Source organism: Sharpea porci (assembly GCF_009695655.1).
GTDB classification, from domain to species: domain Bacteria; phylum Bacillota_I; class Bacilli_A; order Erysipelotrichales; family Coprobacillaceae; genus Sharpea; species Sharpea porci.
The window spans coordinates 1-46,989 of sequence record NZ_VUNM01000020.1 but is presented as its reverse complement, the minus strand read 5'-3'; the positions used below and the strand labels follow the sequence as shown (position 1 = coordinate 46,989).

Annotated in this window: 45 protein-coding genes; 37 read left to right on the top strand and 8 right to left on the bottom strand. The window is 37.7% G+C overall.

What is annotated here, in order from left to right; translation table 11 throughout:
• Positions 1-160: 160 nt before the first annotated feature.
• Positions 161-1,699, bottom strand: a complete 1,539-nt coding sequence (gene cls, locus FYJ79_RS08700; RefSeq protein WP_229771432.1) for a cardiolipin synthase — start codon at positions 1,697-1,699, stop codon at positions 161-163.
• Positions 1,700-1,854: 155 nt separating this feature from the next.
• On the opposite strand from cls, the gene clpB reads away from it, so the two are divergent.
• The 9 genes from clpB (at position 1,855) to FYJ79_RS08655 (ending at position 11,477) form a co-directional block, all read left to right on the top strand.
• Positions 1,855-4,422 (top strand): ATP-dependent chaperone ClpB, encoded by a 2,568-nt coding sequence (gene clpB / locus FYJ79_RS08695; RefSeq protein ID WP_154516964.1) that lies wholly within the window; start codon positions 1,855-1,857, stop codon positions 4,420-4,422.
• Positions 4,423-4,523: 101 nt separating this feature from the next.
• Complete coding sequence (locus FYJ79_RS08690; protein WP_154516960.1) at positions 4,524-5,270, top strand: RsmE family RNA methyltransferase; 747 nt, start codon at positions 4,524-4,526, stop codon at positions 5,268-5,270.
• Positions 5,257-6,030, top strand: a complete 774-nt coding sequence (locus FYJ79_RS08685; protein ID WP_154516956.1) for a hypothetical protein — start codon at positions 5,257-5,259, stop codon at positions 6,028-6,030. Before FYJ79_RS08690 ends, FYJ79_RS08685 begins: the two co-directional genes overlap by 14 nt.
• A gap of 3 nt (positions 6,031-6,033) precedes the next feature.
• Positions 6,034-7,344, top strand: coding sequence for a tRNA (N(6)-L-threonylcarbamoyladenosine(37)-C(2))-methylthiotransferase MtaB (gene mtaB, locus FYJ79_RS08680; protein ID WP_154516953.1), 1,311 nt, complete (start codon positions 6,034-6,036; stop codon positions 7,342-7,344).
• Positions 7,328-8,800 carry a Mur ligase family protein gene (locus FYJ79_RS08675; protein WP_154516950.1) on the top strand — a complete coding sequence of 491 codons (1,473 nt, stop codon included), beginning with the start codon at positions 7,328-7,330 and terminating at the stop codon, positions 8,798-8,800. Before mtaB ends, FYJ79_RS08675 begins: the two co-directional genes overlap by 17 nt.
• A complete protein-coding gene (deoC, locus tag FYJ79_RS08670; RefSeq protein ID WP_154516947.1) occupies positions 8,790-9,431 on the top strand; it encodes a deoxyribose-phosphate aldolase in 642 nt (213 codons plus the stop codon). Before FYJ79_RS08675 ends, deoC begins: the two co-directional genes overlap by 11 nt.
• 91 nt (positions 9,432-9,522) lie before the next feature.
• Entirely contained in the window at positions 9,523-9,708 is a 186-nt protein-coding gene (gene rpsU, locus FYJ79_RS08665) for a 30S ribosomal protein S21 (protein ID WP_033161745.1), read from the top strand.
• Between the two features lie 65 nt (positions 9,709-9,773).
• A complete protein-coding gene (locus tag FYJ79_RS08660; RefSeq protein WP_154516944.1) occupies positions 9,774-10,748 on the top strand; it encodes a PhoH family protein in 975 nt (324 codons plus the stop codon).
• Between the two features lie 123 nt (positions 10,749-10,871).
• The gene (locus tag FYJ79_RS08655) at positions 10,872-11,477 is read left to right on the top strand and encodes an FxLYD domain-containing protein (RefSeq protein ID WP_154516941.1); all 606 of its coding nucleotides are present in this window, start codon (positions 10,872-10,874) and stop codon (positions 11,475-11,477) included.
• A gap of 32 nt (positions 11,478-11,509) precedes the next feature.
• Here FYJ79_RS08655 and FYJ79_RS08650 read toward each other — a convergent pair whose 3' ends face one another.
• Positions 11,510-11,920: a helix-turn-helix domain-containing protein gene (locus FYJ79_RS08650; RefSeq protein ID WP_154516938.1), complete on the bottom strand. Its 411-nt coding sequence runs from the start codon at positions 11,918-11,920 to the stop codon at positions 11,510-11,512.
• A 56-nt stretch (positions 11,921-11,976) separates the two neighbouring features.
• On the opposite strand from FYJ79_RS08650, the gene FYJ79_RS08645 reads away from it, so the two are divergent.
• Positions 11,977-12,987 (top strand): serine/threonine protein kinase, encoded by a 1,011-nt coding sequence (locus FYJ79_RS08645; protein WP_195837053.1) that lies wholly within the window; start codon positions 11,977-11,979, stop codon positions 12,985-12,987.
• On the opposite strand, the gene mutY is transcribed toward FYJ79_RS08645, so the two are convergent.
• A complete protein-coding gene (gene mutY, locus FYJ79_RS08640) occupies positions 12,984-14,015 on the bottom strand; it encodes an A/G-specific adenine glycosylase (RefSeq protein ID WP_154516932.1) in 1,032 nt (343 codons plus the stop codon). The genes FYJ79_RS08645 and mutY overlap by 4 nt on opposite strands.
• A 55-nt stretch (positions 14,016-14,070) precedes the next feature.
• On the opposite strand from mutY, the gene FYJ79_RS08635 reads away from it, so the two are divergent.
• The 5 genes from FYJ79_RS08635 (at position 14,071) to ppdK (ending at position 21,835) form a co-directional block, all read left to right on the top strand.
• Entirely contained in the window at positions 14,071-15,249 is a 1,179-nt protein-coding gene (locus FYJ79_RS08635) for a deoxyguanosinetriphosphate triphosphohydrolase family protein (protein ID WP_154516929.1), read from the top strand.
• Positions 15,250-15,324: 75 nt separating this feature from the next.
• Entirely contained in the window at positions 15,325-15,651 is a 327-nt protein-coding gene (locus FYJ79_RS08630) for a cyclic-di-AMP receptor (RefSeq protein WP_154516926.1), read from the top strand.
• 35 nt (positions 15,652-15,686) lie between these two features.
• Positions 15,687-17,264: a glutamate ligase domain-containing protein gene (locus FYJ79_RS08625; protein WP_154516923.1), complete on the top strand. Its 1,578-nt coding sequence runs from the start codon at positions 15,687-15,689 to the stop codon at positions 17,262-17,264.
• Between the two features lie 51 nt (positions 17,265-17,315).
• The gene (locus FYJ79_RS08620) at positions 17,316-18,881 is read left to right on the top strand and encodes a DEAD/DEAH box helicase (protein ID WP_154516920.1); all 1,566 of its coding nucleotides are present in this window, start codon (positions 17,316-17,318) and stop codon (positions 18,879-18,881) included.
• A 299-nt stretch (positions 18,882-19,180) separates the two neighbouring features.
• Entirely contained in the window at positions 19,181-21,835 is a 2,655-nt protein-coding gene (gene ppdK / locus FYJ79_RS08615; protein WP_154516917.1) for a pyruvate, phosphate dikinase, read from the top strand.
• Between the two features lie 226 nt (positions 21,836-22,061).
• Here ppdK and FYJ79_RS08610 read toward each other — a convergent pair whose 3' ends face one another.
• On the bottom strand, positions 22,062-23,216 hold the full coding sequence (locus tag FYJ79_RS08610) for an ISL3 family transposase (protein WP_154516914.1): 1,155 nt from the start codon (positions 23,214-23,216) through the stop codon (positions 22,062-22,064).
• 16 nt (positions 23,217-23,232) lie between these two features.
• Positions 23,233-23,433 (bottom strand): hypothetical protein, encoded by a 201-nt coding sequence (locus FYJ79_RS08605; protein WP_154516911.1) that lies wholly within the window; start codon positions 23,431-23,433, stop codon positions 23,233-23,235.
• Positions 23,434-23,710: 277 nt separating this feature from the next.
• Between FYJ79_RS08605 and FYJ79_RS08600 the strand changes: the two genes are divergently transcribed.
• The 6 genes from FYJ79_RS08600 (at position 23,711) to FYJ79_RS08575 (ending at position 28,696) form a co-directional block, all read left to right on the top strand.
• Complete coding sequence (locus FYJ79_RS08600) at positions 23,711-24,220, top strand: pyridoxamine 5'-phosphate oxidase family protein (RefSeq protein ID WP_154516908.1); 510 nt, start codon at positions 23,711-23,713, stop codon at positions 24,218-24,220.
• Positions 24,221-24,561: 341 nt separating this feature from the next.
• Positions 24,562-25,800 carry an RNA-guided endonuclease IscB gene (gene iscB, locus FYJ79_RS08595; protein WP_154516905.1) on the top strand — a complete coding sequence of 413 codons (1,239 nt, stop codon included), beginning with the start codon at positions 24,562-24,564 and terminating at the stop codon, positions 25,798-25,800.
• Positions 25,801-26,155: 355 nt separating this feature from the next.
• Positions 26,156-27,163, top strand: a complete 1,008-nt coding sequence (locus FYJ79_RS08590; protein ID WP_154516902.1) for a DNA-processing protein DprA — start codon at positions 26,156-26,158, stop codon at positions 27,161-27,163.
• 1 nt (position 27,164) lies between these two features.
• Positions 27,165-27,779: a rhomboid family intramembrane serine protease gene (locus FYJ79_RS08585; protein WP_154516899.1), complete on the top strand. Its 615-nt coding sequence runs from the start codon at positions 27,165-27,167 to the stop codon at positions 27,777-27,779.
• Positions 27,780-27,781: 2 nt separating this feature from the next.
• Positions 27,782-28,216 carry a hypothetical protein gene (locus FYJ79_RS08580; RefSeq protein WP_154516896.1) on the top strand — a complete coding sequence of 145 codons (435 nt, stop codon included), beginning with the start codon at positions 27,782-27,784 and terminating at the stop codon, positions 28,214-28,216.
• A gap of 60 nt (positions 28,217-28,276) precedes the next feature.
• Positions 28,277-28,696 (top strand): hypothetical protein, encoded by a 420-nt coding sequence (locus FYJ79_RS08575; protein ID WP_154516893.1) that lies wholly within the window; start codon positions 28,277-28,279, stop codon positions 28,694-28,696.
• On the opposite strand, the gene FYJ79_RS08570 is transcribed toward FYJ79_RS08575, so the two are convergent.
• Together FYJ79_RS08570 and def are read right to left on the bottom strand one after the other, a co-directional pair.
• Positions 28,693-28,968 carry a helix-turn-helix domain-containing protein gene (locus FYJ79_RS08570; RefSeq protein WP_154516890.1) on the bottom strand — a complete coding sequence of 92 codons (276 nt, stop codon included), beginning with the start codon at positions 28,966-28,968 and terminating at the stop codon, positions 28,693-28,695. The two genes, FYJ79_RS08575 and FYJ79_RS08570, sit on opposite strands and share 4 nt — an antisense overlap.
• 134 nt (positions 28,969-29,102) lie before the next feature.
• A complete protein-coding gene (gene def / locus FYJ79_RS08565) occupies positions 29,103-29,672 on the bottom strand; it encodes a peptide deformylase (RefSeq protein WP_154516887.1) in 570 nt (189 codons plus the stop codon).
• 129 nt (positions 29,673-29,801) lie between these two features.
• Here def and FYJ79_RS08560 point away from each other — a divergent pair, with 129 nt between their 5' ends.
• From FYJ79_RS08560 to FYJ79_RS08495, 14 genes are all read left to right on the top strand, one after another.
• Positions 29,802-30,059 carry a UPF0223 family protein gene (locus FYJ79_RS08560; protein ID WP_229771430.1) on the top strand — a complete coding sequence of 86 codons (258 nt, stop codon included), beginning with the start codon at positions 29,802-29,804 and terminating at the stop codon, positions 30,057-30,059.
• On the top strand, positions 30,056-31,282 hold the full coding sequence (locus tag FYJ79_RS08555) for an FtsW/RodA/SpoVE family cell cycle protein (RefSeq protein WP_154516884.1): 1,227 nt from the start codon (positions 30,056-30,058) through the stop codon (positions 31,280-31,282). Before FYJ79_RS08560 ends, FYJ79_RS08555 begins: the two co-directional genes overlap by 4 nt.
• Complete coding sequence (locus FYJ79_RS08550) at positions 31,272-31,652, top strand: YlbF family regulator (RefSeq protein ID WP_154516881.1); 381 nt, start codon at positions 31,272-31,274, stop codon at positions 31,650-31,652. Before FYJ79_RS08555 ends, FYJ79_RS08550 begins: the two co-directional genes overlap by 11 nt.
• Positions 31,627-32,187: a 16S rRNA (guanine(966)-N(2))-methyltransferase RsmD gene (gene rsmD, locus FYJ79_RS08545; protein WP_154516878.1), complete on the top strand. Its 561-nt coding sequence runs from the start codon at positions 31,627-31,629 to the stop codon at positions 32,185-32,187. The genes FYJ79_RS08550 and rsmD overlap by 26 nt, the downstream gene beginning before the upstream one ends.
• A complete protein-coding gene (gene coaD / locus FYJ79_RS08540) occupies positions 32,180-32,659 on the top strand; it encodes a pantetheine-phosphate adenylyltransferase (protein WP_229771428.1) in 480 nt (159 codons plus the stop codon). Before rsmD ends, coaD begins: the two co-directional genes overlap by 8 nt.
• Before the next feature lie 12 nt (positions 32,660-32,671).
• Complete coding sequence (locus tag FYJ79_RS08535) at positions 32,672-33,424, top strand: dihydroorotate dehydrogenase electron transfer subunit (protein WP_154516872.1); 753 nt, start codon at positions 32,672-32,674, stop codon at positions 33,422-33,424.
• Positions 33,417-34,334: a dihydroorotate dehydrogenase gene (locus FYJ79_RS08530; RefSeq protein WP_154516869.1), complete on the top strand. Its 918-nt coding sequence runs from the start codon at positions 33,417-33,419 to the stop codon at positions 34,332-34,334. The genes FYJ79_RS08535 and FYJ79_RS08530 overlap by 8 nt, the downstream gene beginning before the upstream one ends.
• 112 nt (positions 34,335-34,446) lie before the next feature.
• On the top strand, positions 34,447-36,594 hold the full coding sequence (locus FYJ79_RS08525) for an ATP-dependent helicase (RefSeq protein WP_326803641.1): 2,148 nt from the start codon (positions 34,447-34,449) through the stop codon (positions 36,592-36,594).
• A gap of 27 nt (positions 36,595-36,621) precedes the next feature.
• Positions 36,622-38,607 (top strand): NAD-dependent DNA ligase LigA, encoded by a 1,986-nt coding sequence (gene ligA / locus FYJ79_RS08520; protein ID WP_154516863.1) that lies wholly within the window; start codon positions 36,622-36,624, stop codon positions 38,605-38,607.
• Positions 38,604-39,707, top strand: a complete 1,104-nt coding sequence (locus FYJ79_RS08515; protein ID WP_229771426.1) for a CamS family sex pheromone protein — start codon at positions 38,604-38,606, stop codon at positions 39,705-39,707. The genes ligA and FYJ79_RS08515 overlap by 4 nt, the downstream gene beginning before the upstream one ends.
• A gap of 50 nt (positions 39,708-39,757) precedes the next feature.
• Positions 39,758-40,441: a hypothetical protein gene (locus tag FYJ79_RS08510; RefSeq protein ID WP_154516860.1), complete on the top strand. Its 684-nt coding sequence runs from the start codon at positions 39,758-39,760 to the stop codon at positions 40,439-40,441.
• Between the two features lie 36 nt (positions 40,442-40,477).
• Positions 40,478-41,830, top strand: a complete 1,353-nt coding sequence (gene rlmD, locus FYJ79_RS08505) for a 23S rRNA (uracil(1939)-C(5))-methyltransferase RlmD (RefSeq protein WP_154516857.1) — start codon at positions 40,478-40,480, stop codon at positions 41,828-41,830.
• Positions 41,831-42,096: 266 nt separating this feature from the next.
• Positions 42,097-43,149 (top strand): hypothetical protein, encoded by a 1,053-nt coding sequence (locus tag FYJ79_RS08500; RefSeq protein WP_154516853.1) that lies wholly within the window; start codon positions 42,097-42,099, stop codon positions 43,147-43,149.
• A 53-nt stretch (positions 43,150-43,202) separates the two neighbouring features.
• On the top strand, positions 43,203-44,486 hold the full coding sequence (locus FYJ79_RS08495; RefSeq protein ID WP_154516848.1) for a hypothetical protein: 1,284 nt from the start codon (positions 43,203-43,205) through the stop codon (positions 44,484-44,486).
• A 55-nt stretch (positions 44,487-44,541) separates the two neighbouring features.
• On the opposite strand, the gene FYJ79_RS08490 is transcribed toward FYJ79_RS08495, so the two are convergent.
• Positions 44,542-44,904, bottom strand: a complete 363-nt coding sequence (locus FYJ79_RS08490; protein WP_229771425.1) for a site-specific recombinase — start codon at positions 44,902-44,904, stop codon at positions 44,542-44,544.
• Between the two features lie 174 nt (positions 44,905-45,078).
• On the opposite strand from FYJ79_RS08490, the gene FYJ79_RS08485 reads away from it, so the two are divergent.
• Complete coding sequence (locus FYJ79_RS08485) at positions 45,079-46,422, top strand: FAD-dependent oxidoreductase (protein WP_154516840.1); 1,344 nt, start codon at positions 45,079-45,081, stop codon at positions 46,420-46,422.
• 335 nt (positions 46,423-46,757) lie between these two features.
• Positions 46,758-46,989 (top strand): transposase (locus tag FYJ79_RS08480; protein ID WP_154516837.1); only part of this gene is annotated, 232 nt, incomplete at its 3' end.

Here is a 46,989-nt window from a genome sequence, read left to right as displayed (position 1 = left end):
TGGTGTATATAGAGCCTTTATTATTTATAGTTTCCATAGCTCTATTATACCACAAAATAGCGGCATCATACACTATATGTGTGATACCGCTATTTTTATGCGTCTATTTTATTTCGGGACAGACCCTTTTTTTATATAGAAAAAGCCAGGATCATCCTGGCTAAAGAAGTGGGGCAAATAATCTCAAGACAATATCAATAATAGAACGCCCACGACGATGTAAATATTTATCTGTGACATTTTCACAAACAGTAAGTGTATTGTTGAAGTCCGTAATCATGTCTTTAATACATGAACATTTAAAAAGCACAGCACCATTTTCAAAGTGATGATAAAGAGAACGGTAATCAAAGTTAATCGTACCACATGTCGCAATCTCGTCATCAGAGATAATTTCCTTAGCGTGCATAAATCCAGGTGTATATTCATAGATTTCTACTCCGGCACGGACGAGATTTTGATAATAGCTGCGTGTAACACGATAGATGGTTTTCTTGTCAGGAATACCAGGGGTAATGATTTTGACATCAACACCTCTTTTCGCTGCAAGAGTGAGTTCTCTTGTCATATCACTTGTCGTAATTAAATAAGGCGTTGTGATATAGACATAATGCTTAGCGCGCTTGATGATATTTAAGTAAACATCTTCACCTGTTGTTTCCTGGTCAAGGGGTGTATCGCCGTAGGGCTGAATAAAGCCATCGGATTTATAATGTGGTGTCATATAGAGGAAGTTTGTGATATTGTCATGGTCATCCTTTATCGCATTCCACATTTCAAGAAAGAGAGCTGTCAATGACTGAACAGCACTACCTTCGATACGTATGCCAGTATCTTTCCAATGACCATAGGGATGAGTGAGGTTGAAATACTCGTTTGCGAGATTATAACCACCTGTAAAACCGACCTGTCCATCAACGACTGTTATTTTACGATGATCACGATTGTTCATAAAGAAGGAGAGAAAGGGCACAACTTTGTTGAAAACACGGGTGTGTATACCGAGCTCTTCCATTCGTTCGATAAAATCTGTGTTGATAAAGCCAATCGAACCAACATCATCATAGAAGATACGTACATCAACGCCTTCTTTGACCTTGGCTGCTAAGATTTCTTTAATAGGAGCAAAGCTTTGGGCATCCTCAATCGCATGATATTCCATAAAGATAAAACGTTTAGCCTTTTTTAAAGCTTCCTTTTGGGCTTCAATAGCATCGGAAGCATTGTTGTAGAAAGTGACATCGTTGTAACGATAGACAGGTGCATTGGCATATTTATAAAGATATGTCGCAATATTACTCATTGAAGGATCTTCCTTCTTGAGTGCATTGAGTGTCTCTTCGTTCTGTTTGAGATGGGGATCAATCTGTTGATCAATAGCTTCGATATGTTTACGAACTGTATATGTTGTTATACTTGCATCAAAGAGTATAAACATCAATACACCTAAGACTGGAAAGACTAAGATTAACATAATCCATGGCAGCTTGATATCGGGATTGCGTCTTCCAGCATAGAGAAATAAAGCAATAATAACAGCAATCACCTGCAAGCCTCCCGAAATATAAGGCGATATATCAACAACTTCTGTCATTAAATAAGCAAGCCAGACAAGTTGTAGTATAACTGAGACAACGACAAAGAATAATCTTTTTACACTATTCTTGACGTCACCAATTTCTTCATTAGTCATATTCATGTATTTATCACATCCTTTTCTATCATTATAGAGGAAATAGAAAAAAATAGATATCTTTTCTTCTTCTTTTTAGCAATCACCTATTGACAGTGCTAAAAATCGATGTATAATACAATTAGCACAAAGAAGAAGAGAGTGCTAAAGGGAGTGATATTATGAATGAAAAATTCACACAGACAATGCAGGAAGCTTTTGGCAGAGCAGCAAGTTCTGCTATGGCATTAGGACAGCAGGTCATTGATGTAGAACATTTGCTGTATGCCTTATTGGAAGATTCCAGCGGTATATTTTATCGCGTGCTCTCAAAGTTAGGAATTAGAGTTAACGATGTCAGAGATTATTTGAATGCATCGATCAATAAAAAACCCAATGTTGGTCAGGTAAGTGAAAATGACTTACGTATGAGCTATGATTTAAATCAGTTAATAGGCAATGCTAATACAGTCATGACACAATATAAGGATAGTTATATGTCAGTTGAACATTTAATTCTTGCCTTATTTAAGACCAATACAACATTTATTAATGATTTTATTAAGAAATTCAATCTCAATGAAAAACAAGTAAAGAAGATCATTGATGAAATGCGTGGTGGACATAATGTTGATAATCCAAATCCTGAAAACAACTATGAAGTCTTAGAAAAATATGGACGTAATTTAATTCAGGATGTGAGAGATGGCAAGCTTGATCCAGTCATCGGTCGTGATGAAGAAATCAGACGTGTGATTCAGATCTTGAGTCGTAAGACAAAAAATAACCCAATCTTGATTGGTGAACCAGGTGTTGGTAAGACAGCCATTGTTGAAGGATTGGCTTGGCGTATTTTCAAGAATGATGTGCCTGAAACATTGAAAGGCAAAACATTGTTTGAACTTGATTTAGGTTCACTTGTTGCTGGGGCTAAATATCGTGGTGAGTTCGAAGAGAGATTAAAAGCCGTATTATCAGAAATCAAGAAGTCTGAAGGTAACATTATCATGTTTATCGATGAAATTCATCAGCTAGTTGGCGCTGGTAAGACAGATGGGGCAATGGATGCTGCTAACTTGTTGAAACCTATGCTTGCTCGTGGTGAGTTACATTGTATTGGGGCAACAACACTTGACGAATATCGTGAATATATTGAAAAAGATCCAGCTCTTGAAAGACGTTTCCAAAAGATTCTTGTCGGTGAGCCAGATATTGATGACACGATTGCTATTCTTCGTGGTTTAAAGGAATCCTTTGAAAGCCATCATGGTGTTCAGATTACTGATAATGCCATTATTGCAGCAGCCCATATGAGTGATCGTTATATCACAGATCGTTTCTTACCTGATAAAGCCATCGATTTAATTGATGAAGCCTGTGCAAGTGTACGTATGGAAATTGATTCAATGCCAGAAGAACTTGATAGCTTAACACGTGATAAGAATAGACTGGAAATGGAACGTATTTCTATTGAAAAAGAAGATCAGAGTGAAGATACAAAAGAACGTCTTGCTTCTATCCAGGAAAAGATTGCTTCATTGAATGAAAAGATTTCTGGCTTAACAGATAAGTGGAAAGAAGAAAAATCTAGCCTGGATCATGTTAAGAAATTGAAAAATGAAAAACAGCGTCTTGAAACAGCAATGTCCCAATATGAGACAGAAGGCAATCTAGAAGAAGCTTCACGTATCAAATACCAAACTTTACCTGCTATTGAAAAGGAAATTGCAGCTCATCAGGAAGCTGAAAAAGAAGATGCATTATTGCAGGAGAAAGTAACTGTCGATACAATCTCTGAAGTCATTTCTCGTTGGACACATATTCCAGTAAGTAAATTGATGGAAAGTGAAAAAGAGAAATTATTACATCTAGAAGATATTCTTAAAAAACGTGTTATGGGGCAAGATGAAGCCATTAAGACGGTGACTGATGCGATTTTAAGAAGTCGTGCAGGCATTAATGATGAGAATCGACCAATTGGTTCCTTCCTCTTCCTAGGTCCTACGGGTGTTGGTAAGACGGAAGTCGCAAAAGCTTTAGCTGAACAGCTCTTTGATAGTGAACGTAATATTGTTCGTATTGATATGAGTGAATATATGGAGAAATTCAGTGTGTCACGTCTTGTCGGTGCACCTCCAGGATATGTTGGTTATGAAGAAGGCGGTCAGTTAACAGAAGCTGTACGTCGTGCTCCTTATAGCATTGTACTGCTCGATGAAATTGAGAAAGCTCATCCTGATGTCTTCAATATTCTCTTACAGTTATTGGATGATGGACGTTTAACGGATTCTAAAGGCAATGTTGTATCCTTCAAGAATACAATCATCATTATGACAAGTAATATTGGTTCACAATACTTGTTGAATGGTAATACACCAGAGAATAGAAAGCTTGTTGAAGAAGACTTAAAAGCGCACTTCAAACCTGAATTCTTAAACCGTATTGATGAAATTATTATGTTCAATAGTCTGAATGAATCTGTTGTTTACGATATTATTGATAAGTTCGTTGGTGAACTTGAAGAACGTTTAAGTGAAAAGAAGATTACATTAAGTGTTACAGATCGTGCTAAAGCAAAGATTGAAGCTGATGCTTATGATGTGACATTTGGTGCTCGTCCAATCAAACGTTATATCCAGAGTAATATTGAAACACTTCTTGCTAGAGAAATGATTGCTGGTCATGTTAAGGAAGGTGACCATGTTGTCATTGACTATGATCAGGGATTTGTTATTAGACCGGCTCATTAAGCGAAGAGAAATCTTCGCTTTTTTGCTTTTAGAGGAACACTGTGGTAGAATTGCTTTTCTTGAGTAAAGAGAAATGTTAGAATACAAGGCGGAGGAACTTTATGCAAAGATATTTTATTAAGAATACACAGATGCATGATGGCATTATTGAAGCGGATAGCGTCATGCATAAGCATATAAGTAAAGTTATGCGCTATACAAATGGTACCCATGTTATCTGCATAGATGAGGATCACAATGTCTATGACTGTACGATTGCGGATGTCACAAAGGGTGTGCTGATTAAAGAAAAGCATATCGATGAGAATCATGAACTTGATGTTGATGTGACACTCGTTTATGGCTTGCCAAAAGGAGACAAGTTTGAATTTGTGCTCAAGAAGGCGACAGAGCTTGGGGTAAGCCGTATCGTTCCATTTATGTGCCAACGCTCAATTATCAGAACGGACGCTAAGAGTCTTAAAAAGAAGTATGAGCGCTACAACCGTATCATTCAGGAAGCTGCTGAACAAAGCGAAAGGGAAATTCTCCCTGAAATTACTGAACTTGCAAATATTAAGACATTGCATCAGTACTTAAGTGAAGTCAATCTAGTCGCTTATGAAGAAGCAAGTCGAAATCACGAAGAAAGCACTTTTCATCAAGCACTTTCTCAACTCACTAAATCCATTACGATTATTGTTGGACCTGAGGGTGGTTTTGATGAAAGCGAAATAGAAGCAATGGAAACATTAGGAATTAAGCGCTGTGGTTTAGGCAAAAGAATATTACGCAGTGAGACAGCACCACTCTATATGTTGAGTGTCATTGGATATGAAAGAGAGCTGAATAATAATGGGATTTATTGAAAAATTCAACAAACAAGCAACAATCATAAAATTAAGTAAAACACCACTCTATAAAGAAATAGAGGAACATAAGAATCTATTAAATGATCATAAAATTGATTTTAAAGTCAAACAAGAAATGGATCTCTTTCTATTTGAAGTGATCTATCGAAGCTTCTATAATGAATGGCGCATTAACCGTGCTTGGGATGATTTTAGAGGTGAATACTACGATACGTTCAACTATATTAATTATGAAGAAAAGCAGAAGATGTTTAATAATGATCTATCTCCAGTCTTAGCAGAACTGCCCCATTTCTATGAGAAGACGAGTGATTTAGAAATCTATCTTCCCCAATACGAACCAGAAATTAATCGCTGGTTTATTCAGGATTATAGTTTGACAACACTTAAACAACATGCTGAAAAGATTAAGAATATGGCCATCAATCCTCATACACCTCTTGATCTTTATGGAATCAATATGTTTAATACCAACTTTTCTTCTTTAGAGAAGGTTTATGATCAAGATGGTTTTCTTGCTTATTTCTTCAAGGATCAGGATATGATTTTTATTCTAGAAAAAGCATCTCTTGATCTTGTCAACCGTATTTATCTCAGCATGCCTAAAGTAGAGCGTAAGATTGAAATAGAGGATGTTAAGACATTATGCGCTTATTTTATGGACGAAAAGAATAAAGATGTGCTTGACTATATGTTGGAAAAGGGATTGATGAATGAGAAAGTTCATAAGAAATTAAGTAAATTAATTAAGGAGTAAAGAATGGCAAGTGTAGCATTTCATACATTAGGATGTAAAGTTAATAGTTATGAATCGGAGGGAATGCTTGAACTCTTTAAGCAAAGAGGATATACAAGCGTTGACTGGAAAGAGAAAGCTGATGTCTATGTCATCAATACATGCACAGTCACGAATACAGGCGATGCCAAAAGCAGGCAGATGATCAGACGTGCTAAGAAGGAGAATCCTGATGCTATTATTGCTGTCGTGGGATGTTATGCCCAGGTGGCGAGTGGTGAGGTTGCTGAGATTGAAGGTGTTGATATTGTCATTGGGACAAAACATCGTGAAAAGATTGTTGATTATATAGAGGAATATAAGAATAATCATAAACAGATTGTCGATGTTTCCGATGTCATGAAGCTAAAACAATTCGAAAAACTCAATATCACATCTTTTGAAAATCGTACAAGAGCCTTTATGAAGATTCAGGATGGCTGTAATAATTTTTGTACTTATTGCATCATTCCTTATGCCCGTGGCGGGGTGCGTTCAAGAGCGCCAGAAGATGTCTTAAGACAAGCACAGGAACTTGTGAATCAGGGATTTGTAGAAATTGTTCTCACTGGTATTCATACTGCTGGATATGGCATGGATTTAGAAAATTATAGTTTTAGTGACTTATTAAGGGATCTTTCAACCAAGGTTGAAGGGTTAAAGAGAATACGTATTTCCTCTATTGAAATGAGTCAGGTAACACCTGAAATCATTAACTTAATAGCCACTTCACCAGTAATTGTTGATCATCTGCATATTCCTATTCAATCTGGTACGGATGAAACTTTAAGACGTATGGCAAGACATTATACAACAGCTGAATTTGAAGATAATCTCAACAAATTAAAGAAAGCTTTGCCAACCCTTTCAGTCACAACAGATGTTATTGTTGGATTTCCAGGAGAAACTGAAGAAGATTTCGAACATACCTATAACTGGATTAAGAAGTGTCATTTCAATCAGCTTCATGTCTTCCCGTATTCAAAGCGCAGTGGAACACCTGCAGCAACCATGGCTAATCAAGTACCTGGTGATGTGAAGAAAGAACGAGTGAAGCGTTTAATGGCTTTAAGTGATACATTAAAGCATGAATTTGCGCTCAGTCAGGTTGGAAAGACGCTTGAAGTGTTATTTGAAGAAGAAAAAGATGGCTACAAGATTGGCCATGCTTCCAATTATTTGCTTGTTAAAGTAAAGGATGATAGGATTAAGCTTAATCATCTTTATGATATTAAGATTATTGCCTGTGATGGAGTGGATCTTTTAGGGGAAAATCATCATGAAGAGAATCAATGAATTATTTGATGTTGAGGAAGATTTTAAGATTTTATCTTTACATAGTGATTCTAGATATGTTGGTAAAGACTCAATCTTCTTTTGCGTCGAAGGTTTAAGTACGGATGGACATAAATATGCTGATGATGCTGTCTTTCAAGGGGCAAAATGCATTGTTCACTCTAAGCCACTAAAGCGTGAATATCCTGGTGTGCTCTATATACAGGTCAATGATGTTTTGGCTGAGCTTAACCGTGTTGCGAATATCTTTTATGACTATCCATCATATAAAATGACAGTATTTGGTGTGACAGGAACAAGCGGGAAAACAATTGTCTCATTGATGATTAAGGATGTATTGGGACATTATATTCGTATGGGATATGTGGGAACAAACGATTCCCAGTTTGATAATCGTATTGTTCATTCTCCTTATACAACACCTGAACCAATCTATCTGCACCGTACCCTTAATGAAATGGTGAAGTCGAATGTAAAAGGGGTGGCTTTAGAAGTCTCTTCTTATGGCCTAACACTGCATAGAGTGGATTCTATTGACTTTGATGTTGCAATATTCACAAATCTTTATCCTGAAAATCTTGATTTACACGGTACAATGGATAATCTTATGCGTGCTTATGCCAAGCTCTTTGAACGATTAGATGAAAAGAATACAGCGATACTTAATGCAGATTCCGTTGTCTTCAATCATTTTCTACAGACCAATGATGTCATCAAGGCTAAAATCATTACTTATGGCATTGAACATCGTGCTGACATCATGGCGCATGATATTCGTGAATATATTGATCATACAGAATTCATCTTGCTTCTTGATGGACATATGTTTGATGTCTCTGTTCCAATACTTGGAGGCTTTAATGTTCCGATGGTTCTTGCTCTTATTGCAGCGCTTAAGTCGATGGAGATGCCTCTTGAACAAATCATTGAAGCATTGGGCTTTATTAAACCGATTGATGGACGCATGGAGCTTTTAGACACGGATCAGCCATTTGATATCTTAATTGATTATTGTGCCTATATACATTCTTATGAAAATATCTTTAAATTTGCAAGAAAGGTGAAACGAGGCAAAGGACGTATTATTGCCGTATTTGGTCCAAGTGGCACACGCAGTGAAGAAAAGGAAATCGAAATAGCGAGACTGGCGAATAATTATTGTGATCAGGTGATTTTAACGGAGCAGGATGGTCGTATAGATAATGTTCAGGAAGCCTGTGAAATGATGCAAAACTATATTTCAAAGCCTGTTTCTGTCATTATCACAAATCGACGTATTGCGATTTCACAAGCTGTTGAACTTGCTTGTAAAGATGATATAATTTTAATATTGGGAAAAGGTCATGAGCAATTCATGGCATCAAGTTTGTCGAATACACCTTATCCAGGAGATAAATATGTTGCCAAGAGTGCTATTGATGCAATCTTTAAAGGAGGAAATGAAGATGAAATATAATAAATATATTGACCACACTAATTTAGCCCAGGATGCCACAAGAGCAGATATCAAGAAGCTTTGTGATGAAGCTAAGGAATATGATTTTGCGAGTGTTATGGTTAATGCCTGCTGGGTAAAATTCTGTGCCGAAGAATTAAAGGGAACAGATGTTAAGCCATGTACTGTTATCGGCTTCCCACTAGGTGCTACGACAACTGCTACAAAGGTTTTTGAAGCCAAGGAAGCTGTTGAAAATGGTGCCCAGGAAGTAGATATGGTAATTAATGTTGGCGCATTAAAGGATCATGATGATGCTTATGTCTTAAATGATATTAAGGCTGTTGTTGATGCTACACCTGGTAAAATCACAAAAGTCATTCTTGAAACATGTTTATTAGATGATGAAGAAATTATTCGTGCATGTGAGCTTTCTGTAGAAGCAGGTGCTGATTTTGTGAAAACATCAACGGGATTCTCTAAAGGGGGAGCAACTGTACATGCTGTTAAACTTATGAAGGAAACTGTTGGCGATCGTTGTCAGGTCAAGGCATCAGGTGGTATTCATACGCATGAAGAAATGATGGCCATGATTGAAGCTGGTGCAACACGTATTGGTGCATCTGCAGGCGTGAAGTTAATGGCTGAATAAATATCTCATAATTGATAAAAAAGTATTGCATTAATGTAATGAGATGTTATAATGACTAACGTAATCTTAGAAGTAAAGGGGGGAATGTCCAATGGCTAAAACTGTAGTAAGAGAAAACGAATCTTTAGATGACGCTTTACGTCGTTTCAAAAGACAGGTATCTAGAACAGGAACCCTTGCTGAAGCTCGTAAGAGAGAATTCTACGTTAAACCTGGTTTAAAGAGAAAAATGAAATCAGAAGCAGCTAGAAAGAATCAGCGCAAGAGAAGAAGATAAAAGTAAGAAAGAAGGTGTAATGCCTTCTTTTTTTCATGTATAATGGAATTAGGAAGTGAACATTTATGGAAAAAAGACTTGAATTAGCAGATTATACAATTGAAGAAATCCAAGCCCTTTGTGGACCTAATGAAGAAAACATTGCTATTCTTGAAGAGGAATTCAAGACTGATATTATTGTAAGAGGTAATGAAATCATCATTCAGGAAGAGAATGAACAATTAGAAGATGTCATTATGCATCTGTTGAAGCTGATACGTAAGCATATCCGTGTTTCAAAGAAAGAAATTATGAGTGCTATTGCCCTCAGTAAATCCAATCAGCTCAAAGATCTTGAATCACTTTATGCCATTCAAATTGCTAGAACGCATTCAGGTAAGCTGATTACACCAAAGACAATTGGACAAAGAGATTATTATCTTTCGTTAAAGAATAATGATGTTGTCTTTGCGATTGGACCAGCTGGGACAGGTAAAACCTATCTCGCTGTTATCTTTGCTGTACAGGCCTTAAAGAATAATGAAGTTAAACGTATCATCCTTACTCGCCCAGCAGTCGAGGCAGGGGAATCGCTTGGCTTTCTACCTGGGGATTTAAAGGAAAAGATTGATCCTTATTTACGTCCGCTTTATGATGCATTATATGATATGCTTGGTGTTGAGAAGACGGAAAAACTGATTGAAAAAGGCGTGATTGAAATTGCCCCATTAGCTTATATGCGTGGACGTACACTTGATGATGCCTATGTCATTCTTGATGAAGCACAGAATACGACAAACAATCAGATGAAGATGTTCTTAACAAGACTTGGCTTTAACTCTAAAATGATTATTACAGGTGATATTACTCAGATTGACTTAGCTCATGGTGTTGAAAGTGGTCTTAAGGTTGCTGCAAAGCTGCTTAAAGGAGTGAAAGGTATCAAATTCATTTATTTAAGTGCACTTGATGTTGTGAGACATCCTGTTGTAGCAAGAATAATAGAGCGCTATGATGAAGAAGCAAAAAGAAGGGAAGAACTTCGCAAGAACCGTACTTAATACGGTTCTTTTTTGTGTGCTTGCAGCACACCAAAGATATGTCTCTTTTGTATAGAATAATGGTGGTCAAAAAGAAATCTTCATGAAGCAAGACCGTCATATTTAAAAAGAAGGGAAAAGATTATGGAAGAAAAAAGCGTTAATAAGAGCGGCTTTGCGGTTGCCGCACTTGTTTTAGGTATTGTTGGAATTGTGTTCTCATTTATCCCAATCATCAATAATGGCGCATTTGTCCTTGGTGTTCTTGCTGCCATATTTGGTATTATTTCACTTGCCAAGAAAGCTTCAAAGGGAAAGGCGATTGCAGGGCTTGTATTAGGGATTCTTGCGATTGTCATTACACTTGTTATGCAAAGTGCTTTTTCAAGTGCTCTTGACGACACAAGCAAGAAACTTGATAAGGCAACTGGCAATAGTACCAACGAAGTGTTAAAAAAAGAAGTCAACGTCACATTGGGGACTTTTGAAGCCAACAAGGATGAATATGGTATTGTGAGCACAAAACTACCTGTCACTGTTAAAAATATCACTGATAAGAAACATTCTTATAGCATTCATATTGAAGCAGTTGATGCTAATGGGAAAAGAATTGCTGATGACTATGTTAATGTTAATGATTTAGGTGGTAATCAGTCACAGGATTTTAAAGCTTTTGAAGCAGTTGAAGAAGAAAAGGTAGAAAGTTTAAAAAAAGCTCAATTCAAGATTATTGAAGCATCAAGTTATTAAAAAGATGGTTGATTTACAGCCATCTTTTTCATTTATTCGAGGATTGTTAAGCCGTGTTCATCCAGCAATGTATTTGTCTCTATAACATTCATTTTATGGACAATCGCAAAGATAATAGTAGCATCAAAGGGGAGCTTAGGATAAAGCGTACTTGCCCCAGCAAGCTTAAGAACACGGTTTGTTTGTTCGAGCGTAAGCCCCATCGCAATCGCTAAAGCCAGAATCTTTATTTGTGAGGGATTGCTTCTTTTACCATTGAAAATCTGATTAGCATAGTCTCTTGATAGACCTGATGCGTTAATCACCTGTGCTCTTGTCAGTCCTTTTTCATCAAGTAAGTCATTGAGATAGCTGGCAAGTGTTTGTGTTTTGAGATTGGATAGGACATCATCTAGCGAAACACGCTGATCACTAAGTATTGACATTAATTCTTCTGTTTTCATCTTATCACCATAAACTATGGTATAATGGAATGGATGAGAATGCAAGGAGAGGGAGTATGCTTGAGGGATATAGCTATTTAAAGACAATCAAGAGCGAGGATGCCAAGAAAATCTTTCTCGTCATAAATAATCAAACAAAACAAATATGTATCGAAAAGGTGCTTAAGCATGGTGATGCAGAACTCTATAAGCGCCTCAAGTGTATTCATGATGGTATTCCTGAAGTCTATCAAGTCACCGAGGATGATGACGATGTTATTGTTATTGAAGAATATATTCAATCCCCGACATTGGAAGCCTATCGTATCGAACATCAACTTGAAGAAGGAGAGGTTATAGGTATTATGCATCAGTTACTGAACATTCTTATGGTACTGCATGCTTCAAAACCTCCCATCATTCATCGTGATATTAAGCCTGAGAATATCTTCTATAATGGTTATCGTGTTGTTCTTGCTGATTTTGATATTGCCCGTAGCTATAAGGCGACACAAAGCAAGGATACAGAGGTGCTAGGAACACTAGGCTATGCAGCACCGGAACAGTTTGGTTTTGATGAAACAGGAGTGACTGCTGATATTTATGCATGTGGTGTGCTATTAAATGTCTTGTTGACAGGGGAATTGCCTTATAAAAAACAAGCAGAAGGCATTTATCGCAAAATTATCACTAAAGCAACAAGCTCTTCGCCTCAAGATCGTTATCAAAGCGCTCAAGAAATGAACAATGCCTTCAATCGTTTATCATTACCCATCTCGCTCAATTTTCCTTCCATACCACATCCTATAAAAACAATACTTCTTGTAGTTTATGGATTGTTGATGCTTGCGGTTACTGCAACAATGAAAACAAAAGAAGTAACAAGTGCATTTGGGTTACTTCTTTATCGTTTCTGGATTTTCTTTACACTGATCTATATTCCTATGTGTTTTCTTAATACCTTTGATCTCTATCGTTTCTGTCTTTTTAAAAAGAATCCACATCGTATACTAAGAATAGCGGGAAGAGTGATTTCTCTTACATTTTATTGGTTTGTGATTTCCGTTATCATGATTGCTTTTTTCTAAGATGTAATGCGATGCTTATTGATAAAGTCGAGTATCTTTTTGTGAGCTGTCGGAATGGCAGCTTTTTTAAGATCTGCATTTGTCATGAGATAGCTATTAGGTGCACTTAGGATAAAATGAAAGACATGCATATGCCAAGTACGATGTGTAAAGACATGTTTAAAGTCCTTCACAAAGCTTTCTAAATAAAGAGGCTGTCCAAATTCTTTTTCAAAAGTTTCCATAAACATATATGGATCACTCACTTCATACTGTATAAGACCATACATATGTTCTAATAAACCTTCATCATTCACTTTCATCATGACCTGATCCTGATAAGTGATATAGCCGGTGATAAAAGAATGTTCTGTTTTCTTGATTTTTTTAATATGAATAGGCAATACTTTTTCTTCATGATGTTTATAAGCCTGACAATATGTAACGAGTGGACAGTTTGAACAATCTGGATTCTTTGGACGGCAATAGGCATTTGATAAATCCATGAGTCCTTGATTAAAGGAGGCGGAATCTTTACCAACAATCATCTTGTTGGCATAATCAGTGATACGCTTGATGGTTTTAGCTTGTGCAATATTATCATGTAAGCCTAGCATTCTGCTTAAGACTCTTAAAGCATTACCATCAATAGCTGCATATTCTTCATGATAAGCAAAAGAAGAAATAGCACTTGCGGTATAAGGCCCAATGCCAGGCAGGCTCAAAATGTCAGTGTGATCACGAGGGAATATTCCTTCAAATTCATCAACAATCTTGATGGCAGCTAAATGAAGATTTTTAGCTCTACGATAATATCCAAGCCCTTCCCAGAGCTTATAGACGTCATCAAGTGAAGCGTTAGCTAAGTCTTTAACTGTTGGATAGGTCGAAAGAAAGCGGTAGTAGTAGGGAATGACCGCCGTTACTGTTGTTTGTTGGAGCATGATTTCACTGATCCATATAGCATAAGGATCGTTTGTATGTCGGAAGGGAAGATCCCTTTTGTTTTTCTCATACCAGTTTATGAGTTCATCTGTAAATTTTTGCATATTATCACCAAGTCGATTATACTAGAAATAGATAAAATTGAAAGAAGTGATGCTCATGAAAAAAGAAGATGAGATTATCCGTCAGTCGCTGCTTGCGACTCAGGAATATGATGAACGGTTATCTGTCTTTGCAACCAAAAACAGTGATTATATTAAAGTTCATCCAACCCACACCAAGCCCTATGACTTTGATGTGCGCTGGCCTTATGAAAAAGACATCGACAGGATACTCTATTCAAAAGCCTATCGCCGCTATGTTGATAAAACACAGGCTTTATCATTTTTCAACAATGTTCATATCACAAAGCGATCATTGCATGTTCAATGGGTTTCCCGTATTGCGAGACAAATTGGCCGATGCCTTAATCTCAATACTGACCTTATTGAGGCAATAGCACTCGGTCATGATTTAGGACATGCTCCTTATGGCCATGTTGGCGAAAAGGCAATTAACGAATGCCTGAAAGAACGTGGGGTTGGTTATTTTTGCCATAATGCCAACAGTGTAAGAGAACTACTCTATGTTGAAAGAAAGGGCGAAGGATATAATGTAAGCTTGCAGGTGCTTGATGGCATTCTTTGTCATAATGGCGAAATGATTAACCGTATTTATAAACCTGATGCTTATAAAACTATTGATCAGTTTTGGAAGGAATATCACGAATGCTGGCATACTCCTCATGCAAGTGAACATATAGCTCCAATGACGCTTGAAGGTTGTGTTGTAAGAATAAGTGATGTTATTAGTTATATTGGTAAAGATATTGATGATGCTATTAATGTTGGCTTGATGAAAAGATCGGATTTACCAAGTGATATTACAAATGTTATAGGGGATGGTAATAATTCTATGATCAACCATCTTGTTGAAGATCTTGTCATTCATTCCTATAACAAGCCTTATCTTGAATTCTCTAAAGAAACATTTGAAGCTCTCAACAAACTCTATGATTTTATTTCTATCCATATTCACCATAATCCTGTTCTTGTAAAAGAAAATGAAAAACTCTTCAGGATGGTGAAGGAACTCTATGATGTCTTTTATGAAGATTTAGATGACCCTCATCTTAAAGACCGTGGGATTCAGAAATATCTCTCTGGTATGAATGCAGCCTATTTGAAGACACCTAAAGAACTCATAGTATCGGATTATTTATCTGGAATGACAGATACCTATTTACTGGAATACTATAAAAAAGTCTTCTTGCCAACAATGCGCGAAAACATATCCTAACCACCAAAACCAAAAAAATTTAGATACAAATGGCATGATTCATGGTAGAATAGTTTTTGTAAAGGGGGCATACCTATGAAATTAATCATTGCGATTGTGAATAATGATGACAGTAACGCTGTACAGACTGCACTGACTGAAGGTGGCTATTTTATTACTAAGATGGCTACAAGTGGAGGATTCCTAAGAAAGGGAAATACCACATTCCTAATTGGTACAAATGATGAAAAGGTTGATGGTGCTCTTGAAATCATTAAAGCCAATGCAAAGAAACGTGTAGAAAAAGAACCTACTATTCCTCCAACAGAAATGGGTGAATTTTTTACTCCAATCATGGTCGATGTCCTTGTTGGCGGTGCCACTGTCTTTGTATTGAATGTTGATCGATTCGAAAAAATGTAGGATGGCTGTGCCATCCTTTTTTGTAGGGGGATATTATGGAAATTAAAATACTGGATCATGTTACTGAAACACAGGTCACAAATATTATTGAAGCGAGTGGGGGCAGACATATTCTCAAGGCTCCTGGAACACTGACTTTAGTCGCTACTGTTGGCAACGAGGTCGTCGGTTTTGTAGAACTTGAACGGATGGAAACAGTGACATTGATTTATGCGAAACCAGGCAATATTCAGGTAGAGGTATTTGCCAGCCTGTTGGATGCTATTGAGCGAATTGGCTTAAATCGCATTATTTTGCATCCTTCGGCAACTGCGATGGCCTTTTTTAAGAGTTTTGGTTATCATGAAACGGGAAATGGTACACTTGTCAAGATTTTGCCTAAAAGCCATGATTTCAAGAGTGCAGAGGAAGTTTATGACTTTATTAATAACCAAAAGGATCGTGTCTATTCCCTTAAACAATTCCAAAAATTCATGGAAGATGCCTACAATATACAAAACGGTCTTGCCTCACTTCATGTAGGGGGTACAAATGGCAAAGGATCCACTGTCAATTATACAAAAGAGGTCTTAAAGGTTGCTGGTTATAATATTGGAACCTTTACTTCTCCAGCTCTTGTTCATCCTCTTGATATTATTTGCGTTGATGATCAGGCCATTGATGAAAGAACGATGGTCGCTATTGCGAATCGATTTATGGGTGATTTCCTCGATTATGGCTTATCAAAATTTGAGATGGAAGTCTTTATTGCTGTTGTCTATTTCTATTATCGTGCTGCTGATTTAGCTATTTTTGAAGTGGGGCTAGGAGGACTTCTTGATGCGACAAATGTCATCAAGCCATTGCTGGCTGTTAATACAAATATTGGCTTGGATCATGTAGACTATTTAGGACATACTTATCAAGAGATTGCCTTAAATAAAGCAGGCATTATCAAAGACCATGTTGACTATATGACAGGGGAGACGCGTAAAGAATGTCTAGACGTGTTTAAACAAGAATGCCAGAAGCATGCAAGTAAGCTTATTCAGATTCAACTTCCTGAGCATGTTCAATACAACGATACATCAATAGAATATGATTATCATGACCATCATATTCATTTAAATACAGGTGCTCATTATCAGCTCAACAATTCCGTTCTCGCCATTAATATCTTAGAATACCTCTCACGTTATTTTCCTTTTGACAAGGAAGATCTTACGACTGGCTTAGCACAGGCTTACTGGGCAGGACGATTTGAAACCATCCATCTTCATCCGACAGTCATTATTGATGGTGCTCATAATAGAGAAGGAATGGAAGCTTTCGTCAACAGCATCAAGAAGGATGAACCTGTCAAGATTATTTATTCAGCCCTTAAAGACAAAGATACTCATCATATGATTGAAGCATTATGTAAATTATCTGATGATGTGACGGTGACAAAATTCCCCCATGTTCGCTCAGCGACGATTTCCGACCTGTGTGAAAATATGCCTGTCAAGAAGGATGAAAACTGGCAGCATGCTGTGGATGAAGCACTTAAACAAGAGAAAAAAGTCTATATTACTGGTTCGCTCTATTTTATTTCGCTTGTAAGGGCATATATTCTTCGAAAAGACCTTGCTTAATGGGATTTATTGTGATAAGGTTAACCGAACACTTAAGAAAAAGAGGAAATAATGATTAAAACATTCAAAGAATTAAAATTAAATGAAACTGTACAAAAAGGAATTGAAGCAATGGGCTATGTTGCACCTAGTCCAATTCAAGCTGAGAGTATCCCTGTCCTACTAGAAGGTAAAGATGTAATCGGTCAGGCACAGACTGGTACAGGTAAGACTTTAGCTTTTGGAAGTGTCTTGCTATCGGAGATTGAAAGATCCGACCATATTTCTGCAATTGTCTTATCACCAACACGTGAACTTGCAATGCAGATTGGTGAAGAATTTGGTCGTATTGGAAAATATACTGATTTAAGATTCGCATGTGTCTATGGCGGCAGCGATATTGGCCGTCAGATTCGCACTATTAAACATGGTATTGATGTCCTGATTGGAACACCAGGCCGTGTCATGGATTTGATGAGACGTGACATTGTCTCATTAGAACATATTCAGTTCTTTGTTCTCGATGAAGCTGATGAGATGTTGAATATGGGCTTTGTTGAAGACATTGAAACAATTCTTGCTGATGCACCAAAAGAAAAACAAACGATCCTTTTCTCAGCAACAATGCCTGATGGTATCAAGCATATTGCAGAAAATTACATGAAGAGTGATTATACCCATATCAAGATCAAAGCTGTTCAGCAGACAGCAACAACTGTTAAGCAATACTATTTTGTTGTTCCACAAAACAAGAAATTAGAAGGTTTGTGTCGTGTACTTGATGCTAATGAAATGGATTCATGCATCATTTTCTGTAAGACTAAACGTTCTGTCGATACTTTACAGGATGAGCTTGCACGCCGTCATTATCACGTTGCATGTATGCATGGTGATATTGACCAGAATACAAGAATGCGTACATTGCAGAAGTTTAAGGAACGCAAGGTCCCAATTTTAATTGCGACGGATGTTGCAGCCCGTGGGATTGATGTTGACAGTATTACTCATGTTATTAACTATGAATTGCCACAGGAAGATGAACTCTATGTACATCGTATCGGTCGTACTGGTCGTGCTGGTCATGAGGGTGTGGCCTTCACATTCGTCTCACCAAGAGAAGTCCGTATTCTCCATAAAATTGAAAAGAGCACGAAGTCTCACTTTGAAGAGCTGAACCTGCCAACAGCAGATGATATCTTCAATGCCAAAATGAAAGATGTCCTTACAGATGTACAGCACGTAATGGATAAAGGCAAACAAAAAGACTTCTATGATGTTGTTGCCGAAATTCCAAATGCGATGGTTGATGATGTGCTTGCTTCATTGCTTTATATGAATTATCGTGAACGTCTTGCCTTTGACTATAAGGATGACGATTTATCGACTAAAGTTAAAAGCTATGAACGTGTCTTTGTGAACTGCGGCAGTGCTGAAAAGATCAACAAGACAAAATTACGTAATTTCTTATTAGACGTCGGAAACTTGAGAAAAGATGAAATTGGTGATATCACCATTAAACGTAAGTTCTCTTTTGTGGATATTAAGAAATCTAAGGCTAAAGGCGTTGTTAAGAAATGCTTTAATAAAAAGATTGGCAATCAAAAAGTAAAATTGGAAATTGCGAAAGAAGTACGATAATGAGAAAGAGTTAATCAGCTTTAGATTAACTCTTTTTTTCGTGTCCATATCATATTATTTTGATATATGTTATTTACTTTAGAAAATATCGAAAAAAGACAAATTTGTGTGTCATATTGGTCATAATTACTGATGTAATAGCTTTAGTATTATTAGAAATATAAGCACTTTCAATATTTTGTATGCGTTTAATATTTGTATTAATACGAATTTGACAACGCTATTTTTTCACAAAGGTATTGATTGTAAACCCATACATGTTATATAATAGACCCATGAGTTAAAGGAGGAATTATCTTATGAAAAAGTATGTATACCTTTTTAAGGAAGGTGCAGCTTTGGACATGACTTTAGCTGAAAAGAAGATCCTACTTGGCGGTAAGGGCGCTAACCTTGCTGAAATGACTGGTATTGGTCTCCCAGTCCCACAGGGTTTCACAGTAACAACTGAAGCATGTACACAGTATTATGAAGATGGAGCTAAGCTAACAGATGAAATGAAAGAACAGATTCTGAACGCTTTAGCTGAACTAGAAAAAATCACAGGAAGAGAATTTGGTAATCCAAATAATCCATTACTTGTTTCTGTTAGATCTGGTGCAAGAGAATCTATGCCAGGTATGATGGATACAGTATTAAACTTAGGTTTGAATGACGAAGTAGCAGCACAGTTCGCTGCTGATACAAAGAATGATCGTTTCGTATATGATTCATATCGTCGTTTCATTCAGATGTTTGCCGATGTTGTTAGAGGCTTCCCAAGAGAAAAATTCGAATTACAATTTGAAAAGATCAAAGAAGAACACGGTTATCAGCTCGATACAGACTTTACTGCTGAAGATCTTAAAGAAGTTGTAAAAGTATATAAAGAAGAATTCAAGAAATTGGATCCAGCAGGATTCCCAGAAGATCCAAAAGAACAGTTGATGGCCGCTGTTGGAGCCGTATTTGGTTCATGGAATAATGATCGTGCCATCACATATCGTCGTTTAAATGATATCCCTGGTTCATGGGGTACTGCAGTAAACGTACAGCAGATGGTTTATGGTAACCGTTCTGAACAGTCAGGTACTGGTGTTGCCTTCACACGTAACCCAGCAACTGGTGAAAATGTATTATATGGTGAATATTTAATGAACGCTCAGGGTGAAGACGTTGTATCTGGTGTTCGTACTCCTCAGCCAATTGCTACATTAAATGAAGTAATGCCTCATTGTTATGAACAGTTCCAGGAAATCTGTCATACTCTTGAAAACCATTATAAAGATATGCAGGATATGGAATTCACAATTGAAGATGGTAAGCTTTACATGTTGCAGACTCGTAACGGTAAGAGAACTGCACAGGCTGCATTAAGAATTGCTGTTGAAATGGTTCAGTCAGGCATGATCACTAAGGATGATGCATTATTAATGGTTGATCCTAAGGCACTTGATCAGTTATTACATCCAAACTTCGATAATGATTCTTATAAGGCTGCTAAGGCAGTCGCAACTGGTTTAGCTGCATCACCTGGTGCTGCTACTGGTCATTTATATTTCAATGCTGATGACTTAAAGACAGCTAAAGAGAACGGTGTTCAGGATATGATCCTTGCCCGTAATGAAACATCACCAGAAGATATCGAAGGTATGGTATTAGCTCATGGTATCTTAACTGTACGTGGTGGTATGACATCACATGCAGCCGTAGTTGCTCGTGGTATGGGTACTTGCTGTGTAGCTGGTTGTGGTGCTATTAAAGTTGATGAAGAAGCTAAGACATTAACATTACCTGATGGTAAAGTATTACATGAAGGTGACTATGTATCATTAAATGGCTCTACAGGTGAAGTCTTTGCTGAACAGATTAAGACAGTTCCTCCTACAATTGGCGGACACTTCGCTGAATTCATGAGCTGGGCTGATGAAAGAAGAAGATTAAAAGTTAGAACAAATGCTGATAACCCAAGAGATGCTAAACAGGCAGCTGAATTTGGTGCTGAAGGTATCGGCTTATGTCGTACAGAACATATGTTCTTCGATGAAGAAAGAATCTTTAACTTCCGTCGTATGATTACTGCTGAAACAGTTGAAGCTAGACGTGAAGCATTAAGCAAGATTCTTCCTTATCAGAGAGAAGACTTTGAAGAATTATATAGAACAATGGGTAAATATGGTGTTAATATCCGTTTCTTGGACCCACCTCTACATGAATTCTTACCACATACTGATGAAGAAATTGCTCCATTAGCAGAATCATTAGGTATGACATTTGAAGCATTAAAAGAAAGAGTTGAATCATTAAAAGAATTCAACCCAATGATGGGTCACAGAGGATGCCGTCTTGCTGTAACTTATCCTGAAATTGCAGAAATGCAGACAAGAGCAGTTATTGAAGCTGCTATCAATGTCAACAAGGAAAAAGGCTGGCATATCGAACCTGAAATCATGATTCCTCTTGTTGGTGAAGTGAAGGAATTAAGATATGTTAAGAAGACTGTTGTAGCAACTGCTGATGCTGTTATTGCTGAAGCTGGTGTGGATATGAAATATCATGTTGGTACAATGATTGAAATTCCAAGAGCTGCATTAACAGCTGATAAGATTGCTGAAGAAGCTGAATTCTTCTCATTTGGTACAAATGACTTAACTCAGATGACATTTGGTTTCTCTAGAGATGATGCAGGTAAGTTCTTAGGCGATTACTACAAGAATAACATTTATGAACATGATCCATTCCAGACAATTGATGTTGAGGGTGTTGGTCAGTTAGTTCAGATGGCTGTAGAAAAAGGTAAAAAGACTCGTCCTGATATCATGCTTGGTATCTGTGGTGAACATGGTGGCGACCCTAAGACAGTTGAATTCTGTCATAATGTCGGCTTAACTTATGTATCTTGCTCACCATTCCGTGTACCTCTTGCAAGATTAGCTGCTGCTCAGGCTGCTGTTAAAGAAGATCGTAAGAAATAATAAAGCTAAAATGGTTAATCCTGGTAACCAGGACTAACCTTTTTTATGATATTAGCAGTTTTGGCGCTTTAAATAATCGTGGGGTTTGACGAATTTCGCTATAAGAAATCGTGGGGTCGAAGTTGATAAAATTTAAATTCGCTATAAAAAACTGTGGGGTCAGTATGCACCTGATGCATACGATTCCACAGTTTTTATCCGTCTCCTTATTTTTAGATTATTGCTTTTATTTTGCTTTTTGTTTTCTATTGTTCAGTATCTTGTCAACGATGTACAGGTCACTAAATCCGGAATCATATTCGTTATGAAGATTCTGCGAAAACATGATTTTGTTTCTTGCCCTGTTAAAATTTCTATAGCCATTGGCATTGCTGAGTATCTTCTTGATGTAATTGTTCTTGCCTTCTAAGGGTCCATTGGAAATTCTTCTTCCATTCACCCATGTGAAGGAATTGAGATATTCTCTTTTCCAGGATTTCAGGGTTTTTGAGATTGTCACACCTTCTTTCGTCCCAAGCTGATGAAATCTGTTGATTATTTCGTCAAGTTCCTTTTCTAGGTCGTGTTCCGCTGCGGATTTCTCGTCAATGTCATCAAGGGCCATGAATGCCTCCTTGACATCATAGAAGGCCTTTATATCATCACTGATGGAAAGAAGCTCATCTAGCACGGTTTTATTGACACAATGGTAGCCTAGTATCGAATCGAATCTATATGTCTCAATATCAATGGCTGGACCGTACTGCATGAGAAGCCTGTATCTGAATTTGAGGAGTCTGTATTCCTTTGACTGTTTGTCGTCAGAATGTTTACGCATCTCCCTTTTTCTAGTATTATTGAGCTGATCATTTACGAGCTTGACAACATGAAAATGATCAACAAGATAGGTAGCGTTTTTGAAGTAAGTGGCTATGATGCTCCGATATGGCTCATAGAGATCCGAACATACAAACTCTACCTTTTCTTTTTCCCTTTTTTCGCCTTTTCCTTTCTCTGCATCTATTGAATAGAAGTAGTCACTAAGGACGTTCTGCCATCTTGAATTGATGATATCAACAATGACTTTGTTTTCAAAGTTCATCATGACGAAGGCATATTTCTGCTGGCTATGTCTCTGAAAATAGAACTCGTCTATAAGAAGTATTCGTGGCAGCGGATGTCTCCTTACCTGAATGTTCTCGTCAAAAAGGCTGATGACCTTCGTCGTGCTTATATCGTATTTTCTTGCAACAGATGCAAAGACAGAGTTAAAAGGCTTAAGATCCTCAAGGATATGCAGCTGGGTTACCTTGGCGATTTTTGTCGTTTCATCAGCCAGAGGAACATGATCGTAGAAAGACGTACCGCAATCCTTGCAGCATAAACGCTTGAAAGAGACCATGTAGGTGCTAGGGCGGTTATTGAACTGAGCTCCTGTTAGCTTTTTTTGTTTTATTTGACTTTATGTTCACATGGCTTGAGTGACACTCAGGGCATTCATAGGTCTGTCTTTTCATGGTTATCCTGAATTCATATTTCTCATCATTTCTGGTGATATTCACATTTTCAACCGTATCAGGATCAAGATCCAGCATATAGCATAATTCTTTATTGTTCATTACTAAGTTCTCCTTTATCTGAGAGACGGACCATAATATTATGCACAATTTAAAAGGATCATGAAACATAGATTCATGACCCCACGATATTTTATAGGCTCATATATAAGCGACCCCACAATTATTTATAGGTGTACCTCGACCCCATGATTATTTAATATACCGCAGTTTTCTTTAGTATGATAACACCCCTGAAACAATGACTATTATAAATAAGAGTTGTATAATATAATAAGTTGATGCATTCAACAAATGAAAAAGTAAGAGGTGTTTGATTATGTATAATATGGATTATGATTTAGCTGCATCACATTGGATTAAGAAGGATCAAACTTCTGTTCATATGAACGATAAAGATTTGAAGGAAAAGATTGATACTTTTATAAAAGGACACAACACATGTGCTCTAGCGACTGCATCCTCAGACATGGTAAGAAATACACCCATTGAATATAATTATATTGATGGATTCTTTTATTTCTTTTCTGAAGGAGGAATAAAGTTTAAATGTCTTAAAGAAAATAAGAATGTCGGAATGGCAATCTTTGAACCTTATGGTGGATTTGGCCAGTTAAAGAGCTTGCAGGTAGAAGGCATTGCTGAAATCGTTGAGCCTTTTTCTGATGAATACTTAAAAATTATGGCTTTTAAGAAAATTCCTGTAGAAGTCATGAAGAAATTACCACAGCCAATGCATTTGATTAAGGTTGTTCCTAAAATGTTTGATTATCTTGATTCTGATTTAAAGAAGGAAGGTTTTGGAAGCAGGCAGCATTTGGATTATTGAGACGAACGTACAAATGAGATGTTCGATGTATTATGTAAAAATCCAACTAATAGGTGAACTGCACTCACTAATACCCACGGGCAAGCCCGTGGGGTTGTCTAACAACCCAGAGTGAGTAGCCTAAGCCTTAAAACAAAGGCTACGTTACGAGAGAATATATAGTTACCCACGGATGTAGTACCAAGTCTGTGGCTCTAAGGTCGGTGATTAAACCGTTCTGTGGTATAGGAACCGTGTTGCCGACGAAGAAACCTCTTAGTAACATTGGCGATGGTACACCAACCGCTCTTCGGAGCGAGAAACTAAATCCTTTGATGGGTTTAAGAAAGGGGGTACGTACTATGGTTTACGTCTTAAACCAAAACGGACAACCTTTAATGCCTACGGAAAACCATGCTAAAGTGCGTATTCTGTTGAAATCCAAAAAGGCAAAGGTTATTAAAAAATGTCCGTTTACAATACAACTGTTGTATAGTAGCACGAATTATACACAAGAAATTTCTTTAGGTGTAGATAGTGGAAGTAAACATATCGGTCTTTCAGCAACTACAAAAAACAAAGTATTATTTGAGTCTGATGTGGAACTTAGGAACGATATTGTGGATTTGCTTTCTACACGTAGACAGAATCGTAGAACCAGAAGAAACCACAAAACCAGATACCGTAAACCACGTTTTGATAACCGTAAGCGTACAGACGGATGGTTAGCACCTTCGGTACAAAATAAGGTAGATAGTCACTTGACTGTTATCCGTAAAGTACACGAAATCTTACCAATCAGTAAAATTATTGTAGAGGTAGCATCATTCGATATACGGAAGATTAAGAATCCCTTGATAAGCGGTACATACTATCAGCAAGGCGAACAGTTAGGCTTTTGGAATATCCGTGAATATGTGCTTTTTCGTGATGGTCATACTTGCCAATGTTGTAAAGGTAAGTCCAAAGACAAAATCCTAAATGTTCATCATATCGAAAGCAGACATACAGGCGGCGATGCTCCCAATAATCTAATTACTTTATGTGAAACTTGTCATACTGGTTATCATAAAGGATTTGTAAAATTGCCAAAGACCATAAAACGAGGAATGTCTTTTAGAGATGCTACATTTGTGGGTATCATGCGATGGGCTTTCTATAACAAACTAAAGGAATTATATCCAAATGTAAGCCTAACTTACGGATATATCACAAAGAATACTCGTATCGAGAATGGTTTGCTAAAAGACCATTATATTGATGCAAGATGTATTAGTGGTAATCCATTAGCAGTATCAGACGGTATAGTATATTACCAAAAGAAAGTAAGATGCCATAATCGTCAAATACATAAAAACACCATTCTCAAAGGTGGTATCAAAAAACGTAATCAAGCATCATACGAAGTAATGGGATTTAGGCTTTTTGATAAAGTAAAGTGGAAAGGTCAAAACTGCTTTATTTTTGGTAGACGTTCTACTGGAAGAATGGATTTAAGACTATTAGATGGTACTAAAGTTAATGCTTCCGTAGGATATAAGAACCTTAAGATGTTAGAAATGCGAAAAAATATGCTTATTGAATTAAGAAAGGTGGTATAAGGCGGTTCCTCCCACAGACAAGCATGTGGGTTTCCCCGCTGAGAATTTTATGACTGAAGTCACGAACGTTAGCTCGCACAATCATAAAACATAAAATATTATTTTTTCAAAGCAATAGAAATTTGAAATATACATTTTCTTGAAAAATTAGCTCGATATTCTATGTTGTAGGATATTTTAGAAAGAACAACGCTTTTTCGACTAACTCTTTTTCATATGAAAAGGAGTGAACACATCATTATTTGAGGTTAATGTAAAAGGAAATTCATAACTCATAATCATAAGGTTAATCCTGCTATTCAGGACTGACCTTTTTTCATTTTCCAAAGGACAATACTATGCTATAATGGGTGCTATGGAAAAGAAGACAACAATAAAATTAAACCTGAATTCATTGGCAGTGATTCTTTATACAAGTGACCTGATTCCTACAAAAGAAGGACCACTGACTAATGATGAATGGTATGCAATAGAAAAAAGAATAAAAGATACTGGTCGCGATGATGTAAGTTCATTAATTGGCATGAATCGTGAAGCACTGATGCTCTTGCTAGATATTGATGATATGCTGATTGATAAAATTGTAGCTCGCAGCACATTGCTTGCTGACATGATTCATTCATTGCATAATCTAGAAAATGAAGGCATTCATGTAACAACAAAATATGAAGAGAACTACCCAAGTGAACTCTATTGCCTTAATAACCGCATGCCTCTCATCCTTTATTATGTTGGCAATCTGGATTTAATCAAGGATGATAATGTCAGTGTTGTAGGTCCTCATGTCAATAATCGTACGCTAAATTTTGCTACAAAGAGTGTGATCAACAAGGTTCTTGAAGAAGAGCGTACATTGATTACATGCGGGATCAAGGGGATTGATGACTACGCCACACGGGCAATGCTGAAAATAGGTGGCAATGTTATTATGTTTGTAGCTGATCATATGCTAGATAAGATTCGTATGAATAAACGTTATCTGCGTGATGGTCATATGTTGATTCTTTGTGCTGTTGATCCTTATGCCTATTTTGATATCACAAACTCATTGGATCGTAATATCTATGTATGTGGTCTCTCTAAAGAACAGTTCATTATTGCTACTAATATCAACAGTGGGGCAGTCTGGTTTACAAGTGTGCAAAATCTCCATTATCACTGGACAACACCACTTGTTGTAGATGCTTCACCTTATTACAATGGCAATTTAAGACTAATTGAAATGGGTGCTATACGTGTCAGCAAAGATGATCTTGCTAGTCCTCTTGATATTGAACATATCATCAATAAGAATAGAATTGTCAACGAAGAAGATGATACAGATATCGATCAGATGACAATATTTGAATTTATAGAGGAATAATATGAATAGAAAAGATTATAAAAACTATCCGATTACAACAAGCCTGATCGTTATTTCAGTTATTGTCTATCTGCTATCTATTATTCTCTATGGGCCAACAATGAATGCTTATCAGGCCTTGCATCTAGGTGCCTATAATGGCTTTTATGTCCAACATACGCATGAATACTATCGTTTTATTACCAGCAATTTTATTCATTTCGGTATTCTTCATATCGTTGTGAACTGTTATTCATTATATGGATTAGGTGTATTCATTGAAAAAGTACTTGGGAAGACACGCTATTTGATTGTTGTTGGTATAGCAGCATTGGCTACGAATGGTTTACCTTATTTGCTTTATCTTTACAATGGATTTGAGGGGTCGAGTGTAAGTGGTGGTATAAGTGGTATCATCTTTGGCCTGATTGGTGCTTTAGGCGCATTAGCCTTATTATATCGAGATATCTTTATGCATATCTGGCGCTCGCTATTACCCAATCTTATTTTCATGCTCCTGATTTCATTCTTTGTTCCTGAGATTTCTCTTTCTGGCCACGTCTCAGGATTCATTGGTGGTTTTATTGCAACATATATTCTCTTGAATCAAAAAAGACATCATGATGAGGTATATTGATTATGAAATGGAAAACAAAAGAAGAACGAGAAGCAAAAGCTTTCTTTAAAAGTCATAATGCGACTTTACTACATGGCAGTGAATGGCCAAAAGCCATTGGCGTTGCTCTTTTCATCGCTATTGTGAGTGGCATTATTCTTGCCTTTCTCAATCGTTATGTATCATTGCTCAGTGGTATGCTGATGATTGTTATTGGAGGGATTATTGGTGAAATGACCAGCAATGCTGTCAACAAGAAAGGAAAGCAGGTTGCTATTATTGCTGCATGCATGAGTGTTTTTAGCTATTTTGTATTCTTCGTGGCATCCTATGTCATTGCCTCTGCAAGCATCAATATGGCGATTCTCCTTTTTGCCTTAAGAAGCATGTTCACAAATCTCATGAACTTGATTTGTGTTGCTGCGGGAGCTTATTTTGCTTATCGTCAGGCTTATTAACCTGTTTATAAAAAGTTCATATTTCATCACTAGAATAAAGAAGAAGGATGTGAGACATGTATGAAAGTAGCTGTTGTTTATATGAAAACAGATAAATTCATGAAGCCAATTGCGAATGAAATCGCAAGAGATGCAAGAACACGTGCCTTGACTCCTGATGAATTCGATCATGAAGCAATCTTTGATCTACTGGTTCTGATCTTTAGTTCAAACCATCTCAATTATAAACAAATTGCTCACTTTATTTCTTCTTTAAATCGCCAGCATGTCCATAATGTCGCTCTAGTAGGCACTTATAGTATAACGGACAATATTATGAAGAAAACAATTGCTCTTTGTCACAAGCAGGATCTTCCTTTAATGCGTGAACAATATACATGTAAGCTTCCCATTCTATCAAGACATCTTCCCGATATTGTCTTAAAAGACTCACGAATATATGTGAATGACATGATGACAATTGTTGATAATTATTATTAAACAGCATAATTTGCTGTTTTTTTGTATGATGAATTGTCAAAACAGGGGAAAAATTTTCTGCCACAATGATGTTTTCTGTTTTGATATATTTCCTGAGCTTTCGAAGAGATATATCGGGAATCTCGTTCATTTGTTTGGTTTCGTTTCAATTCTCTGGAAATCGTACTCGGACTTCTTCCAAGTTGCTTCGCTATTTCACGAATCGATACGTCAGAAGAAGCAAGTAAAGATATGATTGTTCTCTCATTTAAGTTAAGATGGCTGTAGTTCATGGGATTCTCCTTGATAAATGTTTGTTTAGTCACTCACATTTTATCATTGAACCCATGGACTTTTTTTGTTCTTATAGGCTGTTGCACTTATTATGGTAATTTATCGTATAAAAAAATAGAACTGTCAAACAGTTCTATTCAATCACCATAGCATTAGGAATAGGAGCTAAGGGATTTTCTTTATTAAAGTGATCATAGTAGAGAATTCCATCAAGATGATCCATTTCATGCTGCAAGCATATTGAGAAAAAGCCTCTTGCCGTAATCTTGACTTGCTTATCAGTAATAGCATCATAAGCTTCAACAACAACTTTCGCATGTCTTGGTACATAGCCCTGTAAGTCTTCTGGAACGGAAAGACAGCCTTCACCAGCCTTGATATAGGCTTCTTTTTGAGTATAGGCTACAAGCTTTGGATTAACGAGAGCCCATTCTTCTTTATGTGTAATATTGCCTTCATCATCATACTCAGGAATATAGATTGTTAACATACGCTTAGGAATACCAAGCTGAATGGCTGCTAAGCCTACGCCAGGTCTTAAATGATATTTCTCACTTAATTCTTCATCCTGACTATTTTTCAAATATTCCATCATTTCCATTAACTTATTTCTATCTTCATCACTTAATGGAAGTGCAACTTCCTTTGATATGTCTCTTATTCTAGGATCTTGATCCGTAATAATATCTTTCATTGTTATCATGTCTTTCACCTCATGTGTCATCATAACACACTTAATTTTGAAATGCCATATCTAAGCATTTAGTCAGAGTGAACTTTTCATTTGTATGACTTTCATGTATAATGAACACAAATGAAAGGGGATTTGTTGATGTACGATTATCCACTTGATTATGATTGGTCAACTGAAGAGATTCTTATTGTAATCAATTTATATAATGCTGTAGAAAAGGCTTATGAAGAAGGAATTGAAGCAAATCAATTTATGGATGCCTATAATGCTTATCGTAAAGTATTGAATTCTAAGGCTGAAGAAAAGAAATTCGAAAGGGAATTTAAAGAGGTTTCTTCCTATTCCATCTTTGCGGTCTATAAGCAAGCAATGAAAGGTGGCTTTATTAAGCTATGAATATCAAGAAGGTCGTTAAACTGATGTTTACAAATAATGGTGTAGATAAAGGTATTTATATCTGCACTTTTATTCTATGTATCTTTGGGGTTGTGATGATTGGTGATGCGAGTGTTGGCATGGTTGTCAAGTATGGCAAGAACTATCCTATTATGAACATGCTCAAGCAATGTCTCTTTCTTGCGGTAGGAGCTTTTTTAATGGCTACAATTGCTCATAAATTCAATAGTAAGAAAATGCTGACAAAGAACTCCCTTAAAGTTCTTTATTTTGGTACCTTACTAGCTATGATTGCATGTAGAATGTGGAGTATTAATGGTGCTCATGGCTGGATCAAGCTTGGTCCTATTACGATTCAGCCGGCAGAATTTATGAAAATAGTCATCATACTTTTATTGGCTTATTTTTTAGGTGAGTTGCCTGAACATTTTGCCTCTAAATATAGTTCACCAGAAAATAAAAAATATATGAACAATTTGTTTCTAAAGTACTGTGTTCTTATTCCTCTGTGTGCTGTTGCGGGTGCATTCTTAGTCTGCGCTTTTGTTCAAAATGACTTGGGTTCAGCTTTAATTCTCTTAGCGATTTCTGTCATTGTCTTTGTATGTGTGCCCTATAAGAAATATAGTCGTCTTAAGAGGATTGTTTTGACCTTAATGGTATTAGGTGTTTTAGTAATTATTCTTGTTGGAGGCGCAGGTTTAATGGCTCACCAGCTTCAGCGTTTCTTTAGCTGGATGGACCCACTTTCCAATATCTATACAGATACATGGCAAATCGTGAATGGCTTCGTAGCCTATTCTAATGGAGGGCTCTTTGGCTTAGGATTTGGGAATTCCATTATGAAATATGGCTATATTCCTGAAAGCCAGAATGACTTTATTTCAGCCATTATTGTTGAGGAATTTGGACTCTTTGGTTTTGCGATATTAATGATTCCTTATCTCTATATTATTTTCAAGATATTTAAATATGGCATGGAAAACGAGAATACGGCTGACCGTTTAATACTTATTGGTATTTCCTCATATTTCTTTTTCCATTTAGTTGTGAATGTAGGGGGCGTATCTGGTCTTATTCCCATGACTGGTGTTCCACTCATCTTTATCAGTGCTGGTGGCTCATCTACATTAGCTGGATTGATGTCATTAGGCATTGCACAATCCATTATCAAAAAATATAATCGTAATCATCTAAAGAAGAAGGTAGAAGATGAATTATAATCTCATAGAAGAACTCATAGAAAGTATTCATAAAGAACCCTATTATCTCAATTTCCAACAAGCCTATATCACTCTAATGAACAATCAAGATGTTAAAAGTTTAATGCAGACTTATGAACGTCTTAATCAAGAGGTGGCTTGGCGTGAGCGTTATGGATCATATATCGATAATAGTCAGTTAAAGAATGATATTCTAGAAATTCGTAAACAGCTTGTGCATATTCCCGAATTCCAGGATTATCAAGAAAAGCTGAGTCTCTTAAATAGGGAACTTGATATATTATCAGAAATTATTTTTCATAACATTTCTGAAGAACTAGCAATAGGAAGGATGGGCAAGGTTTATGCGCGTCATTGCCGGAAAGTATAGAAGCAGAATGCTTAAAACGGTTGAAAATAATCGTACACGACCAACAACCGATAAAAACAAAGAAAATCTCTTTAATATGATTGGTCCTTATTTTGATGGTGGAAACTGTCTTGATTTATTTGCGGGAAGCGGGGGCCTAGGTATTGAAGCATTAAGTCGTGGGATGGCATATCTTGTCGCTGTTGATAAGCAATATGCTGCCTTTAAAGTCATTAAGGAGAACCTCGCAACACTCAAGATTGATGATGCAAAAGTCTTGAAAATGGATTATCGAAAGGCATTATCTACATTGGCTCATGAAGATATGCAATTTGATCTTGTTTTACTTGATCCTCCTTATGATATGAAAATTAACCAAGGCATTATGAATACGCTTTATCAACAACATATGTTGAAAGAAGGATGTCTTATTGTTGTTGAAGATCGACTTGAAGAGCGTCTTACTTTTGACCAGCCATTTGAACTTGTGAAAGAAAATCAATATGGGATTACGATTATGCAAATTGTAAGATTTGGAGGTTATGATCATGATTAAAGCTGTTTATGCAGGAACATTCGATCCTATTACTAATGGTCACCTCGATATGATCAAGAGAGCTCTTGCCCTCTTTGATGAAGTGCATGTCGTTATCTTTGATAATCCAGTAAAGGCAACACTCTTTAGTATTGACGAACGCCTGGCAATGATTCATGAAGCAACAAAAGATTTACAACATATCATTATTGCGGCAAGCGACAAGCTAGCGGTGGAATACTGTGAAGAAGTAGGTGCGAAGGTACTTGTAAGAGGTATTCGTGCCACAAATGATTATCATTATGAAAGCATGATGGCTTATTCCAATAAATTTCTTGATGAAAATATTGAGGAAGTCTTTTTAATGACAAGACTGGACTATACCTTTGTTTCATCTTCCGCAATCAAGGAAATCGCAAGTCATCATCGTGATGTTTCAACACTTGTACCTGATTGTGTGAATAAGGCATTAAAAGAAAAATACCATTCTTAAGAGGAGGACAGTATGGCAAATCAGACATTCATGAAAGTTCTTTCCAATAAAGAACTCATTAAAGATGTATATGAAATGGTTGTCGAAGGAGATACATCGGCAATTACAACTCCAGGACAGTTTGTTAATATCAAGCTTAATAAATACCAGGAACCTTATTTAAGAAGACCAATGAGTATTTGTGATTATGACGATCATACACTTACTATGATCTATAAAGTTGTTGGGACAGGCACAAAGCTTTTAAGCGAAATCAGACCTGGCCATAAAATGGATATGTTGACGGGGTTAGGAAATGGATTTGTTTATCAGAATGAAAGAAGTGCACTCCTTATTGGTGGAGGATTAGGCTTACCACCCCTCTACAAGCTTGCTAAAGAATTACTTAAAAAAGATGTTGAAGTTAAGCTTGTGGTTGGCTTTGCGAGTAAAAAGGATGCCTTCTATCTTGAAGAATTTCAACAATTATGTCCCGTTTATGTAGCAACAATGGATGGCACCCTAGGAACAAAGGGAACAGTTATTGATGCCATTAATGAATATAACCTTTCCTATGAACATTATTATGCCTGTGGTCCTTTACCAATGTTAAAGGCTTTAGCCAAGTTTGATGAACAACATGGTTCACTATCTTATGAAGCAAGAATGGGATGTGGCTTTGGTGCCTGCATGGGCTGTTCAATGGAAATGAAAGATGGCTCAAGTAAGCGTGTTTGTTTGGAAGGTCCTGTATTTGCGAGTAGCGAGGTGAAGATTGATGGCTAATTTACATATAGTATTACCTGGTTTAGATTTAAAAAATCCTGTCATGCCTGCATCTGGTACATTTGGTTATGGTCAGGAATTCAAAGAGTTCTATGATCTCAATAAGCTTGGTTCTATATCCATAAAAGGCACAACAAGAGAAAAACGTTATGGTAATCCCTTACCAAGAATTGCCGAAGGGCCTGCTGGCTTGCTTAATGCCATCGGATTACAAAATCCTGGTGTAGAACATGTTGTTCAATATGAACTGCCTGAACTTGCCAAGATTTTTAATGGCAAGGTTCTTGGGAATATGGGTGGTCATTCTTTTGAAGATTATGTTGAAACAGCTGCCATCCTTTCAAAAGCAGAAAATGTCGGTGCTCTTGAACTTAATATTAGCTGTCCCAATGTCAAGGAAGGTGGCATGCAGTTTGGTACGGATCCAGCTACGGCGGCAAGAGTAACAAGGGAAGTCAAAGCTGTCTCATCAAAACCTGTTTATGTCAAGCTTTCACCTAATGTCACTGACATTGTTGCAATGGCAAAAGCTGTTGAAGAAGCCGGTGCTGATGGTATCTCTATGATCAATACGCTTGTAGGCATGCGCTTTGATCTTAAGACGGGTCGTCCAATTATTGCGAATAAGACAGGTGGTTATTCTGGACCTGCCATCTTGCCAATTGCTTTGCGAATGGTCTATCAGGTCTCTCAGGCTGTTGATATTCCTGTTATTGGCATGGGTGGCATTAGCTCAGGAAGGGATGCTATTGAAATGATGATTGCTGGGGCAAGTGCTGTAGAAGTTGGCTGTGCCAATCTTATTGATCCTTATGCATGTCCTAAAATCATTGAGGAAATGAATGATTGGCTGGATGAAATGGGTATTGATGATATTCATGATATCATCGGTTTATCACACAAATATTAGACAAAGAGGAAGTTATTACGGCTTCCTCTTTCATTGTCTTTTGTAATGCACTATAATTGACTAACAATTCTCTTTTCTTCAAAATTGTACTATAATGACAAAGGTGATTAATGTGAACTTAGATAACGTATTAAATGAAAAACAAAAAGAAGCAGCAACATACTTAGATAGTCATCTACGTATCATTGCTGGAGCTGGCTCAGGGAAAACAAGGGTTGTTACTTATCGTATTGCTTACCTGATTGAGAACATTGGTGTTAATCCACGCAATATTCTCGCCATTACTTTTACCAATAAAGCTGCCAATGAGATGAAATCACGTGTAGAGAAGCTGCTTGGCAGTGAAGCACTAGGTGCTACAATCTGCACAATCCATTCTCTTTGTGTACGTGTTTTACGACAGCATATTTCTTTGCTTGGCTATGCGCATAACTTCGTCATTATGGACGAGGAAGATATGAAGTCTTTATTAAAGAAGCTGTATAAAGAACATCAGGTTGATATGAAACAGTTCTCTATCAAAAGTATGATGAATTATATTTCAAGCTATAAGACTGCTTTTGTAACACCCGAAAAGGCTATGAAGCTAGCTGGAGATTTTCCTGGTGAAAAACAAAAAGCACTTATTTATGGAGCATATGAACACTATAATAAAGAACATAATATGCTTGATTTTGATGACTTGTTGATTAAGACATTAGAACTCTTTAGAGATAATCCTCAGGTTGTGAAGAAATGGAGTCGGCGCTATCAATATGTTCATGTAGATGAATTTCAGGATGTTGGGGAGATTGAGTATGAACTTATTCATTATTTTGCCCAGGACTCCACGGTATGTGTTGTTGGAGATCCTGATCAGACCATCTATTCCTTTAGAGGCAGTGATGTCAATTATATCATGAACTTTGATAAAGATTATAAGAATGTCAAGACAATCATTCTTGATCAGAACTATCGTTCTACTAAGAACATTCTTGATATTTCCAATAATCTTATTCGCAAAAACAAGAACCGTCTTGAAAAAGATCTCTTTTCTAATTTAGAAGATGGTCCCCATATCATTCATTTCTCTGGACGAAGTGAAGAGGCAGAAGCAGAATTCATTGGGGATGAGATTGAACAAGCCATGAATAAAGATGGAAATCTACAATATAGTGACTTTGCGATACTTTATCGTGCTAACTATCTCTCAAGACCAATTGAACAGATGATGATCAGAAAGAAGATTCCTTATCGTATCTTTGGGGGCTTGAAATTCTTCAACCGTAAGGAAGTCAAAGATGCTCTAAGCTATCTGCGTCTTCTTGTCAATAATGATGACTTAAGCTTTGAACGTATTATTAATGTGCCCTCAAGAGGCATTGGGGCAAAGACACTTGAAAAAATTCAGCTTGCAGCTATCAATCATCAGCTTTCGGATTATGAAACACTTTGTTTCTATAGCGACGAAATTGGTCTCTCTGCCAAGGTTAAGAAAAGCCTTAAGCTCTTTGTCAGTGCTTTGGAAAAAGCGAGAGTCAGCAGTAAACCATTAGAAGATGTCTATGATGAATTGATGAAGGATGTTGGCTATTATGATATGTTGAAGCATGATCAGGAAGATAGTCGTATGGATAACTTGATGGAATTAAAAAATTCTATCGCTTCCTATGTCAAAGAAAATCCTGAAAATGCGACACTTGAATCTTACCTGCAAGACATTGCCCTCTATACAACCCAGGATGAAGGGACGACAGGTGATTATGTCAGCATGATGAGTATTCATATGGCCAAGGGACTTGAATTTAAGAATGTCTTTGTGGCAGGTCTTTCAGAAAATATCTTCCCTTCAATTCGTTCAATTGAAGAGGGTGGCGATGATGGTCTTGAAGAAGAAAGACGCTTAGCTTATGTTGCATTTACACGTGCAAAGCAAAAACTTTATCTGACTGACTCACAGGGCTTCTCCTTTGTATCTCACTCACCTAAGATGACATCACGCTTTGTCGATGAGATAGGAAACAATCATGTTGAACACGTGGGTGCTAAAAATCCATTCAAAACATCAACATACATTCATACTAATGAATCCATTGAAGAGATGATTGGTGATAATCATGTTGATGAGTGGAAAGTAGGAGATTTGGTCATGCATGATACTTTTGGCAAAGGTGTTGTTGTCAATGTGCATGATAAAACTCTGGATATTGCCTTTAGTGTTCCTTATGGCCTGAAAACATTGATGGCTGGCCATAAAGCATTAAAGCGACTTATGAATTAAAAGAATCTATTAGAAAAGGCAAATATTATGACACTTGAAAGATTAAATGAATTAAAAGAAAAACTGAATCAGTATAATTATGAATATTATGTCATGGATAATCCAACAATCACTGACCAGGAATATGATGCTTTGATGGACGAACTGATCAAGATTGAACAGGCACATCCAGAATGGCTGACAAGCGATTCACCATCTCAACGTGTTGGCGGTCAAGTTCTAGAAGGCTTTACAAAGATTCGTCATCAGGTCGGGATGATGTCTTTAGGAGATATCTTCAACCAGGAAGAAGTAGAAGCTTTCAATGACCGTGTCACTTCAACTATCTATAATGTGGATTATGTCTGTGAACCTAAACTTGATGGTCTTTCTGTTTCTCTTGTCTATCAGGATGGTATCCTGCAATATGGGGCCACACGTGGTGATGGTACTATAGGTGAGGATATTACTCATAATGTCAAAACCATTCGCTCCATTCCTTTACGTATCAACCACCCTGGTCGTCTTGAAGTGCGTGGTGAAATCATCATGCCTAAAAAATCCTTTGAAAAACTCAATAAAGAACGAAAAGAAGCAGGATTACCTTTATTCGCGAATTGCCGTAATGCTGCAGCCGGTTCAGTGCGTCAGTTAGATAGTGCCATTGCTGCTAAACGTGGGCTTGATGCCTATCTCTATCATGTCCCTGTTCCTGAAGAATTAGGTGTTGAAACCCATTATCAGGCACTTGAAAAAATGAAAGAACTTGGCTTTAAGGTCAATCCTCTTATAAAGCGTTGTCAAAACATTAAAGAGGTTTGGACATATATTGAAGATATGACAAATAAAAGACCAGATCTTCCTTATGATATTGATGGTGTTGTCATAAAAGTCAATGACCTTGCCGCACAGAAGAAACTTGGTTTTACAGCGAAAGTTCCTCGTTGGGCAATTGCCTATAAATTTCCGGCAGAAGAAGTTATTACGCATCTTGATGACATTATTCTGACTATTGGCCGTACTGGACAGATTACTCCAAATGCTGTACTTGATCCTGTTAGAGTTGCTGGCTCAACAGTTCAGCGTGCTACATTACATAATGAAGATAATATCAAACGCAAGGATATACGTATAGGTGACTATGTCGTCATTCGTAAAGCCGGAGATGTTATTCCTGAAGTTGTACGCTCCCTGCCAGAAAGAAGAACAGGAGAAGAACGGGTCTTTAAGATGGCGCATGTCTGTCCAATGTGTGGTCAGCCATTGGTTCGTAAGGCAAATGAAGCAGCTTATTATTGTGTGAATGAGAATTGTGATAGTAAGAATATTGAAAAGATTATTCATTTTGCGAGTCGTGATGCCATGAATATTGACGGACTCGGAGATAAGATTGTTGAACAGTTCTATAATAATGGCTTTGTAAGACATATCCAGGATCTTTATCATTTAAAGAATCACGAAATGGAAATTATGAATTTGGAAGGTTTTGGCAAGAAATCCATGGACCATCTTATTGCTTCAGCAGAAGCATCTAAAGGTAATTCTTTAGAAAAACTACTCTTTGGTTTAGGAATAAAGGGAATTGGTGCAAAAATGGCGGATACGCTTGCAAAGAACTTTGGAACACTTGACAATCTTCTGTCAGCGAGCTACATTCAGCTTACAAGCATCAAAGATGTTGGCGATACGATTGCACAAAGTCTTGGGGAATGGCAGCGTTCAGAGAAGAATATGCAACTTGTAGCTGATTTAAAGGCACTTGGTGTGAATATGAGCTATCTGCATAATACTGATACAATTACATCACCATTTACTGATAAGACGATTGTTGTTACAGGAACACTTGTATCGATGAGCCGTAAAGAAATCAAAGCTTACTTGACAGAACACGGTGCCAATGTCACAGGCAGTGTCTCTAAGAAAACAGACTTAGTCATTGTCGGTGCAGATCCTGGTAGTAAATATGATAAGGCAGTCAGTCTAGGTATTACTATTATGAATGAAGATGAATTTAGAGAGGTAGCTGGTCTATGAGAATGTTAAGAAAAGCAGGAATCCTGGTACTAAGTGCAGCAATGCTTTGTGCCTGTTCAAGTTCAAAAACTACAACGAAAGAAAAAACTTCATCCGTTGTATCTACAACAGATTCACTCACTGGTGATTACTATCGTATTGTCAATATGGGACGTAATCCTAAAAGTGAAGATATCTATACAGAATTCTCGACATCCAATGACTTCGTTACCATTGGCAATGGCTTGCAGGAACTATCACAAGATCATTTCTCGACGAGTGATTACTATCTTTCCGAAGGTCAGCAGTTATCTTTATCAGACTACAACAAATTGATGAAACGTGATGCTGCTAATGCCACAAAGAAAAACTTTGATAAGACAACGCTTCAGCCAACTCATGGAACAACAATAGATGGTATCGCTGATCCCGTCATGGTTACAAATATGACAGAGCAGGATTTCTTTACAAAGAATGCGACAAGCTATACATTAAAAGGGGCAAGTATTGCTGTGATCTTAAATCCCCAGGATGCCAACAACAATGATATTGACACTATGAGCAAAGATGCTATTGAAGATTATTGTAAGAAATGTGCCAGTCGTCTTTATAAATATATTCGTGAAAACAAGAAAACACTAAAGGACTTACCGATTCTTATTGCTTTCTATATGAAAAACGATTCAGCTGTATCACTCACAAATGGCAACTATATCTATCAGGCTTTTTGTGAAAATGGTGAAGTAGGGGCATTAAAAGCTGTCAACCATGAAACAATAACCTTTACAAGTACACGTGCTAGTACGCTTGATCCAGCAACTTCAAGTGAATTTGAAACTATTAAAGCAGCTTTGAAAAATGCTTCAACAGAAGCAGCAAGTATTGTTGGTGAAGCAACATATGTCAATAATACTATCCAGACAATGAAGATTACGGCTTATCTCAATGTCAAGAGCTATACTGAAATGCTTTATTTAACATCCGTCCTCGCAGACCAAATTGACAGCAAGTTCACACAGGACTTCCAGACTAAAGTGCTTGTCTATTCACAAGATGAATTAATGGCTGTGATTATTAAAAACAAAGGCTCTGATGCCAAGACAACCATCATCCAGGATTAAAGGTTGTTGTATATCTTAATGAATTTTGTTAGAATAGGGAAGAAAAGTAGGTGAGTAACTTGGCACAGAAGCATTTTAATTTTGATGATGAAGATGTAAAAATCAAGAAACCAAGCGGTCATAAAGCATCCCTGGATGAAACACAGGAATTTCATTTTAAAGATGAAGATGATGTTGTCACGGCAAAAAAGCCATCAAAGAAAAGAAAACTTAAGAAATGGCCCATTGTTCTTGGTGTGTTGATTATTGTAGCCATTATTGGTATTGTGAGTGTCTATATTATGACTAAAGAAGATGGTCCTGTTTATGGTGATCGTTGTGCTGGCTTATTGCCAATCACACAAAATGTTAAGACAGCAGCTATTGATGCTGTCAAGAAGGATCATAATTCTGTAAAGTCTATTAATATTGAAACAGCTTGTCGTACAGTCAAGATTGATATTGTCTATGTCAGTGGGACGTCTGCAAGAGTCGCTGAATCAATTGCACAAGATGCTGCAAAGAAGCTAGATGATGCAGGCGGTAGACCTAAAGCAAACAAATCTGCATTTAGTGATTTGTTTGGTACATATAATGATCAGAATCAGTATGAAATCAATTTCTATTTGACAGCTGAAGATAATGCAGCTGACTATCCAATCTATGGAACAAAGAAAGCTGGCAATGACAACTTTAATTTCACATTAGCCTCAGTAAGAGACCAAGCAACATATAACAAAGTCAACAAGAAATAAAACGGGCATAAGCCCGTTTTTTTATAGGAGAGAGTCATGAAGAAAAAAGAGAGATTTATAGGTGTATGTAGTGATTATACACATGAAGGGTTAGGGGTTGTTAAGAAAGACCACGATGTTATTTTTGTCAAAAACTTGCTTGTTGGGGAAGAAGCTGAAATAGAAATCATCAAAGTACTCAAGAATTATTGTGTTGGAAGAGTTTATAAGATGATAAAGCCATCAGTTGATCGAGAAGAACCTATCTGTCCTGTCTATAAGCAATGTGGTGGCTGCTCGCTTATGCATATGAGCTACAAAGCCCAGCAAGCCTTTAAAACCAAACGTGTCAAGGATACGATGGAACGCATTGGGCAAGTCTTCTTTCCTGTTAATGATTGCTTAATGGATGAAGAAATCTACCATTATCGTAATAAAGTACAAGTTCCTGTCGGTTTGAAAGATCACAAGATTGTTGCTGGATTCTATAAACCACATACTAATGATATTATTGAAAATGATTTCTGTTTTATCCAGAATGAATTCTCCAACGAAGTCACACAATATGTTAAAACACGTCTAGAAAAGTATCATATTCAACCCTATGAGAAAGTCTTAAAACAGGGATATATCAAACATATCTTAACACGCTATGGCGTTCATACAAATGAAGGCATGCTTGCCCTCATTACCTATACAAAGAAAGTGCCTCATCTTAATGATTTAGTAAATGATGTACACAATAGATTTCCATCTATTACAACGATCATTCAGAATATCAACCCAAGACATGATAATGTCATTTTAGGAGATGAAGTAAATGTACTATATGGTCCAGGCTACATCCATGATACACTTCTAGGTAATGACTATACAATTTCATTAAAGTCATTCTATCAAATCAATCCAAGACAAGTTGAAGTGCTTTATACAAAAGCCATCGAACTAGCTAACTTAAATAAAGATGATATTGTTCTAGATGCATATTGTGGTATAGGAACAATCGGATTAACTCTTGCGAAAGATGTTAAAAAGGTCTATGGCATTGAGGTTGTAGAACAAGCTATCGAAGATGCGAAGGAAAATGCCAAAAGAAATAATATAAAGAATGCTGAATTTATCTGTGGTGATGCAGGTGAAGTCGCACTTGAATATAAGAAACAGGGTATACACTTTGACGTAGTCATTGTTGATCCACCTAGAAAAGGCTGTTCAGAACTCTTCCTTAAGCAACTTATCGAACTCAGTCCAGAACGACTTGTCTATATCTCATGCAATGTCGCAACCCAGGCAAGGGACATGCAGCTATTAACACAATACTATGAAGTCAAAGAAATACAGCCAGTCGATATGTTCCCACAGACGACTCATGTTGAGACGGTGGTATTGATGTCAAGAAAAGATAAATAATAGACAGAAAGTGGCGTATTTCCGGGCTTTTTCGGAAGTTAGGATAAGAAGCCTAACTCCTGAAAAGGCCCGGTTATTTTATATGGAAACATATCTACTGCGAAAATGTGTGCCAGGTTGTGACTTCGGATTAGATAACGCAAATTGAGTGAGTAGTTTAGATGTCAGGCATTTTTGAGCAAGGGTAGCAAACTGGCAACAAATCCGGCAACTCGATACTAAGGGCATTTTCGGACAGTGGATTAGATGTTAGGAGGAATATATTAATGGCAGAAATTAGTGTTGAAGAGTATGAATATTATATGAAAAATAGACCTCATGTTGTAATTCTGGGTGCTGGCGCCAGTTGTGCAGCTATACCCCACGGAGATAAAAATGGACGTAAGATATCGGCAATGAGCGGTTTTATTGAAAAGCTGGGATTAAAGGATATTATTTCGAAGGTTAAACTGAATACAACATCTGATAATCTTGAAGATATTTATATGGAATTAGATGATAGGAGTAAGGATGAACAGGTATGCAATGACGTAAAAAATGAGTTGGAAAATGTTATACGAAGCTATATGAGTGAGTTTCAGTTACCAGATGAACCTACCATTTACGATTTTTTAGTTATGAGCCTTACAAGCAAGGATTTAATTGCGACATTTAATTGGGACCCTTTTTTGGTTCAGGCAATAGCAAGAGCACAGCGATATACAGATAACATACCACAAGTCGCATTCCTTCACGGAAATGTTGCAGTAGGCTATTGTGCCAAGGATAATATAATGGGTAATGTGGGAAGAATGTGTCGATGTGGAGAACCACTGAAGCCGATGAAACTTTTATTTCCTATCAAGAAAAAAGACTATACTGGAGATATAGCAATTTCAAAGTCATGGAAACAATTAAAAAATGCTCTTGAAAAAGCATATATGGTTACGATATTTGGGTATAGTGCGCCAACAAGTGACGCTGAAGCTGTTGATATGCTTAAACAAGCATGGGGAGCAGTAAATGATAGAAACTTGGAAGAAATAGAATTGGTAGACATTAGAGACGAGACTGAAGTGTTGGATTCTTGGAAGCAGTTTATTCATACCCATCATTATTCTTATCATACAAGCTTTTTTGATACTACATTAGCTCGTTGTCCAAGAAGAAGTTGTGAAGCAACGTTTGATAGATTGATGAATTGTATGTGGCTTGACGGAAGTAAAGGATTTAAGGAAGGTATGAGTTTTTCAGAAATAGATGAGAAGACTGAAAAGCTAATTATCGAAGAAAACGAAAATAGAGGTAAAAATATGCCACTGTCTAATCCGTATCATTAATTCGCGAAATTTACAAAGCCTTTTATGAATAAACGATAGGAGGTATACGATAAATGGAATACGTAATAATTGGTATATGCATTGTAGCTGCGATAGCAGTAGGAGTTGTACTATACCTAAAAAACAAACAAAACAAAGAAGAACCGATGAATACAGCTTCTGTTGAAAGTAAATCATCAAGTAGTGAATTACCTGTAGCAGAAGCTTCAAATGAACTTGTAATTCAGATGGAGCTCCTTCCGGCAGAGGCAATTCCGGACGAAACAAAACTTGTGGAAATTACGGATAGTAAGGTACTTGCTCATGTAAATAATCTTGTTCCAGGTTTGGCCCAGGCTGGAAATGCAGTAAACAATGCTGCACAGGCGGCTAAGGCTAATGGAGAGGTTTTGTATCGAGCTATTATTCCAGCAGGTGCTAAGCTCACAGATTCCAAAGCGATGGAAGGTGCTGTTCGTGGTATTTATCATGGGGCTGATGGTATCAAAGGACATGCTAACTTGGTAGCTGTTGAGGCACAAAAAGGTACAACTGTTGTGGCTAATACAGCAGCAGCGGCAATGGGTGTTGCATCAATGGTGGTAGGTCAGTATTATATGACGCAGATTAATGCTGAACTTGGAGCGATTAGTGATGGTATCACTCAGATACAGGATTTTCAGGATAACGAATATCGAAGTAGGGTATTTTCGCTGGTAGCTCATGTTAAAAAGATTGCTGATTTCCAGACAGAGATTTTGGAAAACGATGAGCTTCGACTTTCGAAGATTTCTCAGCTTGATAGTTTAGAAGAAGAGTGTACTCAGCTTCTGGGACAAGCTAATCTTACTTTAACTGGATTTGCAAAGAAATCAGACTTTGACTATGAAGGCTATGAAAAAGCTTTAGGACATGCACAAGATTGGTTTATGTATCAACAATCACTGCTGGATGTTTTATATAAAATTTCTGATTTGAGATATACGTTGCATCTTGGAGCAGTTTCAAGAGAACAGTGTATTGCATTATTGCCTACATATTCTAAGCAGGTATCTGATACTCAAGCACGACTTACTGCTTGGCATGAAAGCACTGCCGAGCGATTAGGCATAGAGGTGGAGGAGTCTCGAAGAAAGAGAGCTGGAATTGATGGTGTAATTCATTTTATTCCAGGGCTGTTTAACGATGATTTAAACTTCTGTGAAATTGAAGAAAAAACTGCAAAAATGATTGCAGCTCAGAAGATAGGACATGACATTTCTCCTAAAATTGATAAATCTGAATTATATGCTGAAGATGTACAACTCATTTCTAAAGATGGAAAGATTTATTATCTTCCCGAAAGTAAAGCACAATAACAAAACAACCCTCCCGGCCATCTAAGGTCGAGAGGGTTTCGTGTGTCTATTGGCATTAACCTTCAATATCAATTTTCAGTCCGGACTTAAGTTCCACTGTAAAGTGGTCTTCCCAGACGGTTATCTGTTTGAGCCAGCGTTTTACCAAGGCCTCGTTGAATTCAACAAGGTCGGTACGCTGCTGTTTAATGAAGTCCTGCAGTTCATTGATTCTTGCAATCTGCGCGTCTCTGGCAGCGGTGTCAACAGTGCATTTTTCACGCTGCTCGCGGAGCTTGAAAATCTGGTCAGCAATCTCATCATAGGCTTCTTTGTTGTTAGCCTTTTGGAGAAGCTCTTTCTGGAGTTCCATCAGCTGTTCATCAATGCCATCAGCGGTGGTCTTCTGAGCCTCTCTGATGACTTTTGCAAAAGTCAATATAAAAATGCAGGTTTTGGACAAAATAAGAATGTAGGTTTTCCTACATTTTTATTTTGTCTTTTTCCTACATTATTATTTTATCCTTTGCATTCGATCGGTCTGCTGTGTTATAATCTCATCATGAAGCTGGGATTATGACTTTACACGTAATCCGCAGAGAAGGAGGGCCAGATGATAACAGACTATGATGTGCTGATTGCCGGATTCGGCAAAGCAGGCAAAACAATTGCGGCAAAGCTTGCGGCTGCAGGAAGGAAGGTTGCTCTGATCGAGAAAGATCCGGGTATGTATGGAGGAACGTGCATCAATGTCGGCTGCATTCCTTCCAAGCGGCTGATCGAAGATGCAATGCATGCGCCGGATGGCTTGCTGGAAGAGAAGGCAGAGTATTACCGGAGGGCAATTGCGGAGAAACGGATTCTGACCGCTGCGCTTCGCAAGGCGAATTATGACAAGCTGATCGCTGCCGGAGTTTCCGTGATCGATGGGACTGCATCCTTCGAAGATGCATTTCATCTGGCTGTGGATACTGCCGAGGGAAGAATCCTGCTGCAGGGAAAGCAGATAATCATCAATACAGGCTCCGTGCCGGTGATCCCGCCGATTCCCGGAGCAGATCAGAGCAGATATGTCCATGTATCTGAGACTCTTATGGATCTTGAGACTCTGCCAGAGCATCTGATTATTGTCGGCGGCGGCTATATCGGTCTGGAGTTTGCTTCGATGTACCGGGAGTTCGGCAGCAGCGTTACGGTTCTGCAGGATCAGAAGGAGTTTCTTCCGAAGGAAGATGAAGATCTCGCTGCATCAATCCGGTCCGTTCTTGAACGCAAGGGCGTCAGGATCATCACCGGGGCCCGGATTTCAGGAATCCAGGAGAATGTTCTTGCTTATGAAGCGGATGGAAAATCAGAGACGCTGCAAGCAGATGCGATCCTTCTTGCGACCGGACGGAGACCGAATACTGCTGACCTGCATTGCGAAAGAGCAGGCATTGCCCTGAATGCAAGGGGCGGCATCGAGACGGATGAACATCTGCGTACTGCACAGCGCCATATCTGGGCAGCGGGAGATGTGCTCGGAAAGCTTCAGTTCACTTATCTTTCCCTCGATGACAGCAGGATTATCCTGGATGATATGAACGGAAGCGGAACCAGGACGATAGAGAACCGCGGGGCATTCTCGTATTCTGTTTTTCTGGATCCTCCTTTTTCCAGAGTCGGCCTGAACGAAAAAGAAGCACAGCGTGAAGGGATCGGTTACCGCACGGTATCACTTCCGGCATCTTCAGTTCCGAAGGCCAAGGTCCTGCGTAAGCAGGAAGGCATGCTGAAAGCGCTGATCACAGAAGACGGAACCATCCTTGGTGCAGAACTGTTCTGCGCGGAGTCACCTGAGATGATCAACCTCGTGAAGCTTGCCATGGATCAGAATCTGAAAGCAGATGTCCTGAAGAATTTCATCTTCACTCATCCGACCATGTCAGAAAGTCTGAATGATCTGTTCTCCCTTTAAAGGACCGGGCTCTTAAAGCCTGGTTCTTTTCTGTACACCCGACATGGGTGATAACTCGAGGGTGAAAGTCCCTTGCGCATGTATAGCGGCATGATTCAAAGCGCTAGCCAAAGGCAACGTGGACATCGTGAGGTGTCAACGGAAGGAAGCCGGATGCGGGAACATACTAACCGTGTGGCAAAATCCCGGGCCTACGTACAGAAACCGGATATAAGGCTTGATGCTAGTATAAAAGTAGAACAAGTGAAATAGCTGTTTTGCAATAACCAGAGTGGTATAATACCGTGTTAGGTATAGTGCTTGTCTAGGTTAGTCAGGAGAGGAGTTGTTGTTCTATGGAAGACAAGAAAGCAGCATATGACAAGGAATTCAGAGAAGGCGTAGTGAACTACAAGAGGGAGCATCCGGATGAAACGTTTGTAAGCATCGGAAAGAAATTTGGCGTGCATTCAACTACCGTGGGAAAATGGTACAGGGATGCAGAGACACGTGGAGAGGTCGTGGTACGCGGGTCTGGAAACTATGAAAGCGACGAGGCCAAGGAGATTGCCCATCTCAAGAAGGAGC

Coding starts and splice junctions, on each gene's coding strand:
- cls (WP_229771432.1), bottom strand. CDS start 1,699: ATGAATATGACTAATGAAGAAATTGGTGACGTCAAGAATAGTGTAAAA.
- clpB (WP_154516964.1), top strand. CDS start 1,855: ATGAATGAAAAATTCACACAGACAATGCAGGAAGCTTTTGGCAGAGCA.
- FYJ79_RS08690 (WP_154516960.1), top strand. CDS start 4,524: ATGCAAAGATATTTTATTAAGAATACACAGATGCATGATGGCATTATT.
- FYJ79_RS08685 (WP_154516956.1), top strand. CDS start 5,257: ATGGGATTTATTGAAAAATTCAACAAACAAGCAACAATCATAAAATTA.
- mtaB (WP_154516953.1), top strand. CDS start 6,034: ATGGCAAGTGTAGCATTTCATACATTAGGATGTAAAGTTAATAGTTAT.
- FYJ79_RS08675 (WP_154516950.1), top strand. CDS start 7,328: ATGAAGAGAATCAATGAATTATTTGATGTTGAGGAAGATTTTAAGATT.
- deoC (WP_154516947.1), top strand. CDS start 8,790: ATGAAATATAATAAATATATTGACCACACTAATTTAGCCCAGGATGCC.
- rpsU (WP_033161745.1), top strand. CDS start 9,523: ATGGCTAAAACTGTAGTAAGAGAAAACGAATCTTTAGATGACGCTTTA.
- FYJ79_RS08660 (WP_154516944.1), top strand. CDS start 9,774: ATGGAAAAAAGACTTGAATTAGCAGATTATACAATTGAAGAAATCCAA.
- FYJ79_RS08655 (WP_154516941.1), top strand. CDS start 10,872: ATGGAAGAAAAAAGCGTTAATAAGAGCGGCTTTGCGGTTGCCGCACTT.
- FYJ79_RS08650 (WP_154516938.1), bottom strand. CDS start 11,920: ATGAAAACAGAAGAATTAATGTCAATACTTAGTGATCAGCGTGTTTCG.
- FYJ79_RS08645 (WP_195837053.1), top strand. CDS start 11,977: ATGCTTGAGGGATATAGCTATTTAAAGACAATCAAGAGCGAGGATGCC.
- mutY (WP_154516932.1), bottom strand. CDS start 14,015: ATGCAAAAATTTACAGATGAACTCATAAACTGGTATGAGAAAAACAAA.
- FYJ79_RS08635 (WP_154516929.1), top strand. CDS start 14,071: ATGAAAAAAGAAGATGAGATTATCCGTCAGTCGCTGCTTGCGACTCAG.
- FYJ79_RS08630 (WP_154516926.1), top strand. CDS start 15,325: ATGAAATTAATCATTGCGATTGTGAATAATGATGACAGTAACGCTGTA.
- FYJ79_RS08625 (WP_154516923.1), top strand. CDS start 15,687: ATGGAAATTAAAATACTGGATCATGTTACTGAAACACAGGTCACAAAT.
- FYJ79_RS08620 (WP_154516920.1), top strand. CDS start 17,316: ATGATTAAAACATTCAAAGAATTAAAATTAAATGAAACTGTACAAAAA.
- ppdK (WP_154516917.1), top strand. CDS start 19,181: ATGAAAAAGTATGTATACCTTTTTAAGGAAGGTGCAGCTTTGGACATG.
- FYJ79_RS08610 (WP_154516914.1), bottom strand. CDS start 23,216: ATGGTCTCTTTCAAGCGTTTATGCTGCAAGGATTGCGGTACGTCTTTC.
- FYJ79_RS08605 (WP_154516911.1), bottom strand. CDS start 23,433: ATGAACAATAAAGAATTATGCTATATGCTGGATCTTGATCCTGATACG.
- FYJ79_RS08600 (WP_154516908.1), top strand. CDS start 23,711: ATGTATAATATGGATTATGATTTAGCTGCATCACATTGGATTAAGAAG.
- iscB (WP_154516905.1), top strand. CDS start 24,562: ATGGTTTACGTCTTAAACCAAAACGGACAACCTTTAATGCCTACGGAA.
- FYJ79_RS08590 (WP_154516902.1), top strand. CDS start 26,156: ATGGAAAAGAAGACAACAATAAAATTAAACCTGAATTCATTGGCAGTG.
- FYJ79_RS08585 (WP_154516899.1), top strand. CDS start 27,165: ATGAATAGAAAAGATTATAAAAACTATCCGATTACAACAAGCCTGATC.
- FYJ79_RS08580 (WP_154516896.1), top strand. CDS start 27,782: ATGAAATGGAAAACAAAAGAAGAACGAGAAGCAAAAGCTTTCTTTAAA.
- FYJ79_RS08575 (WP_154516893.1), top strand. CDS start 28,277: ATGAAAGTAGCTGTTGTTTATATGAAAACAGATAAATTCATGAAGCCA.
- FYJ79_RS08570 (WP_154516890.1), bottom strand. CDS start 28,968: ATGAACTACAGCCATCTTAACTTAAATGAGAGAACAATCATATCTTTA.
- def (WP_154516887.1), bottom strand. CDS start 29,672: ATGATAACAATGAAAGATATTATTACGGATCAAGATCCTAGAATAAGA.
- FYJ79_RS08560 (WP_229771430.1), top strand. CDS start 29,802: ATGTACGATTATCCACTTGATTATGATTGGTCAACTGAAGAGATTCTT.
- FYJ79_RS08555 (WP_154516884.1), top strand. CDS start 30,056: ATGAATATCAAGAAGGTCGTTAAACTGATGTTTACAAATAATGGTGTA.
- FYJ79_RS08550 (WP_154516881.1), top strand. CDS start 31,272: ATGAATTATAATCTCATAGAAGAACTCATAGAAAGTATTCATAAAGAA.
- rsmD (WP_154516878.1), top strand. CDS start 31,627: ATGCGCGTCATTGCCGGAAAGTATAGAAGCAGAATGCTTAAAACGGTT.
- coaD (WP_229771428.1), top strand. CDS start 32,180: ATGATTAAAGCTGTTTATGCAGGAACATTCGATCCTATTACTAATGGT.
- FYJ79_RS08535 (WP_154516872.1), top strand. CDS start 32,672: ATGGCAAATCAGACATTCATGAAAGTTCTTTCCAATAAAGAACTCATT.
- FYJ79_RS08530 (WP_154516869.1), top strand. CDS start 33,417: ATGGCTAATTTACATATAGTATTACCTGGTTTAGATTTAAAAAATCCT.
- ligA (WP_154516863.1), top strand. CDS start 36,622: ATGACACTTGAAAGATTAAATGAATTAAAAGAAAAACTGAATCAGTAT.
- FYJ79_RS08515 (WP_229771426.1), top strand. CDS start 38,604: ATGAGAATGTTAAGAAAAGCAGGAATCCTGGTACTAAGTGCAGCAATG.
- rlmD (WP_154516857.1), top strand. CDS start 40,478: ATGAAGAAAAAAGAGAGATTTATAGGTGTATGTAGTGATTATACACAT.
- FYJ79_RS08500 (WP_154516853.1), top strand. CDS start 42,097: ATGGCAGAAATTAGTGTTGAAGAGTATGAATATTATATGAAAAATAGA.
- FYJ79_RS08495 (WP_154516848.1), top strand. CDS start 43,203: ATGGAATACGTAATAATTGGTATATGCATTGTAGCTGCGATAGCAGTA.
- FYJ79_RS08485 (WP_154516840.1), top strand. CDS start 45,079: ATGATAACAGACTATGATGTGCTGATTGCCGGATTCGGCAAAGCAGGC.